A 55,338-nucleotide genomic window follows, 5' to 3' on the forward strand; every position below is an offset into this window, starting at 1 on the left:
CCGGAGCCGACGCGGGCGGCTTCGCGGCAGGCGCAGCCGGAGGCCTCACCGGAGCCGACGCGGGCGGCTTCGCGGCAGGCGCAGCCGGAGGCCTCACCGGAGCCGACGCGGGCGGCTTCGCGGCAGGCGCAGCCGGAGGCCTCGCGGGACCCTTCGCCGGAGGCTGTGCCTTCGCGGTGGACGTGCCCTTCGCCTTCCGCTTCTTCGCGGGCGGCTGTCCCGCCTGTGCGGCGGGCGGGGTGGGCCGGGCCCGGGCCGGGGGCTGCGGCGCGCGGCCCGGCCGGCCGGGCTCGCGTGCCGCGTCCGCCGTGTGCCCGGGCACGAACGGCTGGCCGAACCAGGGGTCGGGCTGCCCGTACCAGGCGTCGGGCTGCCCGTACCAGGGCACGGGGGTGGTGTGATCCCCGGAGTTTCGCAGCATCGCAGTCCTTCAGCTCCGACCGGCAGGTCATGAGTGACAGTCCGTCATAAATGATGTTAAACCGAAGTATGCGTCAAACGCGGATGGATCAGCGCCAACCGGGCAATGTGCTCCCCACCCGATCGGGTGGCGGCGCTGCGGCAGCGGGGGCAACCCGACGCCACGTCGCCAGGACGAGCGCCCATGATGACGCCCGCGTCCTGATGAACCCTCACCAGCCGTGCACGCCGGGCCCCGACCGCCTGCGCGCGCTGGCCGCCGCCACGGGCGCCGTGTACCACGCGCGCGCCCCGTGGCCGCCGGGCTGTTTCCTGCTCGCGGACCACCCTGCGCCCGGGGCGCGGCAACGGGTGGCAGCTGCGCCGGCGGTGGACGAGCGGTTCTCCGCGGCCTGGCCAGCGGTGCCGCTCCGGTAACGGCGATGGGTGGCGTTCGTGGCGCGCGCCACGGCGTCCTTGGCCACCATGGGCCTGCTGTACGTGTGGGCGGTGGACGCGCTGGGGGGCGGGGCCGACCGCGGACCAGGGCAACCGACGGCGCCCTCTCGCAGAGCCCCCTGCCGGGCCTGGGGCCGCGCGGCTCGTACGGGGTCTGCCGTTGGTGCCGGCCCGTGCCCGCCCGCCCAGGCCAACGTCACCCCGGGGGGGCCGGGTTCACCGACGCCCGGCCCGCCCGCCCCGTGCGGTTGCCGACCCGTGGCGGACAGTCGCCTTCGCCGGGATGCGGACACCGAGGTCTTGGGAAACCTCAACCCCAGGCTGTCGCGGCGGCGACCGTGTGCGAACACCCGCAGTAAGCCGTTCTGGTGAATCTCCGTGAGATCTCAGCCGGCAAGGCGTCGTTGCTCCGAGGCATCGCACCCGTCGCGCCCCGTAGGGGCGGCGCGCTGCACACCGATGCCAAGGGTGTCGTGGTCCTGTGCCGAGCTGACATGGCGTCGCCTGATATGCCATCCGCTGAAGCATTGTCGGGCCCACCGTCGGTCACCCGTTTGACGAGCTCTTCACATTTTTCTGACGCCGCTGCGGGTATGCCTCCCCACCTGCGACAACGCTGCTCGGTCCGGAATCCTGATGCCCCGTCCGGCGCAAGGCGTATGTCGTTGCCGAGGTGCGTGAAGATCTCCGCACTCGTGCCATGGATCTCAAGGACGCGGTCGCAGTTCGTGTCGAGGGAGCCCCAATCCCTCCTGCCCCGTCCCGCAAGGAGGTTCACCCCATGCGTGGTTCACGCATTCTCGCAGCGGCATCGATGACGGTTGCCGCCGTCGTCCTGCCGGCATCAGCCGCGTTCGCGGCTCCGGACCCGAGCACCATTCCGACTGCCGCGATTCCGGGACAGGTCGTCACCGTCACTTCCGCGTCGGACAGTTGCCCCACCGGCGTGCGCGTGTTCCTCAGTGCGCCCGAGCTGGGGATCCCGAGCCCGGGGGTCCAAGTGCAGAGCCCCACCCAGACCAACCCGCCCCGTCTGAGCGCGAGCCTGACCGTTCCTCAGGGCACTCTCCCCGGCACCTACACCATCCGGGTTTCCTGCGAGGGAACCAACGGCGCAACCGGGACCACAGCCCTCCGCGTCGATGCCGTGGGCAGCGCGGCCGCCTCTCCGAGCCCGAGCGCGAACGCCAGCGAGGGCGGCAGCAGCGAGGGCGGCAGCGGCGAGGGTGGCAGTGGTGAGGGCAGCGGTCGCGGTGAGGGCGGCGGTCGCGGTGAGGGCGGCGGTCGCGGTGAGGGCGGCGGTGGCGGCCACGGCGGTGGCGGCTACGGCGGCGGCCACGGCGGCGGCGGTGGCGGCTACGGGCGCGGTCACGGCGGCTACGGCGGCGACGACCGGTGCGAGTCGTGGTGGGGCGGCGACGACAACGGTCGTGGCGGCGGCGGCGGTTACGGCGGCGGGGGCAACGACGGCGGCGGTAACGGCGGCGGCGGTTACGGCGGCGGTAACGGCGGCGGTAACGGCGGCGGCGGTAACGGCGGCGAAAGCGGCAACAACGAAAGCAACGACAGCAACAACAGCGGAAGCGACGAGAACGGGAGCGAGGACAACAAGAACAGCAACGACCTGACCGCCCAGAGCTTCGGCAGCGCGTCCGACGACGGCCGCAACATGGACGACTCGTGGGGCGGCAACGGCGGCGGCGGTGGCGGCAACAAGGGCTGCAAGGGCGGCCACGGCGGCGGCGGCGGTAACGGCGGCGGCGGTGGCGGTGGCGGTGGCGGCAACGGTGGTGGCGGCGGAGGCAACGGCGGCGGTGGGGGCGGCGGCAACGGCGGTGGCCCCGACACCGGCTTCGGCGGTTCGATGGGCATGAACACCCCGGAGACCCTGCTCGGCGCCTCGCTCCTGCTCGCCGGTGCCGGTGGCGGCGTCTACATGCTGCGTCGCCGGCGCATGAACGGCGGTCGCGCCTGACCGTCGCGGACCTCCGTGACACAGGCTGACCGTTCTGCCCCCGGGCCGCCCACGCGGCGGCCCGGGGGCAGTCCCGTGCACGGGTCGGACGGACTGGAGGCGTCCTCCGGATGAACGGAGGAATCCGGCGGACGATCCCCCTCCCCCACCCCGGCCGTGGATGGCATCATGACCGATCACATCGGCAGGGCGCACGACACGGATCGGCAGGAACCACGGGTGACCACGGGCGAGGCGCAGGGCACGGCGGTGCAGGACGGAACCGCCGCCCCGGCGCACGAGCGGCGGCGCGCACAGCGCGGCTGGTACTTCTACGACTGGGCCAACTCGGTCTTCTCCACCAGTGTGATCACGGTCTTCCTGGGGCCGTACCTCACCGACGTCGCGGAGGCCGCCGCGGGCCCGGACGGCTACGTCCACCCGCTCGGGATACCGGTCCGCGCCGGGGCGTACTTCGCGTACGTGGTCTCCGCCTCGGTGCTGCTGTCCGTGCTGGTGATGCCGCTCGCCGGGGCCGTCGCGGACCGGACCGGGCGCAAGAAGGCGCTGCTCGGGACCTTCGCGTACGTCGGCGCCGCGGCGACCACGGCGATGTTCTTCGTGACCGGGGACCGCTACCTCCTCGGCGGCGGACTTCTGATCGTCGCCAACGTGGCGTTCGCCTCGGCCATGGTCCTCTACAACGCCTTCCTGCCGGAGATCGCCGAACCCCACGAGCGGGACGCGGTCTCCTCGCGGGGCTGGGCGTTCGGATACGCGGCCGGGGCGTTGATGCTCGTCGCCAACCTGGCGCTGTTCCTCGGGCACGACGCGGTCGGCGTCTCCAAGGGCATGGCGGTCCGGATCTGCCTGGCGTCGGCCGGCCTGTGGTGGGCGGCCTTCACGCTCGTCCCGCTGATACGGCTGCGCGACACCGCGCCGGGCCGGCGGTCCGCCGGGCCGGCGGTCAAGGGCGGGGGTTCGCTCCGCCAGGGCTGGCGTCAACTCGCCGACACCTTGCGGGACATGCGCCGCCACCCGCTCACCCTCGCCTTCCTGCTGGCGTACCTCATCTACAACGACGGCATCCAGACGGTGATCTCGCAGGCCTCGCTCTACGGCTCGGAGGAGCTGGAGCTGGACGAGACGGCCCTGATCGGCGCGATCCTCCTGGTGCAGGTGCTGGCCGTGTTCGGCGCCCTGCTGCTGGGCCGGCTCGCGGCGCGGTACGGGACGCGCCGTACGGTGCTGGGCTCGCTGGTGGCGTGGACGGTGACGATCGGGGCCGGCTTCTTCCTGCCGGCCGGCGAGCCGGTGGCGTTCTACTGTCTGGCCGCGGCCATCGGGATGGTCCTGGGCGGCAGCCAGGCGCTGTCGCGCTCGCTCTTCTCGCACCTGATCCCGCGGGGCAAGGAGGCCGAGTACTACTCGGTGTACGAGGTCAGCGACCGGGGCACCAGTTGGCTGGGGCCGCTGCTGTTCGGTCTGACGTACCAGCTGACCGGGAGCTACCGGGACGCAATCGTGTCCCTGGTGGCGTTCTTCGTCATCGGGTTCGTGCTGCTGGCCAGGGTGCCGATGCGGCGGGCGGTGGCGGCCGCGGGCAATCCGGTCCCCGAGACGATTTAGTGCGGATGGGTGCGGCGCGGTAGTGTACGCCGTTGGCCGTCGGACGGACCGTTACTGCGCGCTAAAGATACCAGAACGCAGGGTGACATCTTTCGCGAGATGTGACAAAGCGGGCGTCGATGGGTACAAAAAGGGGCGGCACGACGGGCGACGCACCTCCCGGGAACGGGAATCTTCACCGCCGACCGGACGTTGACCGGATGACGACGACAGCGACACCTGTCCTGTGGGCGACACAGCCCGGGAGGCACGATTCATGAGTGAGCGAGCTCTCCGCGGCACGCGACTCGGGGCGACAAGCTACGAGACCGACCGCGGCATCGATCTGGCACCGCGCCAGACCGTTGAGTACGCATGCCGGAACGGACATCGATTCGAGATGCCGTTCTCGGTGGAGGCCGAGATCCCGCCGGAGTGGGAGTGCCGCGCCTGCGGCCAGATCGCACTCCTGGTCGACGGAGAGGGCCCGGAGGAGAAGACGAGCAAGCCCGCGCGTACGCACTGGGACATGCTCATGGAGCGGCGCACGGTCGAGGAGCTGGAGGAAGTCCTGGCCGAACGGCTGGCCGTTCTGCGCTCCGGCGCCATGAACATCGCGGTACATCCGCGCGACCACCGCAAGACCGCCTGACCGAAGGAACTGGGCCCGTGAGGGGCGGGCCCCATCAGACGTGCGCCCCGGGCGAGCGTGGCCTCAGTGCCGCGGCCCGGGGTTTTCGTCGTCCTGCTCGGGACCGTGGTCGACGACCTCGCCCTGGATCACCTTGCCGTCGGGGCGGTGGATGCGCATCTGCTCCTCGGCGGCGCGCGCCTGGGCGAAGAGATCACCCAGCGAGCCCGAGCCCGCGCCCCGCTCCCGGGCGGCGGACGCCCGGCGGTCCAGGGCGCGCGCGCCCGCCCTCGTCAGCAGGGAGCGGGTCGGCGGGAAGAGGAAGAGCAGCCCCGCCAGGTCCGAGATCAGCCCGGGCACCATCAGCAGCAGGCCGCCGATCATGATCGGCGCCGCGCCGCTGCCGCCGTTCCCGGCGCCGGAGCCCTTCGGCTCCTCCCGGTCCGGCTCCGGCCCTCCGGAGCGCATCGCATCGTTCAGCGCACGCCAGGCGCTGCGCCCGGCGTGCCGTACGGCCAGCGCCCCGCACACGAAGCCCGCCACGAGCAGCACGAGGACCGTGAGCCCGCCGGCGGCCCCGGCCACGAGGATGAGCAGCCAGATCTCCAGCAGCGCGTAGGCGGCCGCACCGAGCGGTATCCACGTCCCGGCGCGCGAACGCCGCCGCGGACGCCCGTCACCGCCCGGTTGCCGCGGTCCGGCCGGCGGCGGGGAGCTGATCGTCATACGCACCATTGTGCCTGTTCCCCGCCGGAGTCCGGAGGGCCGGTCAGCCGCGGCGCCGCCCGGACGTCAGCTGCTTCACACGGGAGCCGACGCCCCAGGCGGTGACCCGCCACAGCGCCTCGGCGACGATCTCCCGGCTCATCTTGCTGTCGCCGCGTTCCCGCTCCACGAAGGTGATGGGGACCTCGACGACGTGGAAGCCGGACTTCACCGCGCGCCAGGCGAGGTCGACCTGGAAGCAGTAGCCCTGGGAGGCCACCTCTTCCATGCCCAGGCCCAGCAGCGTCTCCTTGCGGAACGCCCGGTAGCCCCCCGTCACGTCGCGCAGGGGCACGTCGAGGAGCAGCCGCGAGTAGGTGCTGCCGCCGCGCGACAGGAACTCGCGGGACTTCGGCCAGTTGACCACCCGGCCGCCCGGGATCCAGCGGGAGCCGAGCACCACGTCGGCGCCCTTGAGCGCGGTCAGCAGACGCGGCAGCTCCTCGGGCTGGTGCGAGCCGTCGGCGTCCATCTCGACGAGCACGCCGTAGTCCCGCTCGATGCCCCAGCGGAAGCCGGCCAGGTAGGCGGCGCCCAGCCCCTCCTTGCCCTTGCGGTGCAGCACGTGGACGTGGTCGTCGGCGGCGGCCAGCTCGTCGGCGAGCTTCCCGGTGCCGTCGGGGCTGTTGTCGTCGGCGACGAGGACGTGCGCCTCGGGCACGGCCGCGCGGACCCGGGCGACGATCGGCTTGACGTTGTCGGCCTCGTTGTACGTCGGGATGATCACGAGAACCGAGCCGAGCGGCCCGAAGGCCCTCCCCTGGGCTGCGCCACGGGTGACCCCACCGCCATCGCTCACTGCTGTTCCTCCGTCTCGGTACGTCCTCGCCTGCCCAGCATGATCGCTGCGGCCCAGGACAGCAGGCCCACCATAGCGAGGGTCCATTCGGGAGCGGAGCCGACGCGGTCGGCGACGGTCAGATCGTCGCGCAGCGGCAGCCGGGCGCTGAGCACGGTCTGCGTGAACTCCTCGGTCTGCTGCTCGATCCGCCCGTCGGGGGCGACGACGGCGGTGATGCCGCTCGTCGCCGCCGTGACCACGGCGCGGCCGTGCTCGACGGCGCGCAGCCGGGACATCGCAAGTTGCTGCTCGGGCTGGCCGGTGCGGCCGTAGGTGGCGTTGTTGGTCTGGATGACCAGGGCGCGGGCGCCCGCGGTGACGGTGTCGTGGACGATCCCGTCGTACGCCACCTCGAAGCAGATGACGTCGCCGAGCTTCGCCGGGCCGATCTGCAGGACGCCGCTGCCCTTGCCCGGGTAGAAGTCGCGCGGGACCTGGTCGAGCCGCTTGATGACCTTGGTGAGCTGCTCGCGGAAGGGCACGTACTCGCCGAAGGGCACCGGGTGCTGCTTGGTGTAGTGGTCGCCGGGGCCGCTCTCCGGGTCCCAGACGATGCCCTCGTTCTGGACGTGGTCCGCGTCCGGGCCGTCGACCAGGGCGCCGACGAGTACGGGGACGCCGACGGCGCGGACCGCCTCGGTGATCAGGGCGTAGGCCTGGGGCTCGGAGAACGGGTCCATGTCGGAGGAGTTCTCCGGCCAGATCACCAGATCGGGCTTGGGCGCACGGCCCGCCTTGACGTCCTCGGCGAGCTTCAGGGTCGCCTCGACGTGGTTGTTGAGGATCTTCAGGGGCCGGCCCAGGAAGTGCATGCCCGGCTGCTGGACGTTGCCCTGCACGATGGCCACCCGGACGGTGTCGTCGGCCGCGGTGGGCACCGGCACCGCGTACCCCGCGGCGAAGGTGGCCACGGCCAGCACCGCCGCCGTCGTGGCGGGCGCGTAACGGCGCGGGCCGAAGACGACAGGGCCCCTGCGCAGCCGCCACACGGCGACCGCCGCCGCGGCCAGCAGCGAACCGCACAGCGCGACGGCGAAGGTCACCAGCGGCGCGCCGCCGAGCGCGGCGAGCGGGGTGAAGGGGGTGGCGGTGTTCGCGAAGGCCAGCCTGCCCCACGGGAAGCCGCCGAACGGCAGCCGGTCCCTGGCGAGTTCCTCCGCCACCCACAGGCAGGCGCCCCACAGCGGCCAGGCGCGCAGCCGCGACGTGACCGCCAGACCCGCGCCGAGCACGGCGACGAAGGCCGCCTCGATCACGGACAGGCCCACGACCGCGTCCCAGCCGATCACCCGCAGCCACACCAGGAGCCACACGAAGAACGGCAGTCCGAAGGCGAAGCCCAGCCACGCGCCCTGGCGGGCGGTACGGCCCCGGGTCAGCAGCGCGAGGCCCGCCACGGCCGCGACCGACAGCGGCCACACCCCGTACGGGGGGAACGCGGCCGCCAGGGCCAGGCCGCACAGCGCGGCGAGCGCCGACCGCCGCGCGTTCGCCCGCACGGCGCGCGCCGTGCGGGCGATGCGGCCGGGTGCCGGAGCGGGTGGCGGCGGCGGTTCTACGGGCGTCGCCGGCGGCGCGGCGGGGGCCGGTGCGGCGTCGGAGCGCGGTCGCAAGGTACGCGGCCTTCCTGCAGGTGGTCACTGTGTGAGAGTGACCGTACCTCCAACGGCCCTGTCCGCGGACCCCGGGCGGGCAAAGCCTCCCGCGGCGGGCGTGCGGCGCGGGAGGGGCGTGAACTGCTCGGGGCCCGGAACGCCCTTCGGGCCGACCTGGGACCCGCTGGCTGCGGATCGGCGACAAGGCCGTTGTCTACTGGGCGTCCGGGCCCCTCCCGGGTCACACCTGCCGACCGGGCGGAGCCTCTCGATGAGGCGGACCGCGTTCCGTGCCGCGAGCGCTGGACCTGGCTGCCAGTGGCGCACGCCGTACGGCGCGACGCCCCGTGGCCCAGCTGCGGCCGTCGGCGCACGGAGATCCGGTCGGACGTCCGGTGGTGGACCCGGCCGAACCTACTCGCCCCCGACCGTCGCCTGTCAACAGCCGTTTGACCTGCGCGGATTGGCCAAATCAGCAGGTCAACGCGAGGCCGGGGAAAGTTCCACGCCATCCCGACGGAGAACCGTTCGGGGGCATCGCCCGTTGACCCGTCACTCGTTCGGCCGTGCGAAGACCGTACGGCCGCCGACCACCGTGCGCAGTGCCGTCGGCAGCGGCAGCCCGGGGGTGAGTTCGGGCAGACCGGGGGTGCCGGAGCGCGGGTCGGTGGACCAGTTGGCGACCCGCTCGTCGGGGGCCTGGACCACCAGGTCACCGGCCTGCCACACCACGTAGTCCGCGGGTGCGCCGGGCATGAGGACGCCCGCATCGTCGCGGCCCACGGCGCGCCAGCCGCCGCGGGTGTGCGCGTTGAACGCGCCGCGGACGGAGATGCGGTGCTCGAGGGTCCGGTGGAAGGCGGCGGCGCGCACCGTGCCCCAGGGGTCAAGCGGTGTGACCGGGCTGTCGGAGCCGAGGGCGAGGGGCACTCCGGCCCGGGTCATGGCGGCGAACGGGTTGAGGGTGCGGGCCCGCTCGGCGCCGAGCCGCTGGGCGTACATGCCGTCCTCACCGCCCCAGGCGGCGTCGAAGGCGGGCTGCACGGAGGCGACCAGGCCCAGCTCCGCGAAGGCGGCGACGGTGTCCTCGGTCATCATCTCGGCGTGCTCGACGCGGTGCCGCAGCGCGCGCACCCGGTCCAGGCCCACCCGGCGGGCGGCCTCGCGCACCCCCTCCGCGACGGCGGCCACGGCGGCGTCACCGATCGCGTGGAAACCCGCCTGCACCCCCGCCTCGGTGCACAGGGCCACGTGGTCGGCGATCGCCGCCGCGTCCAGGTAGGCGGTGCCGCCGACGGCGGGGGCGTCGGTGTACGGGGCGTGCAGGCAGGCGGTGCGGGAGCCGATGGAGCCGTCCACGAAGAGGTCGCCGCCCGCGCCGACGGCGCCCAGGTCCCGGATCCGCTCCAGGTCCTTGGCGCCGGTCACGGCCTCGGCCCAGTAGCCGTACACGCGCGGTCCGGGCTCGGCCGCGGCCTGCCGCAGCAGCGCGGTGAGGTCGTCCTCGGAGGAGATGTCCGGGCCCGCGCACTCGTGGACGGCGCCGATGCCGAGCGAGGCGGCGTGGGCGAGTGCGGCGCGCTGCGCGGCGGCGCGCTGCGCGGGCGTGACGGCGGCGTAGGCAGCGCGCCGGACCGCGTGGTGGGCTTCGCGGGTGAGCGGCCCGTCCGGGTGGTGGCCGGCCATCGTCCCGACACCGGGGACCAAGGCCAGCAGGGCGGTGGTGACGACCGCCGAGTGGACGTCGGCGCGGGTCAGGTACAGGGGTCGGCCGCCGGTCGCCGCGTCGAGTTCCGCGCGGGTCGGCGGGCGCTGCCCCGGCCAGCGGCTCTCGTCCCAGCCGTGGCCGAGCAGCACCCGGTGGCCGGGGTTGGCCTGCGCGTACGCGGCGACCCTGGCGAGGGCGTCGGCCAGGTCGCGGGCGGGGGCCAGGTCGAGGCCGGTCAGCGCCAGGCCGGTGGCGGTGGTGTGCACATGGGCGTCGGTGAAGGCCGGGGTGACCAGCGCACCGGCGAGGTCGATCACCTCGTCGACGCCCTCGGCGAAGGACTCCGCGGCGCCCTCCGAGCCGAGCCAGGCGACCGTGCCGCCGTCGACGACCATGGCCGTCGCGAAGGGGTCGGCGGGGCTGTAGACGTTGCCGCCGCGCAGCAGCACGGTGCGGCTCGCGCCGGATCCGCTGGTGGTCGGCTCGTTCGTGGTGTGCGGCACTGGGTTTCGCCTCGCGATGTGATGTTGGGGCCCGCCCGGGCCCCGGTGGGGGCGAGGGGACGGGATGGTGCGGTGGGTCAGGGCGCCGTGGGGCGCTCAGACGCGCGGTGGGCGCGCCTCGTACGGCGTGGAGAGGACCACCGTGGTGCGGGTGGAGACCCCGGCCAGGGTGCGGATCTTCGCGAGCAGGTGCTCCAGCTCGATCGGGGTCGCCACCCGGACCTTGAGGATGTAGTTCTCCTCCCCCGCGACGCTGTGGCACGCCTCGATCTCGGGGACCTCGGCGAGCCGGTCGGCGATGTCGTCGGGTGCGCTCGGGTCGAAGGGCTTCACCGAGATGAACGCCGTCAGCGACAGCCCCACCGACTCCGGGTCCACGATCGCCGCGTACCCGCGGATCACCCCGCGCTGCTCCAGGCGCCGTACGCGCTGGTGCACCGCGGACGTGGACAGGCCGGTGGCCTTGCCCAGGTCGGTGTAGCTCATGCGCCCGTCGGCCACGAGAAGTTCCACGATCTGCCGGTCCAGCTCCTCCACAGCGCAAGAACCTACAGGGTCCCCGGACGCCGTCGGTATCCGGCCGCCCCGTCCCGGCCGGGCGCGAGCGGTGGCGCGGGGTCGACGTGCCGGGGCCGGGGTGAGCACGGCGGCGGCGCGGACGGGGAAGGGGCGCGCAGCCCGCACGGGGCGTGCGCTCGTCGCCCGCCGCCGACCGGGCGCACGGATCCGAAGCCGGCCGACCGGCCGGATCCCGTACGGGCCGCGGCCTGCCCGCGGCGGCGCCGGGGTCCCGGCCTGCGGACCGCTCCGGGCCGCCCGTGCCCGGCCGCCCAGCGGGACGACCTGACGGTGGCCCGCCGGGACGCCTTCGACTCCGTCCTCGCCGTCACCCGTGCCCGCGCCGTGGCCTGCGACGCCACGAGGCCGCCTCCGCGACACGAGCCGGCGACTGGCGCGGCTGCCAGGCGTCACCTCCGCCGACGCCCAGGCCCTTGCCAGGGCCGGACGGCTCTCCGCCCTGCGGGCCGTCCGCGTGGCGAGCTCCGGTCAGGCGCAGATGCGGACGCAGAGCAGGCACGTGTCGTCGCGCGGGTTCGCGGGTCCCAGGGCGTGCGTGAGCCGATCCCCTGCGGGCGCGGCGGGGGGCGTTGGTGCCGGGAGGTGTACCGGGACGAGGGGGTCATGGCGCACGTTCGGCACGGATCACCACCAGCTCTTCCTTCTCCTCGCCGGGCTCGATGAGCCCCTGTGCCGCCAGCCATGCCGCGCGGCGTCGCAGCAGCGGCCCGAAGGGGATGCGCCGGTGCTCGGTGACGGCGGGCCGCAGTCCGGCGCCGCCGAGCCGCTGGAGCGTGCGCTCCACGCCGCAGAGTCCGGACTGGACGAGCAGCAGGGCACCGCCGGGGAGCAACAAGGGCGGGGCTTCCGCGCAGACGCGGTCGAGCAGCGCCCGCCCGTCGGGTCCCGCGTTGCGGGCCAGGGACAGGCCCCGGCGGGCGTGGTGGGCGTGCGGGGACGGCACGTACGGGGGATTGGCGACGATCAGGTCGAAGCGGCGCCCCGCGACCGGTGCCGTGAGGTCGCCGCGCAGCACCCGTACGCGCAGGCCGTTCAGACGCGCGTTGAGCCGGGCGGCGCACACCGCACGTGCGGAGGCGTCCACCGCGGTGACGCGGGCCGCGCCCCGGGACGCCGCCGCGAGGGCGAGGACGCCGGATCCGGTGCCGAGGTCCAGCACCTCGGCACCGTCGGGCAGCGTCTCGCGGCGGAGGGCCTCGCCGAGCAGGGAGGTGTCGTCCTGGGGCCGGTACACGCCCGGTGGACACAAAAGCCACATCTCACTCCGCTACCCGAGGGCACCGCACCAAACATCGGACCCGGCCGACCACCGGATCGGGACGATTAGGCACATCCGCACCGGGAAGCCGACCCAGCGACGATTCCTCGGAAGGAGAGGACCCATGGGCACGATCAGCGAATCCGTCGACGTCGACGTCCCGCTGCACACCGCGTACAACCAGTGGACGCAGTTCGAGGAGTTCCCGAACTTCATGGAGGGCGTGGAACAGGTGACGCAGGTCGACGACCGGCACAACCACTGGGTGACGAACGTCGCCGGTGCCCGCCGGGAATTCGACACGGAGATCATCGACCAGCTGCCGGACGAGCGGGTCGCGTGGCGCACCGTCACCGGGGACGTCCGGCAGCGCGGCGTCGTGACGTTCCAGGAGCTGGACGCCTCGCACACCCGGGTCAACCTGGCCATGGAGCTCCAGACCTCCGGCCTCGCGGAGAAGGCCGCCGACGCCCTCGGCGTCGTGGACCGGCGGGCGCGGGGCGACCTGCGGCGCTTCAAGCACTTCATCGAGGAACGGGGCAGCGAGACGGGCGCGTGGCGCGGTCGTGTCGCCCCGGGCGGATGACCCCTGTGCCCGCCCCTGAGGCCTCCGCGTGCGGCCTGCCGGGTCCGGCGCGGCGCGGGCGGGGTAAGGGGGGTGCATGGGCGATGTGGACGACCGGGCGCCGGCGGGCGGCCTGACCTTCGGGGTCGAGGAGGAGTTCCTGCTGGTCGACCCGCGGACCGGACGGCTGGACCACGGCGCGGCCGCCGTCATCGCCCGGGCCTCGTGCGTGCCGCCGCCGGCGCCGGACGTCGCATTGCAGCACGAGCTGTCGGCCGCGCAGATCGAGTCGGCCACCGGTGTGGCCGCCCGCCTGCCCGAGCTGACCGGCGGGCGGCCCCCGCGCCGCCGTGGACATGCTGGTCGAGCAGACGGCGACGGACGGCCGCATGCCCCCGGCGTCAGCGGGCAGGGGCACCGGCGGACGCCCGTACGCCGACGACGTCCCCGCACCGACCCACGGAGGACCCGATGGACGCGGTCTCCGACCTTTCGACCGGTCCCCGGACCGCTGAGCCCACACCGCCCGCACCGCGCGGCCCCCTCTCCCAAGCCGTGCTCGGCGCCCTCACCCAGGGGCCGCCGGGAACCGCCCTGCCGGTGTCCACCGGGGCGGTCGAGGACGCCGATCCGTACGGCGAGGACGTACAGCTCGCACTGCACGTCTGCTACGAGCTCCACTACCGGGGTTTCGCCGGGGTGCACCCCGGCTGGGAGTGGGATCCGGGACTGCTCGCGCTGCGCGGCGCCATGGAGGGCTCCTTCGGGTCGGCCCTGCGCGCCGAGCTGCCGGCCGCCCCGGGGGGCGCCGCGGCCCGCGCGGCCCTCGACCGGGAACTGGAGGGGCTGCTGCGCGAGCCGCGCGACGGGCGCGGTGTGTCGCACTTCCTCCGCGACGAGGGCACCTGGGAGCAGTTGCGGGAGTACTTCGTGCACCGGTCGGTCTACCAGCTGAAGGAGGCCGATCCGCACGCATGGGTCATCCCGAGGCTCACCGGCCGGGCGAAGGCCGCGCTCGTGGCCGTCGAGTACGACGAGTTCGGGAGCGGGCGCGGAGAACGCGTGCACGCGCGGCTCTACGCCGACCTGCTCCGGGACGCCGGGCTGGACGCCTCCTACGGCCACTACGTGGACGCCGTACCGGCCGTCACCCTCGCCACGGTGAACCTGATCTCCTGGCTGGGCCTGCGCCGGGAACTGCGCGGGGCGCTCGTGGGGCACTTCGCGGCCGCCGAGATCTCCACCGCGCCGTCCGCCCGCCGGACGGTGGAGGCGATCGACCGGCTCGGCGGCGGTGCCGCCTGCCGGCACTTCTACGACGAGCACGTCGAGGCCGACGCGGTGCACGAGCAGGTGCTGCGTCGCGACGTCATCGGCGACCTGCTGGCCCGCGAACCGCACCTCACCGCGGACGTCCTCCTGGGGATCCGCGCCATGGCGCTGGTGGAGCGGCGCCTGGAGGAGCACCTGCTGGGCGCGTGGCGCGCCGGGCGCACCTCGCTGCGCACCGTACCGGGGCTCGCCGTGCCGTTCGGTTCGTCCGGGTCGTACGGGGAAGGTGCACCTCATGAGGCCCGGGCAGCGAGCCGCAGCGGCGTCCCGCCCGCCGAGCAGGCCTGAGCAAGGAGGACGAGCCATGCGCTCAGAACCCCTGGGAACCCGGGTGGAGACGGCACGCCTCGCGGCGGACCGCGCCCCCGTGCGCTGAGGCCCCCGCGATGGCAGGTGGGGCGGCCCGGTGGCTCCGGCATCCGTACCGGTCGTGGCGGGACTCACGGGCGGGCCGCATGTGGCACCAGGGGGGCGAACTGGAGCTGCTGCAGCGCTCCATGGGGTTCGCGGCACTCGGTCTGGTGACGCTGGTGCCGCTGCTGATCGTGGTCGCCGCGGCCCTGCCCTTCCACGGCAACGGCTTCGCGCAGTGGGTCGTGGACGGCATGGGCCTGTCGGCGCGGCCCGCGGAGGCCGTACGGGAGTTGTTCGCCGCGCCGCGCAAGGTGATCAGCTCCACGAGCGGTCTGAGCCTGCTGGCGCTGGCGCTCTTCGGGCTCTCCTTCGCGGCGTGCGTCGAGGTCGGCTACACCCGGATCTGGCAGGTGCCGCCCACTCCGTGGCACCACGTGTGGCGGCGGGCGGTGTGGCTGGCGGCGCTGACCGCGTACCTGTTCGCGGAGGCGCAGAGCGGGGTGGTGCTGGGCGGGGGGTGGCCGGACACGGTGTTCCGCGGCGGCACGGCCGTCGTGCTGGGCTTCGTCTTCTTCTGGTGGGGGCAGTACTTCCTGCTGGCCGGGCAGGTGCCGTGGGCGGCGCTGGCGCCCGGGGCCGTCGCGACGATGGTCGGCCTCATCGGGCTGCGGGTCTTCTCCTCCTTCGTGTTCTCCCCGCTGATCGTGACCAACGCCGTCTCGTACGGGGCCGTCGGCACGGTGCTGATCGTGCAGTGCTGGCTGATCGGGGTGGGTTTCGTGGTGTTCGGGGGCGCCTTGCTGGGCCGCCATCTGCAGAATCCGAGCAAATGGTTTCATCCAGGACCTTCCGGGCAGACGGAGGGGAGCGCTGATCGAGCCCTGGAAGGAGAGCCCCATGGGTGCCGAGAAGAAGGTCAAGCACACCGGCCAGAAGATGAAGGGCAAAGCGGAGGAGGCCACGGGCAAGGTGACCGGCAATGAGAGCCTGCGCATGAAGGGGAAGGCGGATCAGGTCGGCAGCGACGCCAAGCAGGCCGTGGAGAAGGGCAAGGACGCGGGCAAGGACGCCTTCGGCCGCTGACCACCCTGGTGGCCACGGACCACGGACCACGGGACCGGCGGGCGCGGCGCGCCCGCCGGTCCCGCATCGGCCGGCCCCGCGCCGGCGGTCAGCCTCGCAGGTAGAAGCGCATGGTGGTGCCGTCGCCCGCGGTGCGCTGGCGCACCAGGTCGGCGATGCGGTGGACCATCAACAGGCCCCTGCCGTGCGGCCGGTCCCGGGACGCGGGGTGGCGGCCGGCGAGCGGGTCGGTCAGCCGCCCGCGGTCGTGCACCTCGCACACCACGTGGCCGTCCCCCGCCCAGACGCGGACGACGCCCGACCCGCCGCCGTGCAGCACGCTGTTCGTGATCAGTTCTCCGGCCGCGAGGGAGAACTCGGCGAGCCGCTCGCCGCCCAGGCCCAGCCGGCGTGCCTCGGTCGTCGCGACGTGCCGGGCGTCGGCGAGTTGCGGCTCCGCGAAGCCGAAGGCGAAGGCGCCGTGAGGGGGTTGCGGCAGCCGGTTGTGCGCGGCGATCACCCGGCGCGGTGCGTAGTGCGCGCTGCGTTCCTCACGGCCGCCGTCGACCACCACGGGATGCGTGGCGCGGGCCTCCGCCAGCACCGCGGCGTCCAGCCGGGTGGCGTCGTAGGGGCACAGGATCGTCACGGGGCGTCCGGCGAACGCCATGTTGATCAGTGCCTCGTGCTGGGCGCACGCCGGGTACTCCAGGGCGCTCCGCCCGGGCCAGACGGGCTCCCCGATGATCCGTACCCGTCCGGTGGGCCGGGCGTCGGCGAAGGCCCGCAGCACACCGGGGATGATGCGGCCGGGATTGCGCCCGGCCCGCTCCATGTCGACCCAGTGCACCTCGGCGCCGCGCGGGCCCAACGCGGCGCGCAACTGGGCGAGACGGGGCGGGGGCACGGCCACGGCGACCGGCTCCCCGGCGGCCATCCCGTCCAGCAGGAAGGGCACCGTGGCGGCCGTGTACTCCCGTGCGTTCCGGTAGAACAGCGCGGGGTGCACGAACGGCCCGGCGTCGGAGACCTCGCCGACCTCGCTCAGCACGTCGTCACCTCCCACCCCCGGGCCGACCTTACCAACCGGTTCCGGGGGGTGGGGGGCGCCGAGGAGGCGTCAGCTGTCGTAGTCGACCGTCAGGTTGTCGGACTCCGGGTAGCTCTGGCAGGTCAGCACGTAGCCCGCGTCGACCTCGGACGCCTCGAGGGCGAAGTTGCGGCGCATCTCGGCCTTGCCGTCGGTGACGAGCGCGCGGCAGGTACCGCAGACGCCGCCCTTGCAGGCGAAGGGCAGATCGGGGCGGGTGCGCTGGGCGCCGTCGAGGACGCTGCGGTCACGGGGCAGTGCGGCCGTGGTCGTACGGCCGTCGAGGACGATGGTGACCTGGCTGACCGGGCCCTCGACCACGGCGTCCTCGTGGTGCACCGGGGTCACGGGCTCGTCGTCCGCGTAGAACAGCTCCTGGTGCACCCGCTCCCCGGGCACGCCGAGGCCGGCGAGGACCTGCTGGGCGTCGACGACCATGCCGTGCGGGCCGCACAGCCACCAGTGGTCGGCGTTCGGGACGTCGACGAGGCCCTCGACGAGGGTGGCGAGCCGTCCGGCGTCGAGGCGGCCGGAGAGCACCTCGGCCTCGCGCGGCTCCCGCGAGAGCACGTGGGCGAGCTGGAACCGGGCGGGGTGCAGGTCCTTCAGCTCGGCGAGCTCGTCCGCGAACATCACGGTGTCGGTGCGCCGGTTGCCGTAGAAGAGCGTGACCCGGGACCCGAGGTCGGCGGCGAGGACGGACTCGGCGATGGAGAGCATCGGGGTGATGCCCGAGCCCGCGGCGATGAGCACATGGTGCCCGGACGCGCTGAGGTCGGGGGTGAAGGCGCCGGTCGGCCCCATGACCTCGACGGTGTCGCCCGGGCGCACCTCGTGCACCAGCCACGACGAGAACAGGCCGCCGGGCACCACGCGCACCCCGATGCGGGGGGTGGCGCCGGCGGGCGAGCAGATGGAGTACGAGCGTCGCTCGTCCCGGCCGTCGACCTCGCGGCGCAGCGTGAGGGACTGACCGGGCGCGAAGGCGAACTCCCCGGCCAGCTCCTGCGGTATGTCGAAGCTGACGGCGGCGGCGTCCTCGCAGAGCGGCTCGACCGCGGCGACCCGCAGGGCGTGGAAGGCCGGGCGGCGCCGGACGCGCGGGGCCGGCGCCTGCGCCTGCGGGGCGGGGATGGTCGGGGCCATCAGATCTCCTTGACGTACTCGAACGGCTCCAGGCAGGCACGGCAGCGCCACAGGGCCTTGCAGGAGGTGGCGGCGAAACGCGAGGTCTCCTCGGTGTCCGCCGAGCCGCAGCGGGGGCAGGCGACGTCGCGCCGGGTGGCGGTGAGCACCAGCGGCACCGGCCCGACGGCGCGCCGGGGCGCGGGACCGGGGGGTGCGATGCCGTGCTCGGCGAGCTTGCGGCGGCCCTCGGGGGTGATCCAGTCGGTCGTCCACGGCGGGTCCAGGACGGTGCGGATCTCGACCCGGTCGAAGCCCGCGGCGCGCAGCCGGGCGGCCACGTCGGCGCGCATCTCCGCCATGGCCGGGCAGCCCGAGTAGGTGGGGGTGAGGGCGGCCACGACCGTGCCGTCCTCGGTGACCTGGACGTCACGCAGGACGCCGAGGTCGGCCAGGGTCAGCATGGGCAGCTCGGGGTCCGGCACCTCCGCGGCGACGCGGGCCGCCCGGTGCGCGTCGGTGAGCACGGTCACGGCGCTCACCAGAGCGCTCCGGGGTGCGCGCGGGCGACGCCCTGCAACTCCGCGAGCAGCGGGGCGAGGTGTTCGGTGCGGTCGCCCTCACGGCCGTGGCCGGGCAGGGGATCGGCCTGGACCTCGGGCAGCCCGGCGGCCTCGGTGACCTGGCGCAGCGCGGCGGTCACCTCGTCCCGCACACCGGCCGGATCGGCCCCGCACGTGGCGCCGGCCGTGAACAGCTCCTCCAGGTAGGGGGCGACCTGTTCCAGGCCGGCCCGCATGCGGCGGTGCGACTCCTCGGTGCCGTCGCCGAGCCGTACCGCCCACTCGGCGGCGTACTGCCGGTGGTAGGTCAGCTCGTTGACGCCCTTGGCGGCGACGGCGGCGAGCACCGGGTCCTGCGCGGTGCGGGCGAGGCGCTCGAAGACGGCGAGCCGCCAGCAGGACGTGACGAGCAGCCGGGCCATGGAGAACGCGAAGTCCCCGCAAGGAAGTTCGGCCAGGCGGACGTTGCGGAAGTCGGCGGCGTCCCGGAAGTAGGCGTAGGCGTCCTCGTCGCGGCCGGTGCCGTCCACCTGACCAGCGCGGGAGTAGAGCAGACGGGCCTGGCCGAGCAGGTCGAGCCCGATGTTGGCGAGGGCCACCTCCTCTTCCAGCTCCGGCGCGCGGGTGCACCACTCGGCCAGGCGCTGGGCGCCGACCAGGGCGTCGTCGGCCAGCGCCAGGCAGTGGGCGGCCAGCTCCGCGGCGTCCACACCCTCGGGCACGGTGGTGTCGACGCCGTGCAGCGGGTCCTCGAAGCCGGTGCCGAAGGCCCAGCGGGCGTCGCTGTCGTCGTGCCCCTCGGCCAGGGACAGGTAGACGTGCTCGTCGCTCATGCCCTGCTCCTAGATGTGGGGGACGTCTTCGGGGATGTCGTAGAAGGTGGGGTGCCGGTAGACCTTGTCGGCACTGGGGGTGAAGAAGGGGTCCTTCTCGTCCCGCGTGGACGCGGCGATGTGCTCCGAGCGCACCACCCAGATGCTCACGCCCTCGTTGCGCCGCGTGTACAGGTCGCGGGCGTGGGTGAGGGCCATGCGGTCGTCGGCCGCGTGCAGGGAGCCGACGTGGACGTGGTTCAGGCCGCGCTTGCCGCGGACGAACACCTCGTACAGGGGCCACTCGGCCCGGGTCGTGCTGTCGCCGGTGGTGCTCATGCCACGGCTCCTTCCTCTGCCCGGGCCGCCTGCTTGGCGGCGTGGGCGGTCGCGGCCTCGCGCACCCAGGCGCCTTCCTCGTGTGCGGAGCGGCGGCGTGCCATCCGCTCGGCGTTGCACGGCCCGTCGCCGCTGATGACGCGCTGCAGCTCCGACCAGTCGGGGGTGCCGAAGTCGTGCCGACCGCGCTCCTCGTTCCAGCGCAGCTCCGGGTCGGGCAGGGTCACGCCGAGCTTGTCGGCCTGCGGGACGGTCATGTCGACGAACCGCCGGCGCAGCTCGTCGTTGCTGTGGCGCTTGATCTTCCAGGCCATCGACGCGGCCGAGTTGGGCGAGTCGCCGTCGGGCGGGCCGAACATCATCAGCGAAGGCCACCACCAGCGGTCCACCGCGTCCTGCACCATCTCCCGCTGGGCCTGGGTGCCGCGCATCATCGTCATCAGCAGCTCGTAGCCCTGGCGCTGGTGGAAGGACTCCTCCTTGCAGATGCGCACCATGGCGCGGGCGTACGGCCCGTAGGAGGAGCGGCACAGCGGCACCTGGTTGCAGATCGCCGCGCCGTCGACGAACCAGCCGATGACGCCGACGTCGGCGAAGCTGAGGGTCGGGTAGTTGAAGATCGAGGAGTACTTCTGGCGGCCCTCGATCAGACGCTGCGTGAGGTCCGCGCGGTCGATGCCCAGGGTCTCGGCGGCCGAGTAGAGGTACAGCCCGTGGCCGGCCTCGTCCTGGACCTTGGCGAACAGGATGGCCTTGCGGCGCAGCGACGGGGCACGGGTGATCCACTCGCCCTCGGGCTGCATGCCGATGATCTCCGAGTGCGCGTGCTGCGCGATCTGCCGGATCAGCGTCCTGCGGTAGCCGTCGGGCATCCAGTCCCGCGGCTCGATGCGCTGGTCCCGCGCGATCGTGGCGTCGAAGTGCTCCTGGAGCGGCGCCTGCGCGCCCTCCGCCGGCACGGTGGCGTTCGGTGTGGTCATCGATACCAGCTTCCCCTACCGACCATTCGTTCGGTTACAGTCTGACGAACTTTGCCGTACCCGGCAAGCCCTGTGGACGACGGTCGTCCGCGGTCCGCCGGGGCTTGCGCTCACACCCGTTCCACCAGCATCGCCACACCCTGGCCGACACCCACGCAGAGGGTGGCGAGGCCGCGGCGGCCGCCCTCGCGCTCCAGGCGGCCGAGGAGGGTGAGCAGGATGCGGGCGCCCGAGCAGCCCAGCGGGTGGCCGAGCGCGATCGCGCCGCCGTCGGCGTTGACCCGCTCCTCGTCCAGCTTCAGGCGGCGGACGACCGCGAGGGCCTGGGCGGCGAAGGCCTCGTTGAGTTCGACGGCGTCCAGGTCGCCGGTCTGCCATCCGGCACGGGCGAGGGCCTTCTCCGTCGCCGGGACGGGACCGAGGCCCATGAGGTGGGGCTCGACTCCGGCGGTGGCGGTGGTGACGATCCTGGCGCGGGGCGTGAGGCCGTACCGCTCGACGGCCGCGCGGCCGGCGACCACGAGGGCGGCGGCGCCGTCGGAGAGCGGCGAGGAGGAGCCGGCGGTCACGATGCCGTCCTCGCGGAAGATGGTCCGCAGGGTCCCGAGCTTCTCCAGGGTGGTGGAGGGACGCGGGCCCTCGTCACGGGTGACCTCGCCGCCCTTGACAGCGACCGGCACGATCTCGCGGTCGAAACGGCCGGCCTCCTGGGCCGCGACGGCCCTCCGGTGGCTGCGCAGCGCGAAGGCGTCGGAGTCGGCGCGGCTGATCCCGTCCAGGGCGGCGACCTCCTCCGCGGTCTCCCCCATGGACAGGGTGTCCTTGGCCGTGAAGCGCGGGTTGGTGAAGCGCCAGCCCAAGGAGGTGTCGTACACCTCGCCGGGCTTGGCCCACGGGGTGCCGGGCTTGGCCATCACCCAGGGGGCACGGGTCATGGACTCCACACCGCCGGCGACCACCAGGTCGGCCTCGCCGGAGCGGATCGCCTGCGCCGCCGAGGCGACGGCGGTGAGCCCGGAGGCGCACAGCCGGTTGACGGTGTAGCCGGGCACCGTGTGCGGCAGGCCGGCCAGCAGCACGGCCATCCGGGCGACGTCGCGGTTGTCCTCGCCCGCCTGGTTCGCGGCGCCGAGGATCACCTCGTCCACGGCACCGGCCGGGATCCCGGCGCGGCTCACGGCCTCGCCGACCACCAGGGCCGCCAGGTCGTCGGGGCGCACGGAGGCCAGGGCGCCGCCGTAACGGCCCTGCGGGGTGCGCGCGCCGTCGATCAGGAAGACCTCGTCTGCGGGTCGCGCGGGGAGGGGCTGGGACATGCGTTCCACCTCTTGACAGGCAGTTCGGATGCTGGATTACCTTGGGTGCCGCACGCTAACCGAATGTTCGGTCGGTTCACAAGGGTGGTGACGATCGTGAGGGATGCCATGGACGCGACACAGGGCCCGGCGGAGAGCATGTTCGCCGCCGACAAGGCGTCGCAGAGCCTGGGCATCGAGCTGCTGGAGACCGGCGAGGGGACGGCCGTGCTGCGCATGACCGTCACGCCCGCGATGGTCAACGGGCACGGGATCGCCCACGGGGGCTACCTCTTCCTGTTCGCCGACACCGCCTTCGCCTGCGCCTGCAACAGCCACGGCCCGGTGACGGTGGCCGCCGGAGCCGACATCTCCTTCGTCGCCCCCGTCCACGAGGGCGACGAACTGCTCGCCACCGCCCAGGAGCGCACCCGCTTCGGCCGCAGCGGCATCTACGACGTGAGCATCCTGCGGGGCGACCAGGTGGTGGCGGAGTTCCGCGGGCGCAGCCGCAGCATCGGACGCACGAAGGAGAACGGATGAGCAGCGAGCCGACGGACCGGGCGACCACGGGGGCGCGCCTGGGGGAGCCGCTCCCCGACGGCTTGCTGGACGCCGCCGAGAAGCTGGGCCCCGGAGAGCTGCGGGAGCTGCAGCTCACCCGGCTCCGGGCGACGCTGCGCCACGCGTACGACAACGTCGAGGCCTACCGGAAGAAGTTCGACGAGGCCGGGCTGCGACCCGAGGACTGCGCGAGCCTGGACGACCTGGCGCGCTTCCCGTTCACCACCAAGGCCGACCTGCGCGACAACTACCCCTTCGGCATGTTCGCCGTACCCATGGACCAGGTGCGCCGCGTCCACGCCTCCAGTGGCACGACCGGCCTGCCGACCGTGGTGGGCTACACCGAGAACGACCTGTCCATGTGGGCCGACGTGGTGGCCCGTTCCATACGCGCCGCCGGCGGGCGCCCCGGCCACAAGGTGCACGTCTCCTACGGCTACGGCCTGTTCACCGGCGGCCTGGGCGCGCACTACGGCGCGGAGCGCGCCGGGTGCACGGTGATCCCCGCCTCGGGTGGCATGACGGCCCGCCAGGTGCAGATCATCCAGGACTTCCGGCCCGAGATCATCATGGTCACCCCGTCGTACATGCTGACCCTGCTGGACGAGTTCGAGCGCCAGGGCGTGGACCCGCGCGGCACCTCGCTGCGGATCGGCATCTTCGGCGCGGAGCCGTGGACGGAGGAGATGCGCCGGGAGATCGAGGAGCGCATGGACATCCACGCCGTCGACATCTACGGCCTGTCCGAGGTGATCGGCCCGGGCGTCGCCCAGGAGTGCGTGGAGACCAAGGACGGCCTGCACGTGTGGGAGGACCACTTCTACCCCGAGGTGGTGGACCCGATCACGGGCGAGCCGGTGCCGGAGGGCGAGGAGGGCGAGCTGGTCTTCACCTCCCTCACCAAGGAGGCGCTGCCGATCATCCGTTACCGCACCCGCGACCTGACCCGGCTGCTGCCCGGCACCGCTCGACCCGCCTTCCGGCGCATCCAGAAGATCACCGGCCGCTCCGACGACATGATCATCCTGCGCGGGGTGAACGTCTTCCCCAGCCAGATCGAGGAGATCGTGCTGCGCACGCCCGGCGTGGCCCCGCACTTCCAGATCCGGCTCACCAAGCGCGGCCGCATGGACCACATGGAGGTCGTCGTCGAGGCGCGCCCCGACGCCGGGGCCGCGTCGCGCGAGGAGGCGGCACGCTCCATCGCGGCGGGCGTCAAGGACGGCGTGGGCGTCAGCGTCGAGGTGACGGTCGTCGACCCCGACACCGTCGAGCGGTCCGTCGGCAAGATCCGCCGCGTACGGGACCTGCGGGCCGGCTAGCGGCGCGCCCCGCACCCACGCCCACGCCCACGCTCCGCCACTCACGCCCTCGGTCGTGTCGCGTTGACATGCAGCCGTCCGGCTGCCTATGTTCGACAGGCAGCCGGACGGCTGCGTTTTCGGGACGGCGGGGAAGCGGGATGGACGAGGTCTTCAAGGCGCTGGCCGACGCGAGCCGCCGGCGGCTGCTGGACAGCCTCAACGCGCGCAACGGGCAGACCCTGCGCGAGCTGTGCGCGGGGCTGGACATGGCTCGCCAGTCGGTCAGCAAGCACCTGGCCGTACTGGAGGAGGCCCGGCTGGTCACCACGGTCCGGCGGGGCCGGGAGAAGCTGCACTACCTCAACGCCGCACCGATCAACGCCGTCGCCGAACGATGGATCGACCGGTACGACCGCGAGCGCGCGCAGGCGCTCGCCGACCTCCAGAGGGCATTGGAGCAGGCACCCATGAGCGAGTCCGCATTCGTCTACACGACCTACGTCCGCACCACACCCGAGCGCCTCTGGCAGGCGCTGACCGACCCGGCGTTCACGCGCCGCTACTGGGGCGTCGCCTTCGAGACCGACTGGGCGGCCGGCTCGGCCATGGTCTGGGAGGAGGGCGGCGCCCGCACCGCCGATCCCGCCCAGGTCGTGCTGGAGTCCGATCCGCCGCGCCGGCTCTCCTACACCTGGCACACCTTCACCCCGGAGTGGGCGGAGAACGCGGGGGTGAGCGAGGAGGTGCGCGCCCGGCTGGCCGGGGATCGCCGCTCCCAGGTGACGTTCGAGATCGAACCGCTCGGGGAGACCGTCAGACTGACGGTCGTCCACGAGGCCCACGACCCGGACAGCGGGGTGCTGGGCATGGTCTCCCAGGGCTGGCCCGCCCTCGTTTCGGGCCTGAAGACGCTGCTGGAGACGGGCGAGCCGCTGCCTGCACCGCAAGGCCGCTGACCGCCCCGCGGGGCACGTGGTGCGGGAGGCTCGCGCACCACGTGCCGGGGCGGGTCAGGTCAGTTGACCGCCAGGACCGCCGTGTTGTTGGTGGTGTCCGGGTCGTACGGGAACTCGCCGAACTCCGGGTGGATGCTCACGGCACCGGTCGCGCCGGGCACCACGGTGTCGATCCGCAGCGAGAAGTCGTACGAGCGCTCGGTGTTCTCCAGCACCCAGTACGGCAGGGAGCAGTCGTAGCGCGGCGCCCCCGTCTCCTGCGGGTAGTAGCCGCCGGAGAGGGTGTGCGGGTTACAGCCGGACGGGACGCCGGTGACCTTGGTGCCCGCGGGGACGATCAGCCGGACCGTCGCGACGGGGTCGCCGGAGCCGAGGTTTCCGAGCCAGGCCGGGCCGTTGTTGCGGAACGTGAGCCGGGCCGTCACCGTCTCGCCCGCCGCACCGGTGACCGCGTCGCCGGTCACCGCGAAGTCCGCGGTGTTGTCGGCGCTGACGCCGACCACCGTGTAGTTGTCACCGCTCTCGAGGTCCTCGGCGCCCCCGCCGGGCTCGACGCTGATGTCGAGCCGCTCGTTCATCGCGTACGGGGCGAGCACCGCCTTGAGCTTCTTGGGCAGCCGGAAGGAGTCCCCCGGCGCCAGCACCCGGTCGAAGGTGCACGTCGCGAAGGTCATCGGCGCGTACTCGCCGTCGTTCGACGTCGTGTAGGTGCAGCGCTTGTACTTGGTCAGCTTCTGGATGCCGTAGGAGGCCATGAACTTCAGCGTGAAGCCCTGCGCGCTCTCGTTGCCGTTGTTGGTCAGCCCGAACGGGAGCCGCACCGTGGCGCCGGGGGCGGCGTGCTGGACCGGGGCGATCTCCGCGAGCGACAGGTCCGGGCCGGAGGAGACGGTGAGCCTGGTGTCGGAGTCGCCCCGCGGAGCGGTGAGGGTGCCGTCGGGGCCGCCGACGGCGGTCGCCTCGTAGGTGATCCGGCCGGACGCCCCGCCCGCCGCACCGTCCGCCGCGCGTACCGAGAGGTGGATCTGCCTGCTGTAGTCGCCGCCGATCACGGGCACCTCGGGCACGTGGCAGACGGCGATCGTGCCGCTGGGCGTGCAGTTCTCCGGCCACGTCACCTCCGCGAGGCCCGCGACCCCGGAGATGTCCACGGTGACCTCGCCGTCGGTGACCGTGAAGTTGTCGTTGTCGTGGTAGATGCCGATGTCGAGCGTGCGCGTCTGCGGTTCTCCGCCGCCCGTGCCGAGGGGCAGCGACAGTTCGGACGGTGCGTTGATCCACAGCTGGTCGGTCTCGGCGGCGGCGGCCTGCGCGGGTACGGCGAGACCGGCCACGAACAGGCCGGCCGCCGCGACGGCAGAGGCTCCGAGGCGCAGCGAGCGCCCCACGGAGTCAGATCGCATGACTCTTCCCCAAGGGTGTGGCCACATCAGTGGTGCACCGGGGTCTCCGGTGCACCCGTATGACGATCAAGGAAGAGCGAAGGTTGTACGGCCTTCCACCTCAACTCCACATGATGAGGTCGCACTTCACGTTGCCCTCAGAGGCGCGCACGCAGGAAGGCCAGTGCCTCCTCGTCGTCGTCGACGGCGCCGCCCTCGTGCCCGTTCCAGGGCCAGACGGCGATCTCCTTGGGTCCCGCGTACGCGTTGTACGCGGCGAAGACCGTCGAGGGCGGCGTGATCTCGTCCATGAGGGCCGCGGAGAAGCGGGCCGGTACCCGGGCGCGGGCGGCGAAGTTGACGCCGTCGAAGTAGGACAGGGTGCGCATGGCCCGCTCGGTGTTGCCGCGGTGCACGGCGAGGTAGCGGCCGATCTCGCGGTACGGGTCCGCGTCCGTGATCACCGTGGCCCGGGGGAAGTCGCACAGGAACGGGACGTGCGCCACCAGGGCGTGGACCTCGGGGGCGAGGGCGGCCACGGCGAGCGCGGTGCCGCCGCCCTGGCTCGCGCCGAGGACGGCGATCCGGCCGGGGTCCACCGAGGGCAGCGTGCGGACCGCGTCCACGGCACGGACGGCGTCCGTGAACAGGCGGCGGTAGTAGTACGTGCGGGGGTCGTCGATGCCGCGGGTCATCATCCCGGGGGCCTGCGGGCCCGTGGTGCCGGAGTCGGGGGTGTCGCCGCGGCTCCAGCCCGACCCCTGGCCACGGGTGTCCATGTGGAGGTGGGCGAAACCCGCCGACGCCCACAGCAGGTTGTCCAGCGCGTGGCCCCGGCCGCCGCCGTAGCCGACGTACTGGACGACCGCGGGCAGCGGTCCCTCGGCACCGTGCGGCAGCCGCAGCCAGGCCCGCACCGGTTCACCGCCGTAGCCGGGGAAGGTGACGTCGAAGACGCGCACCGTGCGCAGCCGCGGACCGGGCGCGGGGGTGACGGTGACGGCCGCGGTCCCGGCGGCGCGCGACTCGGCGAGCGTCGTGCTCCAGAAGTCGTCGAAGTCGGCGGGCGCGGTCTGGGTGCTGCGGTGGTCCCGGAGTTCGGCCTCGGGGAGATCGGTGAACAACGTCGGCTCCGTGGTCAGGGGGCGAGAGGCCGGTAGTCGAACCATTCGATGTCGGCGACGGTGGTGGAGGAGGCGCCGTGGGCGGTGGCGTACGGGCCGAGCCAGACGCCGAGGAAGCCGCCCGCGCGGGGCGAGCTGAGGAATCCGCCGTCCACGGAGGTCAGTTCGGCCTCCGCCTCGGGCCCGGCGCCGGCTGGGGCGTAGCGCAGCCCGTAGCGCTGACCCTCGGCGTGGATGTGCAGGACCACCGGGCCCGGGGGCAATGGCGCCTGCGCGACCAGGTGCTGCTCGCCACGGCTGCGGACCGCGGCGAGCACGCGGCGGCCGCCGCGCCCGTCACCGGCCACCGCGAGCACCAGATGGTCCGCCTCGGACTGGCGGACGGCGAGCCCCGCCCACTCCTGCGGCGTCCCGGGCGCCACGTCGAGGAGCGCGGACACGCTGACGTCCTGGTGCTGCTGGCGCCGGCCCAGGAAACAGGGGGTGCCTGTCTCGGCGAGCGTGGAAGGACCGAGCGGCAGCCGGAGCGAGCCGGGACGTCCGGTGAGCGACCAGAAGGGTTCCCCGGTGCGCACCTGGTTCCACCGCGGGTCCAGCCGTGGGCCGTCGAAGTCGTCGCGCACCGGCTCCCGGTGGGGCCTGTCCGAGGACCCGGCGACCGCGGGCGGACGGAACGGGCCGAGCGTGGTGCCGACGCCGGGCGCGAAGAGCGGCCAGCCGTCCTCCCAGCGCACCGGGACGAGGAAGGTCTCCCGCCCTAGGTTGGGGTGGTACCCGCCGTACGGACGGCTGCCCAGCAGCACCGCCCACCACTGCCCCTGCGCCGTGCGCACCAGGTCGGCGTGGCCGACGCCCACGACGGGGAAGTCACGGCCCAGGTGCCGGTGGGTGAACACCGGGTTGGCCGGGTTCCCGGTGTACGGACCGGTGACGTGGTCGGCGCGGGCGACGCTGACGGCGTGCCCGTGCTCGGTGCCGCCCTCCGCCGCCAGCAGGTAGTAGCGGCCGTCCACCGTGTACAGGTGGGGTCCCTCGGCCCACACGGCGCCGCGCAGCGCCCCGCGCCACAGCAGGTGCTCGGGGCCGGTCAGGGTCAGCTGCGCGGCGTCGAACTCCCGCAGCCAGACGTCGGTCTGCCCCTCCCACTCCCCCGGTTCCGCGAGCCGCGTGCCGGTGCACCAGGCGCGGCCGTCGTCGTCGAAGAACAGGGAGGGGTCGATGCCTGGCGCGTCGTCCAGCCACACCGGGTCGCTCCACGGCCCGGCGGGGTCGGTGGCGGTGACGACGAAGGTGCCGCCCCGTCCGCTGCCGCCCACCAGGGTGGTCACGACGTAGAAGCGGCCCTGGTGGTGCCGGATCGTCGCGGCGAAGATCCCCTCGGAGGAGGCGACGGTGCCGAGGTCCACCTGCGAGGGCCGGTCCAGGACGTGCCCGATCGGCCGCCAGTGGACCAGGTCGCGGCTGTGGAACACCGGGATGCCCGGGAAGTACTCGAACGTCGAGGTCACCAGGTAGAAGTCGGCTCCGACCCGGCAGACGCTCGGGTCGGGATGGCAGCCCGGCAGGACGGGGTTGACGACGTTCGCCGTCGACACGGCCGCCTCCCCCGTCCCTTCGGGCAGACTCACCTGGACTCCTCCGGTGCGCCGGTGAGCAGCGCGTGCAGCCGCCGGGTGTGGTCCACCTGCCGTGCCGGGCCGGTGAGTTCGGCCCGTACGGTGAACCGGACGTCGGTGCTGGAGGCCGCGAGCCGCACCTCCAGCTCCCCCGGTTCCACGACGCGGCGGCCGTCCCGGCCGGTGAAGGCGGCGACGTCGGCGGGGACCGTGACGCCGATGCGCCGCGCCTCGCCCGCCTCCAGCGGCACCCGGAGGTAGCCGACGAGCCGCTGCACCGGCTGGACGACGGAGGCGATCGGGTCGTGCAGGTAGACCTGGACGACCTCGCTGCCCGCGCGACCGCCGGTGTTGCGGACGGTGAAGGACAGCTCGACCTCGCCGTCGGTGCCGGTGACGGCCCGGCCGTCGGCGCCGCCGTGCACCTCCGGCGCGGACCACTCGAAGGCCGTGTACGTCAGCCCGTGGCCGAAGCCGAAGGCCGCGGCCGGGTCGATGTTGGAGACCTCGCTGGCCCGCGCGAGCGACGCGGCGAGGTAGGTGGAGGGCTGGACGCCCGGGTGCCGGGGCACGCTCACCGGCAGCCGCCCGGACGGGTTGATCCGCCCGCTCAGCACTCCGGCCAGGGCCGGGGTGCCCTCCTGTCCCGGGAAGAAGGTCTGGACGACGGCCGCGGCCTCGTCCACGGCCCGTCCGAGGGCGTAGGGGCGGCCGGCCAGCAGGGTGAGCACGACGGGCGTCCCCGTGTCGAGGAGCGCGTCGAGCAGCCGCTGCTGCACGCCGGGCAGGGTGAGCGACTCCGCGTCGCAGCCCTCGCCGCTGGTGCCGCGGCCGAAGAGCCCGGCGCGGTCGCCCAGCGCGGCGACCACCACGTCGGCGTCGAGGGCCGCGCGCACGGCCGCCGCGATGCCGGAGACATCGCTGTCATCGACGCCGCAGCCCGCCACGGTCACGATCTCGGAGCCGGGGAACTCCGCCACCAGGGCCTGGCGCAGCGTGGGCAGGTCGATGCCGAGCGGGGTGTCCGGGTGCTGCGCGCCGACGTGCACGGGGAAGGAGTAGCAGCCCAGCACGGCGGTCGGGGTCTCCGCCTGGGGACCGACGAGCGCGATGCGGGCGGGCCGCCCCAGGGGCAGGGTGCCGTCGTTGCTCAGCAGGACGGCGGACCGCTCGGCGAGGCGCCGCGACAGGTCCCGGTGGGCGGTGGAGTTCAGGTCGACCGTGCCGCGCAGGCCCTGCGGGTCGGTGAGGTCGGCCCCGGCGAGCGCGGACGGCACCGGGCTCCACCCGGGGTCGAGCAGGCCGAGCTGCGCCTTCTGGGTCAGGACGCGGCGCAGCGCGCGGTCCACGAGCTTCTCGTCGACCAGGCCCGCGGCGACGGCGTCCCGCAGCGGCTGCCCGAAGGTCTTGACGGTGGGGAGCTCCACGTCCACGCCGGCGTGCAGCGCGGTGCCCGCGGCGTCCGCCCAGTCGGCGGCGACGCCGTGCAGGGTCTTGAGGAAGGCGATCCCGAAGTAGTCGGCGACCACGGTCCCGTCGAAGCCCCAGGCGTCCCGGAGCAGCCCCGTCAGCAGTTCCTCGTCGGCGGCCGAGGGGACGCCGTCGGTGTCGGTGTACGCGTGCATGACGGACCGGACGCCGCTCTCCCGGACCGCCATCTCGAAGGGCGGCAGGACGACGTCCGCGCGCTCCCGCGGGCCCATGCTGACCGGCGCCAGGTTGCGCCCGGCGCGGGAGGCGGAGTAGCCGGCGAAGTGCTTCAGGGTGGCCACGATGCCCGCGGACTCCAGGCCCTGGATGTACGCGGTGGCGATGGTCCCGACGAGGTACGGGTCCTCGCCGATGGTCTCCTCGACCCGGCCCCAGCGCGCGTCGCGCACGACGTCGAGGACCGGGGCCAGACCCTGGTGGACGCCGACCGAGCGCATGTCGCGGCCGATGGCCGCGGCCATCACCCGGACCAGCTCGGGGTCGAAGGAGGCGCCCCAGGACAGCGGGACGGGGTAGGTGGTCGCGCCCCAGGCCGCGAAGCCCGCGAGGCACTCCTCGTGGGCCATGGCCGGGATGCCGAACCGGTTGGCGCCGGCGATCCGTTGCTGGGTGCGCATCAGGGACAGCGCGCCCAGGGCGGGGTCGACGGGGACGGTGCCGAAGGGCCGGGTGAGCTGTCCGAGGCCGTCCGGCAGGAGGTCGTCCAGGCGGGGCGGCTCGTCCATGTCGTGCTGGTGGGGGGCCACTTCGGCGCCCTCGCTGGAGGCGCCGACCCAGACGCCGTAGAGCTGGGCGATCTTCTCGTCCAGGGTCATGTCGCGGATCAGCGCCTCGACGCGGGAGTCGGCGGTCACGTTGTCGTTCACTTTCCTCCGACGCCCATGAGCCCCTGCACGAGGGCACGGCGGGCGAACAGGTAGACGAGCAGGACGGGGATCGTGGACAGCACCACGGCGGCCAGCAGGCCGGGGATGTTGATGCCGTACTGGGTCCGGAAGTTGTAGAGGCCCAGCGTGATCACCTTGGTCTCCTCGGACTGGGTGAGCACGAGGGGGAAGAGGAAGCCGTTCCACGCCTGCAGGGCGGAGAAGACGACGATCGTCGACAGTCCGCTGCCGGACAGCGGCAGGACGAGCTGGAAGAAGGTCCGCCGGACGGAGGCGCCGTCCATGGCCATCGCCTCGAACAGGTCGGAGGTGATGTCGCGCATCGTGCCGGTCAGGATCAGCGTGCACACCGGCAGGCAGAACGCCGCCGTCGGCAGGATGATGCCGATGAGGTTGTCGTAGAGCCCGGCCTTGCTGATGACGTAGAACATCGGGACGATCACGGCCTGCGCGGGGATGGCCAGGCCCAGCAGGAAGAGCCGGAACACCCCGGAGGTGCCGCGGCCCCGGTTGCGGACGATGGTGAACGCCAGCGGCGGCACGAGCAGCAGCACGATGGCCACCACGCTGACCGTGACGACGACCGTGTTGAGGAAGTACTGCCCGAAGCCGTTGCTGAAGTCCTGGACGTAGTTGTCCAGCGTGAAGGAGCGGGGGAAGGCCAGCGGGCCGTTGGCGCTGTACTCGGCGCGCGTCTGCACGGTGGCGCCGAGCATGACGTACAGCGGCAGGCCCACCAGCGCGAGCCACAGCAGGGCGCCCAGGCCCGCCAGGTAGTTGGGGCGGCGCCTCATCAGAGCCCCTCCTTGGTGCCGGCCATCTTGTCGTAGCCGGAGACGCGGACGACGATCAGTGAGATCACGGTGGCGACGACGACGAGCATCAGCGCGACCGCGGCGCCCGCGCCGAAGTCGAACCCCTTGAAGGCCTTGTCGTACATGTAGTAGGCGCTGATGGTGGTGTCGGTGCCGGGGCCGCCCTGGGTGAGGATCAGCACCGTGTCGAAGGTGGTGAGACCGCCGACGATCATCAGGATCATCGAGGTGATGATCGAGTTGCGCAGCTGCGGCAGCGTGATGTGGAAGAACTGCCGTACGGTGCCGGCGCCGTCGATCTGAGCGGCCTGGTAGAGCACCTGCGGGATCGCCCGGGTCGCGCCCTGGTAGATCAGGGCGTGGAACGGGGTGAACTGCCAGGTGCTGACGAACACCAGCACGCCGATCGCGGCGGTCTGCGTGCCGAAGAGGTTGCCGTCGCCGAACAGCCAGCGCGCCTGCGAGGGCACACCGAAGTTCGGGTCGAGCAGCGCGCGCCACAGCACCGACACGGCGGTCGCGGACAGCAGCAGCGGCACGAAGAAGACCGCCGACAGCACGGCGCGGTTGCGCTGGGGACCGGCCGCCCAGACGCCGAGCAGGATGCTCAGCGGGGTCTGGACGACGACGCCCAGCACGGTGAGCAGCACGCTCAGCCAGAGGCTCTTGATCATGACGGGGTCCTGGAAGACCCGGACCCAGGTGTCGAAGCCCGCGAACTCGGGCGAGCCCAGTCCGCTCCAGGTGGTGAAGGAGAGGACCGCGACCAGCACCAGCGGCACGACGGCGAACAGGGCGAAGAAGATCGTGGCGGGGAGCGCCCAGGCGAGGCCCGGCCGGCCGATGGTACGGCCGGCCGGGCGCTGCGTCTGCCGCTTGCCCGTCACGGAGGCAGTGAGGGAGACCATGCGGGACGTCGCTCTCAGGAGGTGGGCAGGGCCTGCATGGCCTTGATGAAGCCGTCCGCGTCGACCTGGCCGTTGAAGAACTGCTGCACGGCCTGGTGGATCGGCGTGATGCCCGACGGCGGGTAGGCCTGGTCCCACGACAGCTGGAACGAGGGCGCCTTCTGGACCAGGTCGAACTGGTACTTCAGGTAGTCCGGGTTGTCGGCCGAGTCGAGGAACTTGGTGGTGTTCGTGGTGGTCGGCAGGTTGCCGATGGCCAGCTGCTGCTTCACGAAGTCGTCGGAGTACATCAGCTTGAGGAAGTCCGCGACGGCTTCCGGGTGCTCGGTCTTCTTCAGCACCGAGTAGAAGTTGTTGGTGTTGCCGACGACGTTCGCGGCGTCACCCTTGCCGCCGGTGACGGTCGGGAAGTTGGTGTAGCCGAGGTCGTTCTTGGCGAAGTCCGGGCTGGCGTCCTGCTGCGTGGAGTACTCCCAGGAGCCCATGAGCTCGAAGCCGGCCTTGCCGCTGGCGAGGAGCTGGGGCGAGCCGCCGTCGGTGAACTTCACCGAGTCGAAGTTGGTGCCGAAGGCGCCGGCGTCGATGAGCTCCTTGAGCATGCCCAGCGCCTTCTTGCTGTCCTCGCTCTCCCAGGCGCTCTTGTCGCCGCCGAGCGCCTTGGTGAACAGCTCCGGACCGGCGACGCGGTCGTAGAGGTACTCGAACCACATCAGCGTCGGCCACTGGTCGCCGCCGCCGAGCGCGATCGGGGTGACGCCCTTGGCCTTGAGCTTCTTGACCGCGTCGATGAGCTCGTCCCAGGTCTGCGGGGGCTGCACGCCGGCGTCCGCGAGGACCTTCTTGTTGTTGAACATCAGCACCGGCTGGGTGCCGCGCATCGGCACGCCGTAGGACTTGCCGTCGACGACCGCGGTGTTGAAGACCGAGGACAGGAAGTTGTCCTTCAGGCCCGGGTCCTTCGTGATGAAGTCGTCGAGCGGGAGCAGCAGACCGGCCTTCACGAACGGCTGGATGCTGCCGCCACCCCAGTTGAAGAAGACGTCGGGGGCCTGCTTGGTGTTGATGACGGTCTGCAGCTTCTGCTGGTAGTCCGCACCGGGGACCGTGTCGAGGACGGCCTTGACCTTCGAGGTCTTGTTGAACTCGGCGACGATCGCCTTCTCCACCTTGTTCGCGGAGTCGCCGTACACGAGGACGTGAATCGTCCCGGAATCGCCTCCCGCGGAGGCGCCATCACCGCCGCAGGCGGTCAGGGTCAGGCCCAGTGCCAGTGTCGCGCCGCCGGCGACGGCACGGGGGAACCACGCACGCTTCTTCATGATCGACCTCTCGAAAGTTTCGGCCGCTTTGCCGAAATTCGCCTGACGACGGACCGTAGGCTCCCCCTTCGCCGGGGTCAACAGCGTGGAATTGACGCGACCAAACCGTTACCGAACGACGGTGCTCTATCCTGTGCCGCATGCGTGATGATGAGACCGAGGGCCGGATCACCCTGGCCGACGTGGCTTCGAAAGCGGGCGTGTCACTTTCGACAGTTTCGAAGGTGCTCAACGGACGTCCCGATGTGGCCGCGCCGACCCGGAGCAAGGTCGAGCGCCTGCTGGAGGCGAACGGCTACCAGCGCCCCTCCCCCACCCAGCCCGAGTCGCGGCTGATCGAGATCGTCTTCCACGAGCTCGAGAGCGTCTGGGCGATGGAGCTCATCCGGGGCGTGGAGAACGTCGCCAAGAGCCGCAACATGAGCGTGGTGCTCACCGAGAGCGGCACCCGCCACGCCCCCGGACCCGAGTGGATCGAGGGCGTGCTGCGCCGCCGGCCGCTCGGCGTGGTCCTGGTCTTCTCCTCGCTGCCCGACGACATCAAGCGCAAGCTGCGCTCACGGGCCATCAACTTCGTGATCATCGACCCGGCCGGCGATCCCGAACCCGACGTCCCGTCCGTGGGCTCGGCGAACTGGGCCGGCGGTGTCGCGGCCACGCGGCACCTCATCGACCTCGGCCACCGCCGCATCGGCATCATCACCGGGCCCGACGACATGCTGTGCTCCCTGGCCCGCCTCGACGGCTTCCGCTCGGCCATGGGCATGGCGGGGCTCAGCGTCGACAACGACCTGATCCGCTACGGGGACTTCCACGTCCAGGGCGGGCACGACGGGGCCATCGCCCTGCTGGAGCGGCCCGACCCGCCGACCGCCATCTTCGCCGGCAGCGACCTGCAGGCGCTCGGCGTCCTGGAGGCGGCCCGGGTCAAGGGCCTGCAGGTGCCGCGCGACCTGTCCGTGGTGGGCTACGACGACATCCCGCTCGCCCAGTGGGCGAGCCCGTCGCTCACCACCGTCAACCAGCCGCTGGTCGAGATGGCCGAGGAGGCCGCCCGGATGCTGCTCCGGCTGTCCCAGCCCGACGAGGTCGGCGACAAGAGCAACACCCGTATGGAGCTGGGCGTCAGACTGGTCGTCAGGAAGAGCACGGCACCACCGCGCGACGCCGGGGCGACGCGCGGGGACTGACCACAGGAAGGGCGCGGAGCGGGCGCACTGCATCGTCGGCGGGGGCGCGGGACACCCTCGCGGAGGGCTGTGTGACGAAGGCCACACCCGATGTCAACGCCTTTCGGAGTGGCGGTGATTACCGCGGGCGGGTGGCGGGAAATGCTCGCTATGGCCGAGGCCGAGAGCCCGGTCTGCCCCGCTGGTGGGCGTTCTTCTGAGGGGGAGATGCACCCATGCGCACCCATGCACGACACAGCCGCGGCGAACGCACGCTGGTGGCGCTCGAGGAGGAGCACGAACGTCGCGAGCCGTTCGAGCTGCTGACGGCGGACGACGCCGAAGACGCCTTCGACGACGAAGGCTTTGAGATCTTCCGGGTGCACTGCCCCGACTGTGCCCGCCCGATCGCGCTCTTCACCGACGAGGACGTCCTGCCCCAGCACGCGCTGTGCGCCTCGCCCTGGAACCCCTTCGGGCTGACGGTCTGCCCCGGCTCGGGGCGTGCCACCGCCGAGGCCTCGCCGGCCCCCGGCGACGCCCGGGACGACGACACGGAGTGGGGCGCGCTGCTGACCCTCCCCGCCGGGCTGGACTGGCGCACGCAGCCGTTCTCCCACGTGGGCGGACCCGGTTCGCGGCCGATCCGCGTGCCGTTCCAGCGCGCGGCCTGACCCGCGCCCACCGTACGCACGGTGCCGCGCCGCCCCCGCCGGGCGGCGCGGCACGACCGTCTCAGCGCTCCTTGCTCTCCGGCCCCGCGAGGCTGCGGGCGATCACCATGCGCTGGATCTGGTTGGTGCCCTCGACGATCTGCAGCACCTTGGCCTCGCGCATGTACCGCTCGACGGGGAAGTCGGCGGTGTAGCCGTAGCCCCCGAGCAGCTGCACCGCGTCCGTGGTCACCTGCATCGCGGCGTCCGTGCAGAACAGCTTGGCCATGGCCGCCTGCCGGGTGAACGGCCGGCCCGCGTCCCGCAGCCGGGCCGCCGCGAGGTACAGCGCCCGGCCGGCCTCGATCTTGGTGGCCATGTCGGCGATCATGAAGCGCAGCCCCTGGAAGTCCACGACGGGGCGGCCGAACTGCTGCCGGGTCATCCCGTACGCGAGCGCCTCGTCGAGCGCGGCCTGGGCGACGCCGATGGCGCAGGCGGCGATGCCGAGGCGGCCGGAGTCGAGCGCGGCCAGCGCGATGGTGAAGCCCTGGCCCTCGTCGCCGACGCGGCGGCTGTCGGGGACGGTCACGCCGTCGAAGTGGACCTGGGCCGTGGGCGACCCCTTCATGCCCATCTTCTTCTCCGGGACCGCCGCGGTCAGGCCCTCCGCGTCGCCGGGCACCAGGTACGCGGTGATGCCGCGCGGGCCCTCGGCGCCGCTTCGGGCGAGCACCGTGTAGAAGTCCGCGACCCCGCCGTGGGTGATCCACGCCTTGGTGCCTTCGATCCGCCACGCGTCGCCCTCGCGGGTGGCACGGGTCCGCAGGGACGCGGCGTCGGAGCCGGAGGCGGGCTCGGAAAGGCTGTAGGCACCGAGCAGGGAGCCGCCGAGCATGGCCGGCAGGTGCTCGGTGCGCTGCTCCTTGCTGCCGAACTGGGCGACCGCGTGGCAGGCCAGGGTGTGCACGCTCACCCCGAGACCGACGGTCAGGCGCGCCGCCGCCAGTTCCTCCAGGACCTGCAGGTAGACCTCGTACGGCTGGCCACCGCCGCCGTACTCCTCCGGGTAGGGCAGTCCGAGCAGCCCCGCCTCGCCGATGAGGCGGAAGACCTCGCGCGGGAAGACGCCCGCGTCCTCCTGCTCGGCCGCCTTGGGCTTGATCTCCCGCTGGGCCAGCTCGCGTACGAGCGCGAGCAGGTCGCGGGCCTCCTCGGTGGGAAGCTGTCGGTCCACCGGCTGAAGGCCGTCGTGGGACATGGCGGCACTCTCCTCCCTGTCGGGCGCTGCGGCGGCGTCCGCACAGGGTGTGGCGGCGCTACCGGGTTGTCGACCGTAGACCGATGGTCTCCTGCCGGGTCACGGCATGGTCCGACCTGCGGCTTCGGCGCGTTGGAGTATGCCCGATCGGAGGTGTCGGAGTCACGGGGTGCCAGGCCCTCCGGAGCGTGCGGCGGCGGATTTTTTCATACCGCGCGCCCGTGGGCGGGCTTTTCGCAAGGCTGTACGGGTCATGGGGCCGTTCGGGTTAGCGTCGTCCCGCGCGCGGTGCGCGTGCGGGGCGTGTGCGGGGCGTGTGCCGCCCGCGCCAGGAGTCGAGGAAAGGTGATGCCGGTGTCCGTGTTCCGTTCGTGGGGCCCGAGGGTGGCCGCGGTGGCGGTCGTCGCGTTGGCGGTGGCGGGCTGCGGCGGCCAGGACACGGATGCGGCGGGCGGTCCGGTCGCCCTGGAGCGGATCGGCGAGGCCGTCGGGTGCACCCCGCAGCTGCAGACCGACGTGGAGGAACTGCGCCAGGGGGCGTGCACGACGGCACGCGGTGCCTATGTGATGCTCACCTTCGCCAGCGAGGCCGGCCAGAAGTCGTGGCTGGAGGAGGCGGAGCCGTACGGCGGCTCCTACCTGATCGGGGAGCGCTGGGTGGTGGAGGCGGATCCCGAGGCGCTGGCGCCGGTGCGCGAGAAGCTGGGCGGCAGGGTCGAGGAGGGGGCGCACCACGGCGGGCACTCCGCCGCGTCGCCCTCGGCACCCGCGTCCGCCACGAGCCGGTAGCGGGCCGCGAGGGCCCCGCCCCGTCGCCCTCCGCGAGGGCTACCGCCGGTCGGACCGCACCGTCACGTCCCGAACATCAGCGACGTGACGTGCACCGACGGCCAAGGCCTACTCGAGGCGTGTGCGCGACGTGCCGACCGGCGGGACGGGCACGCACCCGCCCCCAGGACGAAGGAGGCTCGCCGCCCCGTATCCCCCGCCTCCGGCGCCGCTCGGTGCTGATGGCCGTGGCGGCCGCGGGCGCGGTCGGCGCGCTCGTGTCGCCGGGTGCCCACGCGGCGGTGCCCGCACCGGTGACCGTCACCTACGACGCCCGGCGGCGGGCGAGTTCACCGGCGCGGTTGCCGGCGCCGTCGCGGCGTGGACCCAGGCGGTGGACAACGTGACCTTCGTGCCGGTGGCGCCCGGCCGGGTCGCGGACGTCACCATCGTCGCCTTCGACGGCCGGCCCTACGCGGAACAGGAGGAACCCGGCCGCGGCACCGTCCACATCGGCCGCCGGGCGGTGGACGAGGGCTACGACCCGACGCGGATCGCGACGCACGAGCCGTGCCACATCCTCGGTCTCGACGACAAGAAGCCCGGGCCCTGCTCCAGCCTGATGTCGGGGAGCACGGCCGGCACCTCGTGCCGCAGCCTCCAGCCGGACGAGGCCGAACGGAGCACCGTGGAGCGCTTGCTCGCCGCACGCCCGCCGGTCGCCGAGGCCGCGTGACCCCGGTCCGGGCAGGGCGGGGCCCGGCACACGTCGGCCTGCGCCTCATGTGCCGGGCCGCCCTCGGCCGCGGGCTCGCGGGGGGCGGGTCAGACCTCCAGGTCGGCTTCGATGCGCCTGAGCTGGTGGCGGGCCATCGCCAGGTTCGCCCGGTCCTTGTCCAGCGCGACGTAGAGGAACAGCCCCTTGCCCGAGCGGCCGGTCAGCAGCCGGATCATGTGGATCTGGGTGTTGAGCGTGATCAGGATGTCCTCGATGTGCTCCTTGAGGTTGAGCATCTCCATGGTGCGCATCTTGGCGCGGACCACGTCGGTGTTGCCCGCTGCCGCGACGGTCAGGTCGAGGTCCTTGGAGCCCCCGAGGGTGCCCAGGGCCATGCCGCTGCCGTAGTCCACGAGAGCGACGCCCAGGACGCCCTCGATCGACGTCATGACATCCTTCAGCGCGGTCTCGGTGTTGGCCATTGCGGTCTCACTTCCTTGTCGTTGCGTTCTCTGACGTGACGAATGCCTGGGTCCGGTAACGGCGCGGCCGCGTGCGGTGCCCGACGGCTTGTCGGCTGATGAGCTGGGTCCTACGGTCATTTCCGCTCCTGACGTTGGAGCGCGAGGTCGACGAGATCCTCGATCCGTCGGCTGGATCGGCGTGCCTCCAGGTGCAGGCGGCCCACGTTGGAGCCGGGTCCCGCCACCAGGGCGAGGGCCATGGCCCCGCCGGCGGCGTAGGCGGCGATGTACCCGCGGTCGCCCCTGACGAGCAGTTCCCGGAAGCCGCCGCATTCGGTGGCCTCCGTGATGCGGGCCGCCACGCCCAGTGCCGCGGCGGTCAGCGCGGCGACCCCCTCCGGTTCCGGCCCGCTCAGGTCGTGCGCGACGACCAGGCCGTCGACGCTGGCGACGAGCCCGCCCGTCAGGTGCGGCACCCTCGCCCGCAGGCTCCGGAGTTCGGCCAGTACATCGGCTTCGAGTGCCACCAGCTGTCTCCTTCCGGCGAGCTGCCGCAGAGCCTTCCTCCACGGTCGTTCGGCGGGCGCCGGGCGGGTCGGCAGGGCGCTCACAGGCGGGCCTCCAGGGCGGCACGAAGTCGTAGCAACAGGGCGACTGAGGGATCGGAGGACGACAGGACCGCCGGCTGCGGTCCGCCGTGGGCGAAGGGCGCGGGCGCCACCGGTGGCAGCGGCGCGGGCGGCACCGGAGCGGGCGGCACGGGCACCGACACGGGCGCTGGGCGCGCCGGAGCCGCGGGTGCCTGGGCGCGGACCGGCATGCTGATCCGGCCGGTCGCGGCCAGCCGACGGACGTCCAGCAGGGTCGCGAAGGCGGAACGTCCCAGGTGCCAGGCGATCTGGACCGGCGTACGGGATCCGTCCGCCGCCGCCAGCACCGCCAATTGGGCGGGCGTGGGGGCCCTGGCCCGGCCGCCCCGCGCTTCGTCCTCGGAGCGGGGGACGACGGGGCCGGCGTCGGTGTCGTCCCACGGCCAGGCCCGCTCCAGTTGCGCGCGGCGCCGCTGCGCCTCCCTGGCCACGCGCTGGGCGGGGACCGGCCGGGAGATGGGACCCAGCCGGGAGGTGGCACCCGGCTGGAACCGGTCGGGTTCCGAGTCGGGCAGCAGGGTGAAGTAGGCGGCGTCGAAGAGCGCCAGCAGGTGGCACAGCTCGAGCTCCCCGCGGGCCACCCGCCCGGTGTCGACGAGGTGCCCGCCGACGCCGCGCTCGGCGCTCGCGGTGGTGACCGCCTCGCGCCACTGGTCCGGGGAGAGCAGCCCGCAGGCCATGAGCCGTACCCCGAGGTCGGGGGCGCAGGGGCTCTCGGCGTGGACGATCGCCCCGTCGCGCAGGTAGACCGCCCCCGCCGATCCGTACAGCGCCCCGCTGGCCCTCGCCTCCGCGAGCCGGGCCAGTGCGGCGGTGTAGGCGTACGCGCCCACCACCCCGGCGCGGACCTGGGCCGGCGCGCCACCGCGCGCCGGAATGCGCCGGGGCAGACCGCGCACGGCGAGTGCCGGCCGCCCCGCCTCCGTGCCCGTCATACGAGCACCAGCCGCTCGGCGATGGACTGCAGCCCGAGCCGGGCGACGGCCAGGTTGGCCATCGACCGGTCCAGCCACAGGTAGAGGATGACGTCGCTGTCGAAGGAGGTGTCGAGGAAGCGGATGAGGTGGTAACTCCCCGGGGCGGTGATGATGATGTCCTCGACCGGCACCCTTCCGGACTCCTTCGCGGTGAAGGTGCCGCCCTCCACGACCGCCCGCGCCGCCTCGGTGGTGTCCGCGGCGGCCGCCTCGTGACCGTTTCCCGGCTCCTGCCCGACCGCCCCGAGGAGCAGGCCGCTGCTCCAGTCGACCACGCTCGCCCCGAGCACACCGGGAATCGCCAGCGCCTCGGAAAGGCACTCGTCTATGCCGGGCACGCGCACCCCTTCGCCGCCACTTCTGGTATACGGAACAGCACGGAACGTTACTCATCCCGTACGCGAAAAAGGTGAGTTGGGGCATTTTCCGGAGGCATGTGCGGGCGACTCGCTAGGATTCGCCGCCCCTTGTGATCAGTCGGCGCAATTGTCCTCCGGACCGCCCCTGGCGATCCGCGCGAGGACGCCCAGCGCGTCGCCCAGGACCTGCGGGGACGGCGAGGCGAGGCCGATCCGTACGGCGTGCGGCGCGCTGCCGCGGCCCGCGGCGAAGGCGGCCGCGGGGGTGACGGCGATGCCCTGACGAGCGGCGGCCGCGACGAAGGTGTCGGCGCGCCAGGGCCCGGGCAGCCGCCACCAGCAGAAGCAGGCACGCGGATCCGCCGTGACCGAGAACCCGGCGAGGCGCTCGGCGGCTATGCGGGCCCGCGCGGCCGCGTCACGCCGCTTGGCCGCCACCACCGCGTCCACGGCGCCGTCGGCGATCCACCGGCAGGCGGCGGCCAGCGCGAAACCGGAGGCCGCCGTGCCCGCCGAGCGCAAGGCCGCGGAGACCGGGGCGGATAGCTCCCGCGGAGTGAGCACGACGCCGGCGGTGAGCCCGGGGGCGAGCCGCTTGGAGAGGCTGTCGACCAGGACCACGCGGTCCGGGCCGTACGCCGCGAGCGGCGGCGGGGCGTCCGCGGCGAGGAATCCCCAGACGGCGTCCTCGACGGCGTGCAGGCCCAGCCGGCCGAGGGTGTCGGCGAGTTCGGCCCGGCGGCCCTCCGGCATGGTGACGCCGAGCGGATTGTGCAGGGTGGGCTGGGTGTAGAGCGCGTGCAGCGGGGCGGCCCGGTGGAGTTCCGCGAGGGCGTCGGGACGCATCCCGTGCTCGTCGCAGGCGACGGGGACGAGCGCGATCCCGAGCCGCGTGGCGAGCGCCTTGACCACGGGGTAGGTGAGCGCCTCCACGGCGAGCCGGCCGCCGGGCGGGACGAGCGCGGCCAGGGCGGCGGCGATGGCCTGGCGTCCGTTGCCCGCGAAGAGCAGCCGCCCGGGGTCGGGGCGTGGGCCGGTACGGGCGAGCAGTTCGGCGAAGGCGTCGCGCGCGGCCGGGGTGCCCGCGGCGGTCAGCGGACGCAGCGCGGCGCCGAGGACGTCGGGGCGCTGCAGCGCGGCGAGCCCGGGGGCGAGCAGCCGCGACTGGCCCTCGGCGACGGGGTGGTTCAGCTCCAGGTCGATCCGCTGGGGTGCAGGCTCGGCGAGGGCGGGTCCCGTGGCGGGTGGTGCGGCACGCACGAAGGTGCCGCGTCCCACCTCGCCCACGACCAGGCCGCGGCGGGCGAGTTCGGCGTAGACGCGGATCGCCGTGGAGTTGGCGATGCCGTGCGCCCGCGCGAAGGTCCGCTGCGGTACGAGCCGGTCGCCGGGGCGCAGCCGCCCGGCGGCGATGTCGGCCGCCACGGCGTCGGCGACCGTGCGGTAGTCGTCCCTCACTGTTCCCCCTTTGAAGCGATTCCCCTATTGCACCGAGAGCAAAGATGCTATTGCACCGAGCGGGGAGGGGAACCTAGCATCGCGGTCAACTCCCCTGCGGGACGGGGAGCATGCGCGACGAGGAGATCCCCTTGACGACGGCATCGGTCAACGGCGTCACACTGGCGTACGACGACGAGGGGGTCGGGCCCGGCACCCCCCTGGTGCTGGTGCACGGCCATCCCTTCGACCGCTCGATGTGGGCCCCGCAGGTCCCCGCGGCGGCGGCCGGCCGCAGGGTGGTCGTGCCGGACCTGCGCGGCTACGGCGCGAGCGAGGTGGTCCCGGGGGTCACCCCGCTGGAGACCTTCGCGCGCGACATCGCCGCCCTGATGGACCACCTGGGCGTACCGGAGGCCGTCGTCGGCGGGCTGTCGATGGGCGGTCAGATCGTCATGGAGTTCCAGCGGCTGTTCCCCGGCCGGGTGGCCGGGCTCGTGCTCGCCGACACCTTCCCCGGCGCCGAGACGGAGGAGGGGCGGCGGGCCCGGGACGCGATGGCCGAGCGGCTGTCGGCCGAGGGGATGGCCGGCTACGCCGGCGAGGTGCTCGACCGGATGATCACGCCCCGCAACGTGACCGCGCTCCCCGAAGTGGCCGCGCACGTGCTGCGGATGATGCGCGGCACCTCCCCCGAGGGCGCCGCGGCGGCCCTGCGCGGCCGGGCCCAGCGGCCCGACTACGGGGCCGTGCTGACCGCGGTCCGGGTGCCCACGCTGATCGTGGTCGGCCGGGACGACGTGTACACCCCCGTCGCCGAGGCCGAGGCCATGCACGCGGCCGTCCGCGGCTCGCGGCTCGTGGTCGTCGAGGGCGCCGGGCACCTGCCGAACCTGGAGCGGCCCGAGGAGTTCAACGACGCTCTGCGGCGGTTCCTCGACGTCCTCGACGTGCGCCCCTGAGCCGGTGGACGCCGCCGTGCCCCGCCCGTGTGCTCAGGGCGTGGTGTCGACCAGCGAGAGCGAGTGGAGGCGGTCCGGCGGGCCGGGCCTCGCGTAGTACCAGCCCTGCGCGGTGTCGCAGCCCAGCGCCCGCAGGTGCTCGGCCTGGGTGCCGGTCTCGACGCCCTCCACCGTCACCGACAGCCCGAGGGTGTGCGCCAGGTCGACGACGATCTCCACGATCTTCACGTCCACCGGGTCGGCCTGCTGCTGCTGCATCCCGCGGGTGAAGGAGCGGTCGAGCTTGAGCGTGGTGATGGGCAGCCGGCGCAGCGAGGCGAGGTTGGAGTAGCCGGTGCCGAAGTCGTCGAGGGCGATGGCCATACCGAGTTCGGCGAACTCCCGCAACGGGCGCAGCAGTTCCTCGTCGGCGCCGATGAAGGCGCTCTCGGTGACCTCCAGGCACAGAGCGGTCGGCTCCAGCCCGACGTCCTTGATCACCGCGAGGGTCTCCGGGACGAGGCCGGGGTGGGCGAGCTGGGCCGGGGAGAGGTTGACGTTGATCCGCAGCGGGTGGCCGTCGCTGCGCGGGAACTGCCAGTCCCGGGCCTGCCAGGCGGCCTGCTGCAGCACCCAGTGGCCGAGCGGCACGATCAGCCCGGTGCTCTCGGCGAGCGGGATGAACTGGTCGGGACCGAGGATCCCGTGCACCGGATGGCACCAGCGCACCAGTGCCTCCGCGCCGCGGACGCTGCCGTCGCCGAGCCGTACCAGCGGCTGGTACTCGATGAAGAACTCGCCGCGCTCCAGGGCCGTCGGCAGCCGGTTGGTCAGCCCGTGCCGGGTGATGGCGCGCGCGTCGGAGTCGGGGTCGGCCAGCTCGAAGCGGTTCCCGCCCGCGGCCTTGGCCCGGTACATCGTGATGTCGGCGCTGCGCAGCACCTCGGCGGGGCCCAGGGAGCCGGCCTGGCCCTCGACGATGCCGATGCTGCACCGCACGGACAGCTCGCGGCCGTCCACCCGGATCGGGTCGGCCAGCGCGGCCAGGATCAGGTCGGCGAGGCCGGTGATGTCCGCGCGGCTGGCGGGGTTCACGACCAGTGCGGCGAACTCGTCGCCGCCGATGCGGGCCACCAGCTGGTCGGGCGAGGTGACGCAGGCCTGGAGGCGTTCGGCGACGGCGACCAGGAGCCGGTCGCCGATGGCGTGGCCGAGGCTGTCGTTGACGTCCTTGAAGCCGTCCAGGTCCAGGTAGCAGACGCCGACGCCCACGCCCTCGGGGCCGTTCAGCGTCTGCTCCAGACGCTCGAAGAAGAGGTTGCGGTTGGCCAGGCCGGTGAGCGCGTCGTGGGTCGCCTCGTACCGCAGCCGCTCGCTGAGCAGGCGCTCCTCGGTGATGTCCTCCATCAGCGCGAGCATGTACTGCGGGGTCCCGCCGGCGTCGCGCAACAGGGAGACCGTCAGGTTGGTCCACAGCGCGGTGCCGTCGGGCCGGTAGTAGGCCTTCTCGATGCGGTAGTGGTCGCGCTCGCCCCGGTTGAGCTGGCGCTGCATCTCCCAGACCTCGGGGGCGTCGTCGGGGTGCGCCCAGTCGTAGACGTTCCTGCTGCGGATGTGGCGTTCCAGGCCGCCGAACATCGTGGTGAGGGCGGCGTTGACGTCCAGGACGCGGCCGTCCATGTCGGCGATGCCGATGCCTATGGACGCGTCCTGGAAGACGGCCCGGAAACGGACCTCGCTCTCGTGCAGGGCCTGCTCGGTGGCGGCCCGGGCGGCGAGCGCCGCCTTGGAGAGGGCCTCCTGCTCGGTCCGCGTGCGTTCCTGCAGGGCGCGGGCGTACCCGGCGGCCACCCAGTGCTGGAGGCGGTTGCAGCGGGTGCGGCCGTCCTCGGGGAACAGGGCGGGGCCGGGCGGGCAGTACAGCAGCAGGTAGGCGTCGACGACGTCGAGGATGCGGGGCAGCGCCTCGGGGTCGGTGCAGTGCGCGGCCACGAGCGCGGCGCCGACCTCCGCGGCCGGGCGGGGGTCGAAGGGCTGCGCGCGCAGCGTGGCGTCCAGAAGCGCGGCGAGCGGGAGCAGGTACTCCTCGAACTCGCCGCGAGTCATGGAGGTGGCGGTGGCCGGGTAGATCGCCCGGCTCCAGATGACCGCGAAGCGCCGCAGGCTGTCGGCGGGCTCCGGGCCGGGCTCCCTGCTCACGGTCACGCCTTGCGGCCGACGCCCGCGTACCCGCTGAAGACGACCGGGTCGAGCTCGTCGTCGTCCGCGCCGTCGGGGCGCCACAACGGCGCGGAGACCAGGCCGGGTTCGACGAGGTCGAAGCCGTCGAAGAAGCGCTCGACCTCGGCCCGCGACCGCATGATCAGCGGCGAGCTCGCGCTGCGGTAGACGTTCTCGACCCGCTCCCCCTCCTCGGGTCTGCGCGGGCCTCCCTCGACCGAGGCGTGGGTGACGACCAGCAGGCTGCCGGGGGCGATGGCGTCGCGCAGTTCGGCCACGGCCTTGGCCGGTTCGTCGGCGTCCTCGAGGAAGTGCAGGACCGCGACGAGCAGCAGCGCGACCGGGCGCTCCAGGTCGATGAGCCCGCGCACCTGCGCGCTGTCCAGGATGTCACGGGGCGAGCGCAGGTCGGCGGCGACGATGGCGGCGTTCTCGTGGCCCTCCAGCACGGCACGGCTGTGGGCGACGGCGACCGGGTCGTGGTCGACGTAGACGACGTGTGCGCCGGGACTGGCGGTCTGGGCGACCTCGTGGACGTTGCCGAAGGTGGGGATGCCGGAGCCGATGTCGAGGAACTGGGTGATGCCCTGGTCGACGGAGTAACGCACGGCCCTGCGCATGAACGCCCGGTTGGCCTGCATGATCTTCGGCAGCCCCGGGAAGGCCTCGATGGCCCGCCGTCCCGCCTCCCGGTCGACCTCGAAGTTGTGCGAGCCGCCCAGGTAGTAGTCGTAGATGCGGGACACGCTCGGCACGGAAAGATCGATCCCCTGGGGGGCCCAGGCAGGACGCTCCATCAACGGCTCCAGCTCGTCGGCGATCAGGGTGCGTGGTCGTGGACACGACCATGTGCGAGAGAGGCTACTGATCGACCGTTCGAGAGGACACAAGAAATGGAAATATTCGATCCGTTTTCGGTCACAGACCAAAGGCATGTGCCCTGTTCCCCGCAAGCGGGGAACAGGGCACAGCCTACCGCCGGATGACGGTGGATCAGTTCGATCAGACGTTGACGCCGTGGGCGCGCAGGTACGCCAGCGGGTCCATGTCGGAGCCGAAGTCGGGGGTGGAGCGCACCTCGAAGTGCAGGTGCGGACCGGTCACGTTGCCGGTGGCCCCCGACAGGCCCAGCTGCTGACCGGCGGAGACCGTCTGACCGGCCGAGACCGACAGCGAGGACAGGTGGGCGTACTGCGAGTACCGGCCGTCGGCGTGCTTGACGACGACCTGGTTGCCGTACGAACCGCCCCAGCCCGCGGAGACCACGGTGCCGCCGGCGATCGACTTCACCTTGGTGCCGGTGGAGGCGATGAAGTCGACACCGGTGTGGTAGCCCTTGGACCACATGGCACCGGCCTGGTGGTAGGCGGTGCCCAGGACGACGTGGTCGAGCGGGGCGGTGTAGCCGGAGGTGCTGGCGGCCTTGGCGGCGGCCGGCTTGGCGGCCGGGGCGGCCTTCGCGGCCTTGGGCGCGCTCTTGGCGGCGGCCTTCTCGCCCAGGGACAGGACCTGGCCCGGGTAGATCAGGTTCGGGTCGCCGCCGATGACCGACTCGTTGTTCGCGTACAGCTTCTGCCAGCCGCCCTCGACCGACTGGGCGTTGGCGATCTTGGAGAGGGTGTCGCCGCCGGCGACCTTGTAGGAGCCGCCGGTGCTCTTCGGCTTGGCGGTGGCGGCCTTCGGCGCCTCGGCCTTCTTGGCGGGGGCGGCGGGCTTGGCGGCCGGCTTCGCGGCGGTGCCGGAGACGCTCTCCGGGGTGGCCGACGGGTTGGCCATGGCCTTCGTCAGACCGGCCTTGGGACCGCACACGGGCCAGGCCTGCGGACCCTGGGTCGCGAGGACCTTCTCCGCGACGGCGATCTGCTCCGCCTTGGTCGCGAGGTCGGCGCGCGGGGCGTACTTCGTGCCGCCGAAGCCGGCCCAGGTGCTCTGGGTGAACTGCAGGCCGCCGTAGAAGCCGTTACCGGTGTTGATGGACCAGTTGTTGGTGCTCTCGCAGGCCGCGACCTTGTCCCAGACGCTCACGGGAGCGGCGTGGGCACCGGTGGCGCCGACGATCGGGAGCGCCACGGCTGCGCCGGTGGTGCCGGCCAGCGCGCTGATACGGGTGATGCGGGTGTTCCGCGGACGACGGTGCTTTCCCTTACCGGGCATGCCGAATTCCTCTCCGACGCCTGCGAGGTAAGCTGTCGGGTTCGGGCTGGAGATGCCCGGCCGCAATGGGGCATGCCGAATAAAGGCATGTCGCTGCGACTTCACCCCTAGCCGTCCCGAGACCAACGGGAACGGCAAACTACCTGGGTCCCCCGCTCCTGCCGTGCGGTCTTGTCATCCGGCGTCCGGGCAGCGGCAGGACTAGGCGTTCTACCCGGAAGAATCTCGCAGGAATTTGTCCTGCGAGATCTGGAAGCTAAACGACGGAATCGTCCCGGAGCAAGGACCGGAATCACGCCCCCCGGCGGACCGCAAGTCGATCATTCGCTTCTGTGACTTTACGTGAGAAGTGTCCGCTCTGTGTAGGCGGAAAACTGGCCCACGGTAATTGCGCGATATCGCCCGGTGAAATCCGGTGGGAAAATTCGACGCTGCGTCGCCGGCGGCCTCCGCGGCGTGTTCGGCGCGTGACACCCATCACGCATCGATTCCCTACGCATGCACTGTGGACGCATATGTCCGGTTAGGCGGCTTAATGCCGGATAAGACAGGACGTGTTCCGGTCCAACCCGCCCCGGACCGCGCCGCCCTGAGGTCCCCCCGGAGGAACGCCCCCCGGGTCCAACCGCCGAGGAGGGTCCGCGATTCCCGGACGGGCCGCTCAGGGGCGGTCCGTAGTGTGGCGTGCGCCACAACCACCCCTCCGGCGGGGCGGGAAGGGGACGTGCAGGACGGCCGCCGTCCGGAAAACGGACGTGACAGCGCCGATTGGGCGACGGTAGCCTCCCAATCCCGCACATTTTCTTACATCGCCCGGGAGCCCTCGCGTGCCCTACCTCGCCGCCGACGACCGCTACGCCTCGATGGAATACCGCAGGACCGGGCGCAGCGGGGTGCTGCTGCCCGTCGTGTCCCTGGGCCTGTGGCACAACTTCGGCGACACCTCGCCGCTGGAGAACCAGCGCGCGGTGCTGCGCCGCGCCGTCGACCGTGGCGTGGTCCACATCGACCTGGCCAACAACTACGGCCCGCCCGCCGGCTCGGCCGAGGCCAACTTCGGCACCCTCTTCGCCCAGGACTTCCGCCCGTACCGCGACGAGCTCTTCATCGCCACCAAGGCCGGGTACGACATGTGGCCGGGACCGTACGGCGAGTGGGGCAGCCGCAAGTACCTGCTCTCGTCGCTGGACCAGTCGCTGGGCCGCATGGGCCTGGACCACGTGGACGTCTTCTACTCGCACCGCTTCGACCCGGACACGCCCCTGGAGGAGACCATGGGCGCCCTGGACTCCGCGGTCCGCCAGGGCAAGGCCCTGTACGCCGGCATCTCCAACTACCCCGCCGAGGCGCACCGCCGGGCGACGGAGATCCTGCGCGAGCTGGGCACCCCGCTGCTGATCCACCAGGCCGCCTACAGCATCCTCCAGCGCGACCCGGAGGCCGGCGTCCTCGACGCCGTCGGCGACACCGGCACCGCGCTCATCGCGTACTCGCCGCTCGCCCAGGGCCAGCTCACCGACCGCTACCTCGAGGGCGTGCCGGCCGATTCGCGGATGGCGCTCGGCCACTTCCTCAAGCGGGACGCCCTGACCGAGCGGAAGCTCACCTTCCTGCACGCCCTCAACAAGCTCGCCGGCGAGCGCGGCCAGACCCTGGCGCAGCTGGCCCTGAGCTGGGTGCTGCGCGACCCGCGGGTCGTCTCCGTCCTCATCGGCGCGAGCAGCGTCGCCCAGCTCGACCAGAACCTCGCCGCCCTCGACGCGGGCCCGCTCACCGCGGAAGAGCTCGCCGAGATCGACCGCCTCTCGGCGGAGGCGGGCGTCCGCGTCCCGTAACGACCGCCCCACGCACAGGACCGGGCCGGCCCCCGCGGGGGCCGGCCCGGTCGCGTCGGTGCCGGGCTCAGACGAGACGGGCCTCCAGCGCGCCGCGGACGCCCGGCCACTCGCCGGCGAGGATGGAGTAGTACGCGCTGTCGCGGACGGTGCCGTCCACGGCGAGGGTGTGGGCGCGGCGGATGCCCTCGAAGCGGCCGCCGATGCGCTCGATCGCCGCGCGGGAGCGCGCGTTGCGCGCGTCCGTCTTCAGGGTGACGCGCAACACGTCCCACACGTCGAACGCGTGGGTGAGCAGCAGCAGCTTCGCCTCGGTGTTGCAGGGGGTGCGCTGGGCGGAGGCGGCGAGCCAGGTGCTGCCGATCTCGGCGACGGTGGGCACCGCGCCGCTGCGGGGCACCGAGCGGCCGGCGGGCGAGGCGGGGACGGCCGTCCAGTGGTCGAGGTCGAGGAACCGTGTGGAGCCGATCAGGGCGTCCCGCTGGACGTCCCGCACGGCGAAGGGGAGCGCGGCCCCGGTCGCCTGGTCCTGGAGGGCCTCCTCGACGTAGCGCGCCATCGCCTCGCGGTCGGCCGGCACCTTTGTGTAGGCGTACGTGTCGCGGGATTCGTCGGCGGCGCGCAGCAGCCCGTCCGCGTGGGCGTCGCTCAGCGGCTCCAGGCGGACGTGCTTGCCTTCCAAGGTCACGGGTTCGGGCATGCCCCGGATGCTGGTGTCCGGCCGGGTCACCCGTCAAGCGCGTTTCCGCGGGGCGCGTCGGAGGCCGGGCGTCATGGATGCGAAAATGGGCGCATGAACAGCAACGACGTGTTCTTCGACATCACGATCGACGGCGAGCCCGCCGGACGGATCGTGTTCACCCTGTTCGACGACGTGGTCCCCAAGACCGCGCGGAACTTCCGTGAGCTCGCCACCGGCGAGCACGGCTTCGGTTTCGAGGGTTCGCACTTCCACCGCGTGATCCCCGACTTCATGCTCCAGGGAGGCGACTTCACCGCCGGCAACGGCACCGGTGGCAAGAGCATCTACGGTGAGAAGTTCGCCGACGAGAACTTCCAGCTCAAGCACACCAAGCCCGGCCAGCTCTCCATGGCCAACGCGGGCCCGAACACCAACGGCTCGCAGTTCTTCATCACCACGATCGTCACCGACTGGCTCGACGGCAAGCACGTGGTCTTCGGCGAGGTCGTCGACGGCATGGACGTCGTCAAGAAGATCGAGTCGCTCGGCTCGCGCACCGGCGCGACCAGCGCCCGCATCGAGATCGCCAAGTCCGGTACGGTCGCCTGACCCGGCTCCGCGAAGCGGCCCGGCACCGGAACGACCGGTGCCGGGCCGCTCGGCGTACGGGTCAGCCGAAGGCCTTGACCGCCTGGTAGTAGGTCCAGGCGGTGCTGTTGCAGGCGGTCGCGGTGGCGCCGCCGTAGCCGGCGCAGATGCGCTTGAGGTCCTCGTAGAAGGCACTGTCGAGGCGGCTCTTGTTGGCGGAGAAGGAGCCCATCGCCTTGTAGTTGCGGTAGCCGAAGTCGTGCCGGGCGCAGGAGTTCTGGAACGGGAAGCCGAAGGGGTTGTCCGGGGAGCTGCTGCAGTAGTCGGTGGACCAGTCGAAGCCGTAGGCCGCCCAGGCGCCCTGGTTGCCGCGGGCGGACCACCAGGCGTTGTAGCTCGAGGCGCTGGTCTGGGTCCAACCGGCGAGCACCTGGGCCTTGTCGGCGGGGGCGGCCTGGGCGGGGACGGTGAAGACGACGGTGGCGACGGCGGCGACCGCGGTGGCGGCGAAGCCGGTCGTGATTCGGCGCATGGGGACTCCAGTCACTGACGGGCGCGGTGTGACGCGCGGGCATGGCGGTGCAACCGGATGCGGAACCGAACAGGTGGTACTGGCGTGCGAAGCCAGAATGGGGGCCCAGGGGTCTATGCGAGTAGATGCCGGACGGCAAAACTTGCATGAACATGACGACATGCCGCCGACGGTGGACGTCGACGGCACGTCAAGAGGCTGACACCGTTGTCTGGTTCACTGACCCGCTGAGCCCGCGGGCCGCACGTCCGCCCCTACGGGGCGTCAGGCGGCGGGGGTGCGCGGCCGGTCCCCGTGCTCCCCGGACCCGCCCTGCTCCCGGGGCTCCCCGGACTCCGTACGCTCCCACCGCGGATGGTGGCGGCGCGCCCATTCCGGCGTGACGAACCCGGTGCGCATCCCCAGCCGCGCCTGCGGGTCGTTGGCCGCCATCCACAGGTGTCCCGCGACCGCCACGGCCACCGCCAGGGCCAGCCAGTCGTGGACGAAGGTCGCGCCGGTACGCCACACCAAGCCGCTCAGGTGCGGGAACATCATCAGCAGCCCGGTGCCGAGCATGACGAGCACCGCGCCCGCGGCGAAGGACGCGTACAGCTTCTGCCCGGCGTTGAACTTCCCCGCCACACGCCGGTCGTGGGGCACGCGGCGCAGCGCGTCCCGCAGCCAGTCCCGGTCGTACGGCGCGAACCGGTTGAGCAGCCGCAGGTCGCGCCGGAAGGCGCGGGAGGCGAGGCCCGCGAGGGCGGGCAGCGGCAGGGCGATGCCGGACCATTCGTGCACGGTGACCACCAGCCGCCTGCGGCTGACGAGTTCGGCGAGCGGGGGCAGGTAGAGGGCCGCCGCCGTGAAGAGGCAGACCAGCATCAGGGCGGCCGTGCTGCGGTGCACCCAGCGCTCGCCGCGGGTGAAGCGGCGCAGGGTCTCAGGACGTGGGGTCATCGTGGCGTCCGTTCGAGCGGCCGACCCAGGCGTCGACGTCGTAGCCGTAGTGCTCCCAGTAGCCGGGCCGCACGTCCTGGGTGACCTCGATGCCCGAGAGCCACTTGGCGGACTTGTAGAAGTACATCGGCGCCACGTAGAGCCGCACGGGGCCGCCGTGGGCCGTGGTCACCGGCTTGTCCTGCATCCGCAGGGCGACCAGGACGTCGTCCCTGCGGGCCTGTTCGAGGCTGAGGCTCTCGCTGTAGACCCCGTCGAAGCAGGTGAAGCGCACGGCGCCGGCACCGTCCTGCACGCCCGCGAGGTCGAGGAGGTGGGACAGCCGCACCCCCTCGAAGGGCGTGCCCGGCACGCGCCATCCGGTCACGCACTGCACGTCGCGCACCATCCTGGTCTGCGGCATCGCCCGCAGGTCGGCCAGGGTGTGGGCGGCCTTCCGGTCGACCAGGCCCGAGACGGTGAGGCGGTAGTCGGTCGCGTCCCGGTGGGGAACGGAGTCCGCCACGTTGTAGATGCGGAAGCCGCCGCCCCCGGGGAGCAGTCCGCTGAGCCCGGTGGGGTCCTTCCCCGCCACCTGGGAGAGCGCCGAGTCCAGGCCGTCCTGCACGCGGCTGCCGAACGCCACCCCCAGGGCGCCCAGCCCGAGCATCCCGAGTACCACGCGCCGGCCTACCGGCGTGCCGTTGCCTTCCATACGTCTCACCGTAAGCCCGCGCGATGTGGTTGCGGACGGCCGGGGCCGCACGTAAGCAAGGCGTAAGAGGTCCGGTCCCGGGCTAACCGATCTCCAGGCCCGCGTAGTTCTCGGCGAGTTCGGCCGCCGCGTGCGGGGAGGCGGCGATCCGGTCGAGCTGGGAGACCTGCAGCCGGGTGTCGAAATCGCTCTGCGCCGGGTCGGTGTGCAGGGTCGTGGTCATGAACCAGGAGAAGTGCTCGGCACGCCACACCCGCCGCAGGCAGGTGTCGGAGTAGGCGTCGAGCAGGGCGGTGGAACCGGTCTCCGCCAGGTCGGCGAGGGCACGGGCCAGGACGATGACGTCGGCGGCGGCCAGGTTGAGGCCCTTGGCGCCGGTCGGCGGCACGATGTGCGCGGCGTCGCCGGCGAGCAGCACGCGGCCCCAGCGCATCGGCTCGGTCACGAAGCTGCGCATCGGCAGCACGGCCTTGGAGGTGATGGGGCCGCGCTCCAGCTTCCAGTCCCCGTCGACGGCGAAGCGGGCGTCCAGTTCGTCCCAGATCCGCTCGTCGGACCAGTCGGCGGGATCGGTGCCGCCCGGCACCTGCAGGTAGAGCCGGCTGACCTGGGCGGAGCGCATGCTGTGCAGCGCGAAGCCGCGGGGCGAGTGGGCGTAGATCAACTCCTCGCAGGACGGCGCGACGTCGGCGAGGATCCCCAGCCACGAGAAGGGGTACACCCGCTCGTACGTCCGCCGGGCGTGCTCCGGGACCGCCGCGCGCGTCACGCCGTGGAAGCCGTCGCAGCCGACGACGTAGTCGCAGGTGAGGGTCTTCTCCCGGCCCTCGTGGCGGTAGCGGACCACCGGGCGGTCCGTGTCCGCCCCCTCGACCGCGTGCACATGGGCGGCGAACAGCAGCGGCGCCCCGTCCTGGAGCTGGAGGGCGATCAGGTCCTTGACGACCTCGGTCTGGGCGTAGACCCACACGCGCCGGCCACCGGTGAGGGCCGGGAAGTCCAGGCGGTGGGAGCGGCGGTCCCAGCGCAGCTCGATGCCGTCGTGCACCAGGCCCTCGCGGTCCAGGCGCGCGCCCGCGCCGGACGAGCGGAGCACGTCGACCGTGCCCTGTTCCAGGATCCCGGCGCGCTGGCGCTGCTCGACGTAGTCGCGGTCGCGACTCTCCAGGACGACGCAGTCGATGCCGGAGCGATGGAGCAGACGGGCCAGCAGGAGGCCTGCGGGGCCGGCGCCGACGATGCCGACGGTGGTGTGTTGCTGCATGTGTTCTCCTACTCCTCTTCTTCCTCGAGGATGCGGTTCGCCACGGCGAACGCGGCGTTGGCCGCGGGAACGCCGCAGTAGACGGCGGACTGGAGCAGGACCTCCTGGATCTCCTCCCAGGTCAGGCCGTTGTGCCGCGCGGCGCGCACGTGCATCGCCAGCTCGTCGAGGTGGCCGTGGGCCACCAGCGCGGTGAGGGTGATGCAGCTGCGGGTCCTGCGGCTCAGGCCCGGCCGGGTCCAGATCTCGCCCCATGCGTAGCGGGTGATGAAGTCCTGGAAGGGGGCGGTGAAAGCGGTGGTGCGGGCGATCGCCCGGTCGACGTGCGCGTCGCCGAGCACGGCACGGCGGACGGCCATGCCCTCGGTGTGGCGGGCGCCGTCGTCGGCGGCCGGCTCGGTGGCGAAGTGCTGCAGGAGCGCCGCGAGGACGGGGGCCGGACGCTCGACGCCGGCCAGGTGGGCGGCGTGCGCCACCTCGGTGAGGCTCGCGCCGGGGATGCCGTCGGCGAGGACACGGGCGTCCGCGACCGGCGTCGCCGGATCGCCGCGGCCCGCGACGACGAGGGTGGGCGCGGTGATCCGGGGCAGGTCGGCGCGTACGTCGTAGGCGGCGAGGGCGTCGCAGAGGGTCGCGTACGCCTCCGGGTCGGCGGCGCGCAGGTCGTCCAGGAGGGCGCCGACGGCGGGGTCGCCGGCGAACTCCGGGGTGAACCACCGGTTGGCCGCGGTGTCGGCGACGGGTCCCGTGCCCTTCGCCCTGACCAGGGCGGCGCGTTCCCGCCAGCCGTCCGGGTCGCCGAAGTCGGCGGAGGAGCACACGATCGCGAGCGCGGCGACCCGTTCGGGGT

At 73.0% G+C, this 55,338-nt stretch carries 52 protein-coding genes, 1 pseudogene and 1 riboswitch (1 of these 54 only partly in view); of the genes and pseudogenes, 18 read left to right on the plus strand and 35 right to left on the minus strand.

Annotated features, from left to right (window positions below; all coding sequences use genetic code 11):
* The 4 genes and pseudogenes from ACFV3E_RS19250 to ACFV3E_RS19265 all read left to right on the plus strand — a co-directional run.
* A pseudogene (locus ACFV3E_RS19250) lies at positions 1-401 on the plus strand (hypothetical protein); the annotation flags it as partial.
* A 1,157-nt stretch (positions 402-1,558) separates the two neighbouring features.
* Positions 1,559-2,833 carry a hypothetical protein gene (locus tag ACFV3E_RS19255; protein WP_500535699.1) on the plus strand — a complete coding sequence of 425 codons (1,275 nt, stop codon included), beginning with the start codon at positions 1,559-1,561 and terminating at the stop codon, positions 2,831-2,833.
* A 168-nt stretch (positions 2,834-3,001) separates the two neighbouring features.
* On the plus strand, positions 3,002-4,441 hold the full coding sequence (locus ACFV3E_RS19260; RefSeq protein ID WP_500535700.1) for an MFS transporter: 1,440 nt from the start codon (positions 3,002-3,004) through the stop codon (positions 4,439-4,441).
* A 256-nt stretch (positions 4,442-4,697) separates the two neighbouring features.
* Positions 4,698-5,072, plus strand: a complete 375-nt coding sequence (locus tag ACFV3E_RS19265) for an RNA polymerase-binding protein RbpA (protein WP_499515576.1) — start codon at positions 4,698-4,700, stop codon at positions 5,070-5,072.
* 63 nt (positions 5,073-5,135) lie between these two features.
* On the opposite strand, the gene fxsA is transcribed toward ACFV3E_RS19265, so the two are convergent.
* The 6 genes from fxsA to ACFV3E_RS19295 form a co-directional block, all read right to left on the minus strand.
* Positions 5,136-5,777, minus strand: coding sequence for an FxsA family membrane protein (fxsA, locus tag ACFV3E_RS19270; protein ID WP_500535701.1), 642 nt, complete (start codon positions 5,775-5,777; stop codon positions 5,136-5,138).
* Between the two features lie 43 nt (positions 5,778-5,820).
* The gene (locus tag ACFV3E_RS19275; protein WP_500535702.1) at positions 5,821-6,615 is read right to left on the minus strand and encodes a polyprenol monophosphomannose synthase; all 795 of its coding nucleotides are present in this window, start codon (positions 6,613-6,615) and stop codon (positions 5,821-5,823) included.
* Entirely contained in the window at positions 6,612-8,270 is a 1,659-nt protein-coding gene (lnt, locus tag ACFV3E_RS19280) for an apolipoprotein N-acyltransferase (RefSeq protein WP_500535703.1), read from the minus strand. Before lnt ends, ACFV3E_RS19275 begins: the two co-directional genes overlap by 4 nt.
* Positions 8,271-8,804: 534 nt before the next feature.
* Positions 8,805-10,355 carry an amidohydrolase gene (locus ACFV3E_RS19285; RefSeq protein ID WP_500535821.1) on the minus strand — a complete coding sequence of 517 codons (1,551 nt, stop codon included), beginning with the start codon at positions 10,353-10,355 and terminating at the stop codon, positions 8,805-8,807.
* A gap of 204 nt (positions 10,356-10,559) precedes the next feature.
* Complete coding sequence (locus ACFV3E_RS19290) at positions 10,560-11,000, minus strand: Lrp/AsnC family transcriptional regulator (protein WP_361803599.1); 441 nt, start codon at positions 10,998-11,000, stop codon at positions 10,560-10,562.
* 643 nt (positions 11,001-11,643) lie between these two features.
* The gene (locus ACFV3E_RS19295; RefSeq protein WP_500535704.1) at positions 11,644-12,300 is read right to left on the minus strand and encodes a HemK2/MTQ2 family protein methyltransferase; all 657 of its coding nucleotides are present in this window, start codon (positions 12,298-12,300) and stop codon (positions 11,644-11,646) included.
* 124 nt (positions 12,301-12,424) lie between these two features.
* Between ACFV3E_RS19295 and ACFV3E_RS19300 the strand changes: the two genes are divergently transcribed.
* The 4 genes from ACFV3E_RS19300 to ACFV3E_RS19315 all read left to right on the plus strand — a co-directional run bounded on the left by ACFV3E_RS19300 (position 12,425) and on the right by ACFV3E_RS19315 (position 15,634).
* Complete coding sequence (locus tag ACFV3E_RS19300; protein ID WP_499515568.1) at positions 12,425-12,886, plus strand: SRPBCC family protein; 462 nt, start codon at positions 12,425-12,427, stop codon at positions 12,884-12,886.
* 450 nt (positions 12,887-13,336) lie between these two features.
* Complete coding sequence (locus tag ACFV3E_RS19305) at positions 13,337-14,485, plus strand: iron-containing redox enzyme family protein (protein WP_500535705.1); 1,149 nt, start codon at positions 13,337-13,339, stop codon at positions 14,483-14,485.
* Between the two features lie 167 nt (positions 14,486-14,652).
* Positions 14,653-15,534, plus strand: coding sequence for a YhjD/YihY/BrkB family envelope integrity protein (locus ACFV3E_RS19310; protein WP_500535706.1), 882 nt, complete (start codon positions 14,653-14,655; stop codon positions 15,532-15,534).
* A complete protein-coding gene (locus ACFV3E_RS19315; RefSeq protein WP_500535707.1) occupies positions 15,488-15,634 on the plus strand; it encodes a CsbD family protein in 147 nt (48 codons plus the stop codon). Before ACFV3E_RS19310 ends, ACFV3E_RS19315 begins: the two co-directional genes overlap by 47 nt.
* Before the next feature lie 88 nt (positions 15,635-15,722).
* Here the strand turns inward: ACFV3E_RS19315 and ACFV3E_RS19320 are convergent, their stop codons facing one another.
* The 7 genes from ACFV3E_RS19320 to ACFV3E_RS19350 all read right to left on the minus strand — a co-directional run bounded on the left by ACFV3E_RS19320 (position 15,723) and on the right by ACFV3E_RS19350 (position 21,838).
* Positions 15,723-16,679 (minus strand): anti-sigma factor RsbA family regulatory protein, encoded by a 957-nt coding sequence (locus ACFV3E_RS19320; RefSeq protein WP_500535708.1) that lies wholly within the window; start codon positions 16,677-16,679, stop codon positions 15,723-15,725.
* A gap of 54 nt (positions 16,680-16,733) precedes the next feature.
* A complete protein-coding gene (paaE, locus tag ACFV3E_RS19325; RefSeq protein WP_500535709.1) occupies positions 16,734-17,849 on the minus strand; it encodes a 1,2-phenylacetyl-CoA epoxidase subunit PaaE in 1,116 nt (371 codons plus the stop codon).
* Complete coding sequence (gene paaD, locus ACFV3E_RS19330; protein ID WP_500535710.1) at positions 17,849-18,370, minus strand: 1,2-phenylacetyl-CoA epoxidase subunit PaaD; 522 nt, start codon at positions 18,368-18,370, stop codon at positions 17,849-17,851. Before paaD ends, paaE begins: the two co-directional genes overlap by 1 nt.
* Positions 18,367-19,224: a 1,2-phenylacetyl-CoA epoxidase subunit PaaC gene (paaC, locus tag ACFV3E_RS19335; RefSeq protein ID WP_500535711.1), complete on the minus strand. Its 858-nt coding sequence runs from the start codon at positions 19,222-19,224 to the stop codon at positions 18,367-18,369. The genes paaD and paaC overlap by 4 nt, the downstream gene beginning before the upstream one ends.
* Positions 19,225-19,233: 9 nt before the next feature.
* Positions 19,234-19,542, minus strand: coding sequence for a 1,2-phenylacetyl-CoA epoxidase subunit PaaB (paaB, locus tag ACFV3E_RS19340; RefSeq protein WP_319136252.1), 309 nt, complete (start codon positions 19,540-19,542; stop codon positions 19,234-19,236).
* Positions 19,539-20,522, minus strand: coding sequence for a 1,2-phenylacetyl-CoA epoxidase subunit PaaA (gene paaA, locus ACFV3E_RS19345; RefSeq protein ID WP_500363626.1), 984 nt, complete (start codon positions 20,520-20,522; stop codon positions 19,539-19,541). Before paaA ends, paaB begins: the two co-directional genes overlap by 4 nt.
* Before the next feature lie 110 nt (positions 20,523-20,632).
* Positions 20,633-21,838: a thiolase family protein gene (locus tag ACFV3E_RS19350; RefSeq protein WP_500535712.1), complete on the minus strand. Its 1,206-nt coding sequence runs from the start codon at positions 21,836-21,838 to the stop codon at positions 20,633-20,635.
* Between the two features lie 108 nt (positions 21,839-21,946).
* On the opposite strand from ACFV3E_RS19350, the gene paaI reads away from it, so the two are divergent.
* The 3 genes from paaI (at position 21,947) to ACFV3E_RS19365 (ending at position 24,641) form a co-directional block, all read left to right on the plus strand.
* Positions 21,947-22,360: a hydroxyphenylacetyl-CoA thioesterase PaaI gene (gene paaI, locus ACFV3E_RS19355; RefSeq protein ID WP_500535713.1), complete on the plus strand. Its 414-nt coding sequence runs from the start codon at positions 21,947-21,949 to the stop codon at positions 22,358-22,360.
* Complete coding sequence (paaK, locus tag ACFV3E_RS19360) at positions 22,357-23,703, plus strand: phenylacetate--CoA ligase PaaK (RefSeq protein WP_500535714.1); 1,347 nt, start codon at positions 22,357-22,359, stop codon at positions 23,701-23,703. Before paaI ends, paaK begins: the two co-directional genes overlap by 4 nt.
* 140 nt (positions 23,704-23,843) lie before the next feature.
* Complete coding sequence (locus tag ACFV3E_RS19365; protein WP_500535715.1) at positions 23,844-24,641, plus strand: ArsR/SmtB family transcription factor; 798 nt, start codon at positions 23,844-23,846, stop codon at positions 24,639-24,641.
* 59 nt (positions 24,642-24,700) lie between these two features.
* On the opposite strand, the gene ACFV3E_RS19370 is transcribed toward ACFV3E_RS19365, so the two are convergent.
* The 7 genes from ACFV3E_RS19370 to ACFV3E_RS19400 form a co-directional block, all read right to left on the minus strand.
* Entirely contained in the window at positions 24,701-26,044 is a 1,344-nt protein-coding gene (locus ACFV3E_RS19370; RefSeq protein ID WP_500535716.1) for a COG1361 family protein, read from the minus strand.
* Positions 26,045-26,181: 137 nt separating this feature from the next.
* A complete protein-coding gene (locus ACFV3E_RS19375; RefSeq protein WP_500535717.1) occupies positions 26,182-27,147 on the minus strand; it encodes an acetylxylan esterase in 966 nt (321 codons plus the stop codon).
* Positions 27,148-27,161: 14 nt separating this feature from the next.
* Positions 27,162-28,775 carry a glycoside hydrolase family 43 protein gene (locus ACFV3E_RS19380; RefSeq protein ID WP_500535718.1) on the minus strand — a complete coding sequence of 538 codons (1,614 nt, stop codon included), beginning with the start codon at positions 28,773-28,775 and terminating at the stop codon, positions 27,162-27,164.
* Entirely contained in the window at positions 28,772-31,069 is a 2,298-nt protein-coding gene (locus ACFV3E_RS19385; protein ID WP_500535822.1) for a beta-xylosidase/alpha-l-arabinosidase, read from the minus strand. Before ACFV3E_RS19385 ends, ACFV3E_RS19380 begins: the two co-directional genes overlap by 4 nt.
* A 47-nt stretch (positions 31,070-31,116) precedes the next feature.
* Positions 31,117-31,935, minus strand: coding sequence for a carbohydrate ABC transporter permease (locus ACFV3E_RS19390; protein WP_500363635.1), 819 nt, complete (start codon positions 31,933-31,935; stop codon positions 31,117-31,119).
* Entirely contained in the window at positions 31,935-32,864 is a 930-nt protein-coding gene (locus ACFV3E_RS19395) for a carbohydrate ABC transporter permease (protein WP_500535719.1), read from the minus strand. The genes ACFV3E_RS19390 and ACFV3E_RS19395 overlap by 1 nt, the downstream gene beginning before the upstream one ends.
* A gap of 14 nt (positions 32,865-32,878) precedes the next feature.
* On the minus strand, positions 32,879-34,183 hold the full coding sequence (locus ACFV3E_RS19400) for an ABC transporter substrate-binding protein (protein ID WP_500535720.1): 1,305 nt from the start codon (positions 34,181-34,183) through the stop codon (positions 32,879-32,881).
* Between the two features lie 140 nt (positions 34,184-34,323).
* Between ACFV3E_RS19400 and ACFV3E_RS19405 the strand changes: the two genes are divergently transcribed.
* Both ACFV3E_RS19405 and ACFV3E_RS19410 read left to right on the plus strand, forming a co-directional pair.
* The gene (locus ACFV3E_RS19405; RefSeq protein ID WP_500535721.1) at positions 34,324-35,373 is read left to right on the plus strand and encodes a LacI family DNA-binding transcriptional regulator; all 1,050 of its coding nucleotides are present in this window, start codon (positions 34,324-34,326) and stop codon (positions 35,371-35,373) included.
* Positions 35,374-35,588: 215 nt separating this feature from the next.
* Complete coding sequence (locus ACFV3E_RS19410; protein ID WP_500363638.1) at positions 35,589-36,026, plus strand: hypothetical protein; 438 nt, start codon at positions 35,589-35,591, stop codon at positions 36,024-36,026.
* Positions 36,027-36,087: 61 nt separating this feature from the next.
* On the opposite strand, the gene ACFV3E_RS19415 is transcribed toward ACFV3E_RS19410, so the two are convergent.
* Positions 36,088-37,266: an acyl-CoA dehydrogenase family protein gene (locus ACFV3E_RS19415; RefSeq protein ID WP_500535722.1), complete on the minus strand. Its 1,179-nt coding sequence runs from the start codon at positions 37,264-37,266 to the stop codon at positions 36,088-36,090.
* A gap of 354 nt (positions 37,267-37,620) precedes the next feature.
* Here ACFV3E_RS19415 and ACFV3E_RS19420 point away from each other — a divergent pair, with 354 nt between their 5' ends.
* Entirely contained in the window at positions 37,621-38,055 is a 435-nt protein-coding gene (locus ACFV3E_RS19420) for a hypothetical protein (RefSeq protein WP_500535723.1), read from the plus strand.
* Between the two features lie 373 nt (positions 38,056-38,428).
* Positions 38,429-38,770: a snapalysin family zinc-dependent metalloprotease gene (locus tag ACFV3E_RS19425; RefSeq protein ID WP_500535724.1), complete on the plus strand. Its 342-nt coding sequence runs from the start codon at positions 38,429-38,431 to the stop codon at positions 38,768-38,770.
* A gap of 89 nt (positions 38,771-38,859) precedes the next feature.
* Here the strand turns inward: ACFV3E_RS19425 and ACFV3E_RS19430 are convergent, their stop codons facing one another.
* The 5 genes from ACFV3E_RS19430 to ACFV3E_RS19450 all read right to left on the minus strand — a co-directional run bounded on the left by ACFV3E_RS19430 (position 38,860) and on the right by ACFV3E_RS19450 (position 42,660).
* Positions 38,860-39,234: a hypothetical protein gene (locus ACFV3E_RS19430; RefSeq protein WP_089223338.1), complete on the minus strand. Its 375-nt coding sequence runs from the start codon at positions 39,232-39,234 to the stop codon at positions 38,860-38,862.
* A 116-nt stretch (positions 39,235-39,350) separates the two neighbouring features.
* Entirely contained in the window at positions 39,351-39,743 is a 393-nt protein-coding gene (locus ACFV3E_RS19435) for a roadblock/LC7 domain-containing protein (RefSeq protein WP_089223339.1), read from the minus strand.
* Positions 39,744-39,823: 80 nt separating this feature from the next.
* Positions 39,824-40,801 (minus strand): transcriptional regulator, encoded by a 978-nt coding sequence (locus ACFV3E_RS19440; RefSeq protein ID WP_500535725.1) that lies wholly within the window; start codon positions 40,799-40,801, stop codon positions 39,824-39,826.
* Entirely contained in the window at positions 40,798-41,181 is a 384-nt protein-coding gene (locus tag ACFV3E_RS19445) for a hypothetical protein (protein ID WP_500535726.1), read from the minus strand. The genes ACFV3E_RS19440 and ACFV3E_RS19445 overlap by 4 nt, the downstream gene beginning before the upstream one ends.
* 135 nt (positions 41,182-41,316) lie before the next feature.
* The gene (locus tag ACFV3E_RS19450; protein WP_500535727.1) at positions 41,317-42,660 is read right to left on the minus strand and encodes an aminotransferase-like domain-containing protein; all 1,344 of its coding nucleotides are present in this window, start codon (positions 42,658-42,660) and stop codon (positions 41,317-41,319) included.
* Positions 42,661-42,791: 131 nt separating this feature from the next.
* Here ACFV3E_RS19450 and ACFV3E_RS19455 point away from each other — a divergent pair, with 131 nt between their 5' ends.
* Entirely contained in the window at positions 42,792-43,601 is an 810-nt protein-coding gene (locus tag ACFV3E_RS19455; protein WP_500535728.1) for an alpha/beta fold hydrolase, read from the plus strand.
* 33 nt (positions 43,602-43,634) lie between these two features.
* Here ACFV3E_RS19455 and ACFV3E_RS19460 read toward each other — a convergent pair whose 3' ends face one another.
* The 3 genes from ACFV3E_RS19460 to ACFV3E_RS19470 form a co-directional block, all read right to left on the minus strand.
* Positions 43,635-45,785, minus strand: coding sequence for a putative bifunctional diguanylate cyclase/phosphodiesterase (locus ACFV3E_RS19460; RefSeq protein WP_500535729.1), 2,151 nt, complete (start codon positions 45,783-45,785; stop codon positions 43,635-43,637).
* Positions 45,782-46,597, minus strand: coding sequence for an SAM-dependent methyltransferase (locus tag ACFV3E_RS19465; RefSeq protein WP_500535730.1), 816 nt, complete (start codon positions 46,595-46,597; stop codon positions 45,782-45,784). The genes ACFV3E_RS19460 and ACFV3E_RS19465 overlap by 4 nt, the downstream gene beginning before the upstream one ends.
* Before the next feature lie 205 nt (positions 46,598-46,802).
* The gene (locus ACFV3E_RS19470; RefSeq protein WP_500535731.1) at positions 46,803-47,954 is read right to left on the minus strand and encodes a transglycosylase family protein; all 1,152 of its coding nucleotides are present in this window, start codon (positions 47,952-47,954) and stop codon (positions 46,803-46,805) included.
* A gap of 2 nt (positions 47,955-47,956) precedes the next feature.
* Positions 47,957-48,148, minus strand: a riboswitch (cyclic di-AMP (ydaO/yuaA leader).
* Between the two features lie 633 nt (positions 48,149-48,781).
* Here ACFV3E_RS19470 and ACFV3E_RS19475 point away from each other — a divergent pair.
* Positions 48,782-49,789 (plus strand): aldo/keto reductase, encoded by a 1,008-nt coding sequence (locus ACFV3E_RS19475; RefSeq protein WP_500363648.1) that lies wholly within the window; start codon positions 48,782-48,784, stop codon positions 49,787-49,789.
* A 67-nt stretch (positions 49,790-49,856) separates the two neighbouring features.
* Here the strand turns inward: ACFV3E_RS19475 and ACFV3E_RS19480 are convergent, their stop codons facing one another.
* Positions 49,857-50,489 carry a GNAT family N-acetyltransferase gene (locus ACFV3E_RS19480; RefSeq protein ID WP_500535732.1) on the minus strand — a complete coding sequence of 211 codons (633 nt, stop codon included), beginning with the start codon at positions 50,487-50,489 and terminating at the stop codon, positions 49,857-49,859.
* Positions 50,490-50,582: 93 nt separating this feature from the next.
* Here ACFV3E_RS19480 and ACFV3E_RS19485 point away from each other — a divergent pair, with 93 nt between their 5' ends.
* Positions 50,583-51,080 carry a peptidylprolyl isomerase gene (locus tag ACFV3E_RS19485; protein WP_500535733.1) on the plus strand — a complete coding sequence of 166 codons (498 nt, stop codon included), beginning with the start codon at positions 50,583-50,585 and terminating at the stop codon, positions 51,078-51,080.
* Between the two features lie 61 nt (positions 51,081-51,141).
* Here ACFV3E_RS19485 and ACFV3E_RS19490 read toward each other — a convergent pair whose 3' ends face one another.
* The 5 genes from ACFV3E_RS19490 to pcaDC form a co-directional block, all read right to left on the minus strand.
* The gene (locus ACFV3E_RS19490; protein ID WP_500363652.1) at positions 51,142-51,591 is read right to left on the minus strand and encodes a phospholipase; all 450 of its coding nucleotides are present in this window, start codon (positions 51,589-51,591) and stop codon (positions 51,142-51,144) included.
* Positions 51,592-51,855: 264 nt separating this feature from the next.
* Positions 51,856-52,530 carry a cytochrome b/b6 domain-containing protein gene (locus ACFV3E_RS19495; RefSeq protein WP_500535734.1) on the minus strand — a complete coding sequence of 225 codons (675 nt, stop codon included), beginning with the start codon at positions 52,528-52,530 and terminating at the stop codon, positions 51,856-51,858.
* The gene (locus tag ACFV3E_RS19500; protein ID WP_500535735.1) at positions 52,514-53,224 is read right to left on the minus strand and encodes a molybdopterin-dependent oxidoreductase; all 711 of its coding nucleotides are present in this window, start codon (positions 53,222-53,224) and stop codon (positions 52,514-52,516) included. The genes ACFV3E_RS19495 and ACFV3E_RS19500 overlap by 17 nt, the downstream gene beginning before the upstream one ends.
* An 82-nt stretch (positions 53,225-53,306) precedes the next feature.
* Positions 53,307-54,488, minus strand: a complete 1,182-nt coding sequence (locus tag ACFV3E_RS19505; protein WP_500535736.1) for a 4-hydroxybenzoate 3-monooxygenase — start codon at positions 54,486-54,488, stop codon at positions 53,307-53,309.
* Between the two features lie 8 nt (positions 54,489-54,496).
* On the minus strand, positions 54,497-55,338 hold the 3' portion of the coding sequence (pcaDC, locus tag ACFV3E_RS19510; RefSeq protein WP_500535737.1) for a bifunctional 3-oxoadipate enol-lactonase/4-carboxymuconolactone decarboxylase PcaDC. Its footprint extends 334 nt past the window's final position; 842 of the gene's 1,176 nt are visible here — the last part of the coding sequence; its start codon lies off the right edge, out of view; it ends in the stop codon at positions 54,497-54,499.

This window comes from Streptomyces sp. NPDC059718 (assembly GCF_042733315.1).
GTDB lineage: Bacteria > Actinomycetota > Actinomycetes > Streptomycetales > Streptomycetaceae > Actinacidiphila.

Excerpts from the sequence above, each read along its gene's own strand:
- ACFV3E_RS19255 (WP_500535699.1), top strand. The coding sequence starts at position 1,559 with ATGGATCTCAAGGACGCGGTCGCAGTTCGTGTCGAGGGAGCCCCAATC.
- ACFV3E_RS19260 (WP_500535700.1), top strand. The coding sequence starts at position 3,002 with ATGACCGATCACATCGGCAGGGCGCACGACACGGATCGGCAGGAACCA.
- ACFV3E_RS19265 (WP_499515576.1), top strand. The coding sequence starts at position 4,698 with ATGAGTGAGCGAGCTCTCCGCGGCACGCGACTCGGGGCGACAAGCTAC.
- fxsA (WP_500535701.1), bottom strand. The coding sequence starts at position 5,777 with ATGACGATCAGCTCCCCGCCGCCGGCCGGACCGCGGCAACCGGGCGGT.
- ACFV3E_RS19285 (WP_500535821.1), bottom strand. The coding sequence starts at position 10,355 with ATGGTCGTCGACGGCGGCACGGTCGCCTGGCTCGGCTCGGAGGGCGCC.
- ACFV3E_RS19295 (WP_500535704.1), bottom strand. The coding sequence starts at position 12,300 with ATGTGGCTTTTGTGTCCACCGGGCGTGTACCGGCCCCAGGACGACACC.
- ACFV3E_RS19300 (WP_499515568.1), top strand. The coding sequence starts at position 12,425 with ATGGGCACGATCAGCGAATCCGTCGACGTCGACGTCCCGCTGCACACC.
- ACFV3E_RS19305 (WP_500535705.1), top strand. The coding sequence starts at position 13,337 with ATGGACGCGGTCTCCGACCTTTCGACCGGTCCCCGGACCGCTGAGCCC.
- ACFV3E_RS19310 (WP_500535706.1), top strand. The coding sequence starts at position 14,653 with ATGTGGCACCAGGGGGGCGAACTGGAGCTGCTGCAGCGCTCCATGGGG.
- ACFV3E_RS19315 (WP_500535707.1), top strand. The coding sequence starts at position 15,488 with ATGAAGGGCAAAGCGGAGGAGGCCACGGGCAAGGTGACCGGCAATGAG.
- paaE (WP_500535709.1), bottom strand. The coding sequence starts at position 17,849 with ATGGCCCCGACCATCCCCGCCCCGCAGGCGCAGGCGCCGGCCCCGCGC.
- paaC (WP_500535711.1), bottom strand. The coding sequence starts at position 19,224 with ATGAGCGACGAGCACGTCTACCTGTCCCTGGCCGAGGGGCACGACGAC.
- paaB (WP_319136252.1), bottom strand. The coding sequence starts at position 19,542 with ATGAGCACCACCGGCGACAGCACGACCCGGGCCGAGTGGCCCCTGTAC.
- paaA (WP_500363626.1), bottom strand. The coding sequence starts at position 20,522 with ATGACCACACCGAACGCCACCGTGCCGGCGGAGGGCGCGCAGGCGCCG.
- ACFV3E_RS19350 (WP_500535712.1), bottom strand. The coding sequence starts at position 21,838 with ATGTCCCAGCCCCTCCCCGCGCGACCCGCAGACGAGGTCTTCCTGATC.
- paaI (WP_500535713.1), top strand. The coding sequence starts at position 21,947 with ATGGACGCGACACAGGGCCCGGCGGAGAGCATGTTCGCCGCCGACAAG.
- paaK (WP_500535714.1), top strand. The coding sequence starts at position 22,357 with ATGAGCAGCGAGCCGACGGACCGGGCGACCACGGGGGCGCGCCTGGGG.
- ACFV3E_RS19365 (WP_500535715.1), top strand. The coding sequence starts at position 23,844 with ATGGACGAGGTCTTCAAGGCGCTGGCCGACGCGAGCCGCCGGCGGCTG.
- ACFV3E_RS19370 (WP_500535716.1), bottom strand. The coding sequence starts at position 26,044 with ATGCGATCTGACTCCGTGGGGCGCTCGCTGCGCCTCGGAGCCTCTGCC.
- ACFV3E_RS19385 (WP_500535822.1), bottom strand. The coding sequence starts at position 31,069 with ATGACCCTGGACGAGAAGATCGCCCAGCTCTACGGCGTCTGGGTCGGC.
- ACFV3E_RS19390 (WP_500363635.1), bottom strand. The coding sequence starts at position 31,935 with ATGAGGCGCCGCCCCAACTACCTGGCGGGCCTGGGCGCCCTGCTGTGG.
- ACFV3E_RS19395 (WP_500535719.1), bottom strand. The coding sequence starts at position 32,864 with ATGGTCTCCCTCACTGCCTCCGTGACGGGCAAGCGGCAGACGCAGCGC.
- ACFV3E_RS19400 (WP_500535720.1), bottom strand. The coding sequence starts at position 34,183 with ATGAAGAAGCGTGCGTGGTTCCCCCGTGCCGTCGCCGGCGGCGCGACA.
- ACFV3E_RS19405 (WP_500535721.1), top strand. The coding sequence starts at position 34,324 with ATGCGTGATGATGAGACCGAGGGCCGGATCACCCTGGCCGACGTGGCT.
- ACFV3E_RS19410 (WP_500363638.1), top strand. The coding sequence starts at position 35,589 with ATGCGCACCCATGCACGACACAGCCGCGGCGAACGCACGCTGGTGGCG.
- ACFV3E_RS19415 (WP_500535722.1), bottom strand. The coding sequence starts at position 37,266 with ATGTCCCACGACGGCCTTCAGCCGGTGGACCGACAGCTTCCCACCGAG.
- ACFV3E_RS19430 (WP_089223338.1), bottom strand. The coding sequence starts at position 39,234 with ATGGCCAACACCGAGACCGCGCTGAAGGATGTCATGACGTCGATCGAG.
- ACFV3E_RS19440 (WP_500535725.1), bottom strand. The coding sequence starts at position 40,801 with ATGACGGGCACGGAGGCGGGGCGGCCGGCACTCGCCGTGCGCGGTCTG.
- ACFV3E_RS19465 (WP_500535730.1), bottom strand. The coding sequence starts at position 46,597 with ATGGAGCGTCCTGCCTGGGCCCCCCAGGGGATCGATCTTTCCGTGCCG.
- ACFV3E_RS19470 (WP_500535731.1), bottom strand. The coding sequence starts at position 47,954 with ATGCCCGGTAAGGGAAAGCACCGTCGTCCGCGGAACACCCGCATCACC.
- ACFV3E_RS19480 (WP_500535732.1), bottom strand. The coding sequence starts at position 50,489 with ATGCCCGAACCCGTGACCTTGGAAGGCAAGCACGTCCGCCTGGAGCCG.
- ACFV3E_RS19485 (WP_500535733.1), top strand. The coding sequence starts at position 50,583 with ATGAACAGCAACGACGTGTTCTTCGACATCACGATCGACGGCGAGCCC.
- ACFV3E_RS19490 (WP_500363652.1), bottom strand. The coding sequence starts at position 51,591 with ATGCGCCGAATCACGACCGGCTTCGCCGCCACCGCGGTCGCCGCCGTC.
- ACFV3E_RS19495 (WP_500535734.1), bottom strand. The coding sequence starts at position 52,530 with ATGACCCCACGTCCTGAGACCCTGCGCCGCTTCACCCGCGGCGAGCGC.
- ACFV3E_RS19500 (WP_500535735.1), bottom strand. The coding sequence starts at position 53,224 with ATGGAAGGCAACGGCACGCCGGTAGGCCGGCGCGTGGTACTCGGGATG.
- ACFV3E_RS19505 (WP_500535736.1), bottom strand. The coding sequence starts at position 54,488 with ATGCAGCAACACACCACCGTCGGCATCGTCGGCGCCGGCCCCGCAGGC.